The following is a 55,792-nucleotide window of genomic DNA, read 5'->3' as shown; positions in this document are numbered from 1 at the left end:
GACCGCCACGCTGGAGCGCCCGGATAAAGCCCCTGTCCGCTTCGCCGTCTCGCGCTATAATGACGGGCGGACGATCCGCTATCTGGGCGGGGGTTTTTCCATGACGCTGAGCGAAGGACCGTGCAGCGACGGCATGAGCGATGCCATCTGGTCCGACCGGGTCGCGATAGCCTTTGGCGAAGGAACGCTGGATGGATGCGGCGGCGCGCGGGACGATCAGGATGCAGGCGCTCCCTGATCGCGCCTAATCCGTGCGCATGGCCTCCGCCACCAGCGCTTCGGCCTCCATCAATAGGGCATCTTCCGCCGCATGCTGGGCGACCTGCTCGCGACCGATGAGGATCAACACCGGCACGGCGAGCGGGCTGACCCGATCCAGCGCGATATGCAGCATAGTGGCCGAGGCGCGGTCGATCAGATCGCCCAGACGCCCCACATCGGTCATGCGCGCACGGGCATCGGCCCAGGCAGCCTTCAGCAGCAGATGGTCGGGCTGATATTTGCGCAGCACATCGTAGATGAGGTCCGTGGAGAAAGTGACCTGCCGCCCGGTCTTGCGCTTGCCGGGGTGTTGGCGCTCGATCAGGCCGGAAATCACCGCCACGTCGCGAAAGGCGCGCTTGAGCAGGCTTGATTGTTCGACCCATTCGACGAATTCATGATCCAGAATGTCGGCGGAAAAGAGGCTGGCGGGATCGGTGACGGGCTTCAGGCCATAGACGGCGAGCGCATAGTCGTTGGAGACGAACCCCATTGGCATAAGCCCCTGTGCGTCCATGCGGCGGGTAAGCAGCATGCCTAGCGACTGGTGCGCGTTCCAGCCTTCGAAACTGTAACAGACGAGATAATGGCGCCCTTCATGCGGGAAGGTTTCGATGAGAAGCTGCCCCGGTTCGGGCAGGGCCGAGCGATATTTCTGGACCTCCAGCCATTCGCGGACATCCTGCGGGAAGCGGGACCATTGGTCCGGCTCCGCGAGGAAATGACGCACCCGGTCGGCAAGGCGGGTGGACATCGCCATGCGGGTGCCGCCCCAGGTCGGGATGCGGGCGCTTTTCGAGGTCGCGCGGACGATGAGATCCGTGGTGTCCATCCGCACCACCTCCAGCGCAGTGCCGGAGAAGAAGAAGCAGTCGCCGGGACTGAGGGTGGCGGCGAACCCCTCCTCCACCGTGCCGAGCTTGCGGCCATTGGCGAAGCGGACAGCGAGCGCGGGCTGGTCGACGATGATTCCGGCGTTGAGGCGATGTTGCTGGATGAAGCGCGGATGGGAAACCCGCCATGTTCCGTCCGCATCATGGGTCAGGCGCTTGAAGCGGTCATAGGCGCGCAGGGCATAGCCGCCGCCCTCGATGAAATGGAGGACATGGGCGAAACCCTCCTCCGTGAGCGCGCTATAGGGGGTGGCGGATCGGATTTCAGCCAGCAATTCCTGTTCGCGAAAGGGCGCGGCGCAGGCGAGGCCCATCACATGCTGGGCCAGCACGTCAAGGCTGCCGGGACGGAAATCGTCGGCGTCGCGCTCGCCTGACTCCACCGCGTCAAGGGCGGCACGGGCTTCGAGATATTCAAAGCGGTTGCCGGGGATGAGGATCGCCTCGCTCGGCGTGTCCAGCCGGTGATTGGCGCGGCCGATGCGCTGGAGCAGGCGGGAACTCCCCTTGGGCGCGCCCATCTGAATCACGCAATCGACATTGCCCCAATCGACGCCGAGGTCGAGGCTGGCGGTGGCGACAAGGGCGCGGAGCTTGCCCGCCGCCATCGCCGCTTCGACCTTGCGCCGGGCCTCGATGGAGAGGCTGCCATGGTGGATGGCGATGGGAAGATTGGCGTCATTGGCCGACCAGAGTTCCTGGAAGATGAGTTCAGCAAGGCCGCGCGTGTTGCAGAAGACCAGCGTGGTGGCGCGGCGTTCGATCTCCGCCATCACCTGGCTCGCGGCATATTTGCCCGAGTGGCCGGACCAGGGGACGCGGCCTTCGGGGATGAGGATGGCGACATGGGGATCGGCGCCCGGCTCGCCGATGACCGGAGTGACGGCGTTGATGTCGCCGTCCGGGGCGAGCCAGGCGCGATAGGCATCGACATCGGCCACTGTCGCGGAGAGCGCCACGCGCCGGAGGGTGGGGTTGATCGCCTGAAGACGAGAGAGGGAGAGGTTGAGCAGGTCCCCGCGCTTTTGCGTGGCGAAGGCGTGGACTTCATCGACGATCACGGTCTGGAGGTTCGCGAACATCAGGAAGCTGTCGGGATAGCTCAACAGCAGCGAGAGGGATTCGGGCGTGGTCAGCAGAATTTGCGGCGGGCGCGCGCGCTGGCGGGCCTTCCTGTCCGATGGCGTGTCCCCGCTGCGGGTTTCGACGCGAATCGGAAGGTCCATCTCCTCGATCGGCGTCAGGAGGTTCCGGCGGACATCGACGGCGAGCGCCTTCAGCGGCGAGACGTAGAGGGTGTGGAGTCCCTCGGTCGGGCTTTCGATGAGGTCGGTGAGAGTCGGCAGGAAGCCGGCGAGCGTCTTGCCCGCGCCGGTCGGGGCGACGAGCAGCGCATGATCGCCGCAGCGGGCGGCCGCCAGCATGTCGAGTTGGTGGCGGCGGGGTGTCCAGCCGCGGGAGATGAACCATTGCTCCAGCGGTTGGGGTAGGCGTGGGGTCATAGGGCTGATGTAGGAAGAAGGGAGGGGCTTCGACAAGTTCAGCCTCAATGGTAATTTTCAGCCACGAGCGCGGAATAAAATTACGCGCCACCTCTGGCCCCCTCCCCCCTAAAGGCGTTACACTCCTGCCATCAGAGCGGCGCAACAGATGCCGCAGACATGCAGGAGAATATCATGACCGGCGAAACCGAAGCCGACCTGACGGGCGTGAAACCGACGCGCAACCGCCGCCGCCCCAAGCAGTCGATCATGGAGATTGAGGGCCGCAAGCTGAAGCCCGCGACGCTGATGATGGGGCATGGCTATGATCCTACCCTGTCCGAAGGCTCGCTGAAGCCGCCGATCTTTCTCACCTCCACCTTCGCCTTCGAGAGCGCGGCCGCCGGCAAACGGCACTTTGAGGGGGTTACCGGGATTCGCCCCGGCGGCGCGGAGGGGCTGGTCTATTCCCGCTTCAACGGCCCGAATCAGGAGATTGCCGAGGACCGGCTGACGGTGTGGGAAGAAGCGGAGGATGCCCTGCTCTTTTCCAGCGGCATGTCGGCGATTGCCACCACCCTGCTCGCTCTGGTGCAGCCGGGCGACGTAATCGTGCATTCAGCGCCCCTTTATGCCGCAACCGAAGCGCTGATCGGGCGTATCCTGGGCAAGTTCGGGGTGCAGTGGCTGGATTTCCCGGCAGGCGCGACCGAGGAGGAAATCGGCGCCGTGATCGAAAAAGCCAAGGGGCTGGGCCGCGTGGCGATGATCTACCTCGAAAGCCCGGCCAATCCGACCAATGTTCTGGTCGATCTGGAGGCGGTAGTTGCGCGGCGCGACTTTTTGTTCGCAGGCGAAGAATATCGGCCGCCCGTCGCCATCGACAATACCTTTCTGGGGCCGCTCTGGCATCATCCGCTGCGCCACGGGGCGGATCTGGTGATCTACAGCCTCACCAAATATGCGGGCGGGCATAGCGATCTGGTCGCGGGCGGCGTGTTGGGACCCAATGGGCTCATCAACACGATCCGGCTGATGCGCAACACCATCGGGACGATTCTCGATCCCCATTCGGCCTGGATGCTGCTGCGGTCGCTGGAGACGCTGGAACTGCGGATGAGCCGGGCAGGCGAGAATGCGGCCAAGGTCTGCACCTGGCTGAAGGATCAGCCGCAGGTGGAGAAAGTCGTCTATCTCGGCTTCCCGGAGACGGAGCGGCAGGCGGATATCTACAGGCGCCATTGCACCGGGGCGGGATCGACCTTCTCGCTTTATCTCAGGGGCGGCGAGGCGGAGGCCTTCGCCTTTCTCGACGCGCTGAAGATCGCGAAGCTCGCGGTCAGTCTGGGCGGGACCGAGACGCTGGCGAGCCATCCAGCGGCGATGACCCATTTGTCGGTCCCCGCCGAGCGCAAGAAGGCGCTGGCGATCGGCGACAATATGGTGCGCATCTCCATCGGGTGCGAGGATGCGGACGATCTGATCGCCGACTTCGCGCAGGCGTTGCGGGCGGTGGGATGAGCGCGGATCGCCCGCTGATCCTCGTGGCGCAGCCGCATCTGGCGCCGTTGCTGGGCCTGCTCTCCCCTTATTATGACGTCATGGCCTTGTGGGAGGAGAGCGGCAGGGCGCGGCTGACGGAGGCCGAGGCGCTGGTGACGGCGGGCGAGTTCCGGCTCGACCCGGAGATGCTGGAACGAATGACGGCGCTGCGGCTGATCGCCTGCTTTACCGTGGGTTATGACGGGGTGGACCTCGACTGGGCGCGGGCGCGCGACGTCGCCGTCACCCATGCGGGCGACGCCAATGCGGAGGATGTGGCCGATCATGCCCTCGGCCTCATCCTCGCGCATCGGCGGCAGATCGTCGCCGGCGACCGGCAGATACGCGAGAATGGCTGGACGGCGGACGCGAAGATGCTCACCCGATCCATGGCCGGCGCGCGGATCGGGATTGTCGGCATGGGAAGCATCGGCATCGCCCTAGCCGAACGCGCCGAAGCGCTGCGGATGCGGGTCGGCTGGTGGGGTCCCCGGGCAAAGCCGGACCTGCGCTGGCCCCGTGCCGATGGCCTGGAAGCGCTGGCGCGAGACAGTGACGTCATGGTGGCGGCGGCCAGGGCGACCGAGGAGAATCGGGGAATGATCTCCCGCGCCGTCATGGACGCGCTCGGATCTCAAGGGCTGTTGGTGAATGTCGCGCGGGGGCAGCTGGTGGATGAGGATGCGCTGATCGCGGCACTGAGGGAGGGCCGGCTGGGCGGCGCGGCGCTCGACGTGTTCGAAACCGAACCTACGCCAGCGGCGCGTTGGGCCGATGTGCCCCATATCGTGCTGACCCCGCACAGCGGCGGCGCGACGCAGGAGGCGGTGGCGAAGATGGCGCAGATGCTGCTCGCCAACCTCGCCGCGCATTTTGCAGGGAAGCCGCTGGTTTCGCCGGTGAGCTAATTCCAGTCCACCCGCATCCAGCCCCGCGCCGCCGCCAGCTTCGCCAGCGGCTTGTGCGGGTTGGAGGCGAAGGGCATGTCCGCGAACTCCAGCATCGGCGCGTCCGACACATGATCCGAATAGGCGCGGATGGTCGCCTGACGACGGTCGATCGCCTCGCCCGCCATCCACGCCTTGATCATGCGCAACTTGCCCGTGTCATAGCAATTCTCGCCCGCAATCTTCGCCCGGACATAGCGCAGATCCTGCGACAGATGATCGGTCGCGATCACCGCATCGAAACCCAGCCGGCGGGCAATCGGTTCGACATAGAGGCGGTAGGAGGCGGTGGCGAGGACCAGCCTGTAGCCATCCGCCTTGTCCTGCGCGATCTGCGCCAGCGCGCCCTTGCGGACATTCTGCGCCACCACCTTTTCCGCATAGCTTTCGACATGCGGCATCAGCTTCGCGCGCTCGACATTGGCGCCGATCATCAGCGCCTGATTCAGTTCCTTCAGCCGCTGCCGGCTGATCAGCTTCAGCACATAGGCCAGCATCAGCAGGATCACACCGGGCAACAGCGCCAGACGCCAAGGCGCCAGGCGTTTCGCGACGTGAATCAGAAAGCCGGTATAGGTGCCGGTGAAAGTCACCGTGCGGTCCATGTCGTAGATTGCGAGCCTGTGCGTCATGCCGTGTCCGAAACTTTTTGGGGGGTCCCTTCGTTTGATCGTGCGGATGGGCCGTTTCGGCTTGCCGTGCAACCGATAATGGACCACACCTCCGCCTCGATGAACAAAGCCGCTGATCTTGCAGAAGAAGTCCGCGACGGCGGAACAGTCATCCGGCTTTCAGGCAATCTGTCCATTGCCTGCCTTCGCGACCTGCCCGACCGGCTCGACGCGATTAGCGGCCCCGTCGATACGCTCGACCTGTCCGATGTGGAGTATATGGACACGATCGGCGCCTGGGTGCTGCATCGCACGATCAAGCGGTTGGGCTGCAAGGTCATAGGCGACAAATGCGATGCCGAACGGCTGATCGCGGCGGTCGGCCGGCTCGATGAGCCGGTCAATATCCGCCCCGACTATGCGCCGCCATGGAAGCGCGTGGTCGGCCAGATTGGCGAGGCGGTTATCAATTCGGGCACCACCCTGCTCGGCCTGCTCGGTTTCTTCGGCGGCACGCTGGTCGCGGCGTGGAATGTCATCCGCCATCCTGGCCGTTTCCGGATCAATGCCGTGGTGCAGCGGTTCGAGGTCGTGGGCGTATCGGCGCTCGGCATCATCGGCCTGATGAGCTTCCTGATCGGCATCGTCATCGCTCAGCAGGGATCGGTGCAGTTGCGCCAGTTCGGCATGGAGATGCTGACGATCAACCTGGTCGGCCGCCTGACCTTCCGCGAACTCGGCGTGCTGATGACCGCGATCATGGTCGCGGGCCGATCCGGCTCCGCCTTCGCGGCGCAATTGGGGACGATGAAGCTGACCGAAGAGGTCGATGCCATGCGCACCATCGGCGTGTCGCCGATGGAGGCGCTGGTGCTGCCGCGCACGCTGGCGGTGGTGGTGATGATGCCGCTGCTCGGTTTCTATTCCTCCATCGTCGCGATTGTCGGCGGCGGCTTTCTGTGCGCTGTATCGCTCGACATTCCACCGATCACCTTTATCCAGCGACTGCGCGAGGTCGTGCCGATCCACGATCTCTGGGTGGGCCTCATCAAAGCGCCTGTCTTCGGCGTCATCATCGCGCTTGCCGGCTGTTTCCAGGGCATGCAGGTGGAGGGCAATGCCGAGGAAGTCGGCCTGCGCACCACCGCCGCCGTGGTGCAGGCGATCTTCCTGGTGATCGTGATCGACGCCTTTTTCGCGGTCTTCTTCACCTGGGTGGGCTGGAACTGATGGCGCCCGAGGAACAGATCGCAGCCGAGGAAAGCCGGGTCGAAAAAGCGGTCGAGAATGGCGACATCGCCATTTCGGTTCGGAACCTTCGGAACAGCTTCGGCGATCAGGTCGTGCATGAGGGGCTCAACCTCGACGTGCGCAAGGGCGAGATATTGGGCGTGGTCGGCGGATCGGGCACCGGCAAGTCGGTGTTGATGCGCTCGATCATCGGCCTCCAAACCCCCGATGAGGGCGAAATCCACGTCTTCGGCGAATCGATGATCGGGCGGCTGGACGACGAAGCGCTGGCGATCCGCAAGCGCTGGGGCGTCTTGTTTCAGGGCGGCGCGCTGTTCTCGACCCTGACGGTGGCCGAGAATGTCGAGGTGCCGATCCGCGAATATTATCCCAATATCGGGCCGGTACTGCGCGACGAGATCGCCGCCTACAAAATCCGCATGACCGGCCTGCCTGCCGAAGCCGGCCCCAAATATCCCGCCGAACTGTCGGGCGGCATGAAAAAGCGCGCGGGGCTGGCGCGGGCGCTGGCGCTCGACCCCGACCTGCTGTTCCTGGATGAACCGACGGCCGGTCTCGACCCCATCGGCGCGGCGGCGTTCGACGACCAGACGCGCAAATTGCAGCAGACTTTGGGGTTGACGGTGTTCCTGATCACCCACGATCTCGACACGCTTTATTCGATCTGCGACCGGGTGGCGGTGCTGGCCGACAAGAAGGTGACGGCGGTCGGCACCATCGATGAGCTGCTGGCGACCGACCACCCCTGGATCCAGGAATATTTCAACGGCCCGCGCGGGCGCGCCGCGACGGCGGCGATGGCCCGCGAACAGGACAAGAGGCGATAGACTATGGAAACCCGCTCCAACCATGTGCTGGTGGGCACGGTCACGCTGCTGTTGCTGGCGGCGATCATGATCGCGGCTTTCTGGTTCTCGCGCCTCTCCCAGGGCGACAATATGGAATATGACATCTTCTTCAAACAGTCGGTCAACGGCCTCGCCAAGGGATCGAGCGTCAATTATTCGGGCGTTCCTTCCGGTCAGGTCGAGAAGATCGAATTGTGGAAGCGCGATCCGAGTTTCGTGAAGGTGCGCATTTCCGTGAAGGAAGGCACGCCCGTCCTGCAAGGCACCACAGCGACCATTTCGGGCGTTGGCTTTACCGGCGTGTCGGAAATCGTGCTGGACGGTGCGGTCAAGGGCGCGCCGCCCATTGTCTGCCCCGCGGAGAACACTCTGGCCGCCTGCCCCGATGGCGTGCCGGTGATCCCGACCAAGCCCGGCGCTCTGGGCGAACTGCTCAACAACGCGCCGCAATTGCTGGAACGGCTGTCGACGCTGACCGAGCGACTGACGGAATTGCTCAACGACAAGAATCAGCAATCCATTGCCGGCATCCTGGCGAATCTCGAGCGGGTGTCGGGGTCCCTGGCCGACCGCAGCCCGGAAATCGCGGCGACCCTGGCCGAAGCGCGCGTCGCCGTGCAGCGCACCGGTATCGCCGCCGAACAGATCGGCAAGCTCGCCGCAACAACCGATTCGATGCTGACCGATGAGGGCAAGCCGCTGCTGGCCGATCTGCGCAAAAGCGTACAGTCCGCAACACACAGCATCGACACGCTCGACAAGACGATTGCGGAGGCGCAGCCGGGCGTCCACGCCTTCAGCAACCAGACCATGCCGGAGGTCAATCAGCTCGTCCGCGACCTGAGGGAAATGTCGCGTTCCTTCCGTGGCGTAGCGGAAAAACTCGATCAGCAGGGCGCGGGTTCGATCGTCGGGTCGCCCCAATTGCCCGACTATAAGCGATAAGAGGGACAGTGATGATGTTTCACAGGAAACTGGGCCTGATGCCCGCCGCCCTTGGCGCGCTGATGCTGGCGGGCTGCGTGTCTTTCGGAGGCAAGCCGCCGGAGCGGCTGTTGTCGCTCAACGCCGCGCAAAAGGTCGCGCCGGGCACCCAGCGCAATGCCACCGCCGGCACGGCGATCACCGTCGCTGATCCCGACGCCCCGAGAATGCTCGATACCGTGCGGGTGCCGGTCATCACCTCCCCCACTTCGGTCGCCTATGTGACCAAGGTGCAGTGGGCCGATACGCCGCGCCACCTGTTCCAGAAGCTGCTGGCCGAAACCATCGCCGCCACCAGCAACCGCATCGTGCTGGACCCGGGCCAATATTCCGCCGATGCCGGACAGCGGCTGATGGGCGAACTGGTCGATTTCGGCGTCGATGAAGCCAGCAACAGCGCGGTCGTGACCTATGATGCTACGCTCGCCGGACCGGGCGGCACGGCGATCGCCCGCCAGCGCTTCACCGCCAGCGCGCCGGTCGGCGGCAGGATCGACGGGAACAGCGTGGGCGCGCCGATCAACGCCGCGGCCAATAAGGTGGCGGCGGATGTCGCCGCCTGGCTGGCGGCTTCGGGACGGTAGGCCGCAGGTGTCATGCTCCTGCTTGGCAGGAGCATGATGCCGCTATTCCAGACTCTTGCTCACCTGTTCGGTGACGTCCTTCGACAGCCCCGCTTCCGCCAGTATACGTTGCAATTCCGCCCGCATCAGCGCCGCGCGCCCTTCATCGAAGCGCTTCCAGCGGCCCAGCGGCGGCACCAACCGGGCAGCCGTCTGCGGATTGAGCTTGTCGAGCGCGATGATGCAATCAGCAACCAGCCGATAACCCTTGCCCGACTTGTGGTGGAATGCCCACTGGTTGCCCGCAAAGGCGCCATAAAGCGACCGAACCCGATTGGGATTGGCGAGGGTGAAGTCTTTGTGCTGGCTCAATTCTTCGATCAGGTCGACCGTATCGGGATGGAAGGCGAAAGCCTGGGTCTGGAACCATTTGTCCAGCGTCAGCGCATCGTCGCGATAGCGGTTGTAGAAGATGTCGAGCCCCGCCTCTCGCTCGGCGCTGGTGCCATTGGCCAGCGTCGCAAGCGCGGCCTGTCGCTCGGTCATATTGTCGGCGTCGCTGAATTGGCCAAAGGCCACCGCCGGGCCATCCTGAGCCCCCGACGCCGCCAGATAGTGCAGCGCGGTGTTGCGCAGCTTGCGCGCCCCCTTGGCGGCGGAGGACAGCGCAAATGCATTGGCTTTGGTTTTGGCATGAATATCGCGCCAGAGCGGTTCCAATTCCGCGCCGATCCGCCGTTGCAGGGTATCGCGCGCGGCGTGGATCGCATCGGGATCGACCACCGCCATCTGATCGCCCAGATAGGCTTCGCTGGGCAAACGGATCGCCTCCGCAACGAAAGCGGGATCGAGCAGGGGATCGGTGATCGTGTCGCGGATCGCGGCAATCACCGCATCCTCATCGACAGGCTGTCCGCCGATACGGCCGACCAGCACATTCACCATCAGCTGCTGCATCGCCTCATAACGAGCGAAGGGATCTTCATCATGCGCCGAGAGAAAGGCCAGATCGTCCTGGCTGCGGTTGGTTTCGACAATGACGGGCGCCGAAAAGCCGCGATTGATCGACAATAGCGGCGCGTCCGGCCAATTGTCGAAGGTGAAGCTCTGCGTCGCCTCGGTCAGCATTAGCAGTTCATCGCCCCGGCTCTTGCCCGACGCGCGGTCGAACAAGGCTGTCCGCAGCGGAATTGCCATGGGCCGCTTTTCTGGCTGGCCCGGCGTCGGCGGAACGGCCTGTTCCAGATGGAGCGTCGCCGTCCGGCTCACCGGATCGTGGGTCAGCAACGCCCGGACCTGTGGCGTACCCGCCTGCTCATACCAGCGACGGAACTGGCCAAGGTCGATCTCCCCGCCCTCCTCCATGGCGCGGACGAAATCCTCGCATGTGGCGGCTTCGCCATCATGGCGGTCAAAATAGAGGTCCGTCCCGGCGCGGAAACGTTCAGGCCCCAGCATCAGCGCCATCATGCGGATGACCTCAGCGCCCTTATTGTAGATGGTGGCCGTGTAGAAGTTGCTGATTTCCATATAGGATTCAGGCCGGATCGGATGCGCGAGCGGACCGCTATCCTCCTGAAACTGGGCCGCGCGCAGGATGCGGACATCTTCGATCCGCTTGACCGCATGGCTGCCCATGTCGGCGGAGAAATTCTGGTCGCGGAAAACGGTGAAGCCTTCCTTGAGGCTCAGTTGGAACCAGTCACGGCAGGTGACGCGATTGCCGGACCAGTTATGGAAATATTCATGCGCCACCACGCCCTCGACTCCGTCATAATCGATGTCGGTCGCGGTCTCGGGATCGGCAAGAATATAGCGCGAATTGAAGATGTTGAGGCCCTTATTCTCCATCGCGCCAAAGTTGAAATCGGCGACGGCGACTATGTTGAACACATCCAGGTCATATTCGCGGCCGTAAACCCGCTCGTCCCAGGCCATGCTGTTCTTGAGGGCTTGCATGGCATGAGCGGTGCGGGGCAGATCCGCTTCCTTGACCCAGATACCGAGTTGTACTTCACGCGCACTGAGCGTCATGAATCGATCGGCATTGCAGGCCAAATCCCCTGCCACCAGCGCGAACAAATAGCAGGGCTTGGGGAAAGGATCGTTCCATTGCGCCCAATGCCGACCATGGGGCAGATCGCCCTGTTCGACCGGATCCCCATTGGCGAGAAGCACAGGATAAAGCGCCTTGTCCGCCGTCATGCGCACCGAATAACGCGACAGCACATCGGGCCGGTCCGGGAAAAAGGTGATGCGGCGAAAACCTTCCGCCTCGCATTGAGTGCAAAGCAAGCCATTACTGGCATAAAGCCCCATCAGCTTGCTGTTGCTCTGCGGTGCGATCTCCACCAGCGTTTCAATGCTATGAGCAGCAGCGGAAAGCGGGATGATGAGGATGCCCGCCTCCATCGTCCACTGCTCGGGCGCAAGCATGGTGCCATCCACTTTGACTTCAAGCGGCAGGAGTCCGTCGCCGTCCAGCTTGAGCGGCCGGTCATGCGCGCCATTCCGGGTAACGTAGAGGGTAGCGCGAACCCGCGTCGCCGCGGCGTCCAGATCGAAATCCAGCGCGACCTCGGGCACCAGCCAATCGGGCGCGCGATAATCCTGGCGGCGAATGACGGTCGGGGCGGCGGGGGAGGATGGGATGTCGGCCATGCCCGCAGCCTAAGGTTTTGGCGGGAGAAAGGCCAGTGGCGGCGCGGGAAAATGCGCGCCGCCGCGGTTCAGATGCGCTCCCCCGACAGCCGCTGGCACAGCATATCGAGTTGGTCGAGCGTCGAATAATGCAGCGACACCATGCCGCCGCCGTTCGTACCGTAGCTGATGGCGACCTTTACACCCAATATGTCCGCCAGATGCTGCTCCAAAGCGACGATATCGGGATCATTATCCTTGGGCGCGGGGGCACGCTGCCGGCTTGAGGCCGTGTCGCCCATCTTGGTGCGGCGGACGAGTTGCTCGGTATCGCGGACCGACAGCCCCTTGGTTTCCACCGTCCGGGCCAAGGCTTCGCAATCGGGCGCGCCGATCAAGGCGCGGGCATGGCCCATGCTCAGCTTCTGTTCGATCACCTGCTGCTGCACGGGCGCGGGCAGATCGAGCAGGCGCATCAGATTCGCGACATGGCTGCGCGATTTACCGACCAGACGGCCCAGCGCCTCCTGACTGTGATGAAATTCCGCGATCAGCTTGCGATAGGCTTCCGCCTCTTCGATCGGGTTCAGATCTTCGCGCTGGATATTCTCGATCAGCGCGATTTCCAGCGTTTCCGCTTCATCGAAATCGCGCACAATAGCGGGAATGCGGTGCAATTGCGCACGCTGTGCCGCGCGCCAGCGGCGTTCACCTGCGACGATCTGGAATCCGCCACCATGGGGCCGGACGATGATCGGCTGAATGACGCCCCGCTTGGCGATACTCTCGGCCAGTTCCTGCAACGCTCCATCATCGAAATGGCGGCGCGGCTGTTCGGGATGCGGCTGAATCAGCGCAACCTCGATGCTCTGGATCGCCTTGGTCGAAGGATTGGCGACCGCTGTCGGCGTGACCGGCTCTTCGCGGGCGACGTCGCCCAGCAATGCCGACAGGCCCCGGCCCAGCCCTTGCGGACGCTTGGCAGACTTCGTCAGATTTTCTTCACTCAAGCAGCAACCTCCTGGCGGGGCAGACGCGCGATCAGTTCGCGCGCGAGACGCATATAGGCTTCCGACCCCGAACAGCGGAAATCATAGATGAGCGCCGGAACGCCATGGCTGGGCGCTTCCGACAGACGCACGTTGCGGGGAATGACGGTAGAAAATACCAGATCGCCCAGACAGGCGCGCACATCGTCGGCCACCTGATCGGTCAAGCGATTGCGGCGATCATACATGGTCAGCGCCACGCCCATGATCGAAAGGCCGGGATTGAACCGCCCACGAATGCGCTCGACGGTCTGGAGAAGCTGGGAAAGCCCCTCCAGCGCGAAAAATTCACACTGCAACGGCACCAATAGCGATTGCGCCGCGACCAGCGCATTGATGGTCAGGAGACCCAGCGATGGCGGACAATCAATCAAGCAAATGTCCCAGCGACCCGGCTGGGCTTCCGCAAGAACGCGCTCGAGGCGATGGGTCCGCTCCTCATATTCGATGAGTTCGATTTCCGCACCGGACAGGTCCTGGGTAGCGGGAACGATGTCCAGCTTGGGAACGCGGGTGGTGATGATCGCATCGTCCAGCGCGCAATTGCCGACCAGCAAATCGTAGCTGGACTGGACCCGATCCGCCTGCTGCACGCCCAGTCCGGTGGAGGCATTGCCCTGCGGATCGAGATCGACCAGCAGCACCCGCAAGCCCGTGGCCGCCAAGCCTGTGGCCAGATTGATCGCGGTGGTCGTCTTTCCGACGCCGCCTTTCTGGTTGGCAATGGCGATTTGGATCATCCTCGGGCTTTCCTTCTGGATTGAACGGCTTGCGCGACGATGATGGCGCTATCCGCATCGGTCACGCTGCGTTCCACGTGGAACACACCTTGCCATGTCCGAGTCGCGACCTCCAGTTCATTCTGTGCGTTTCGTCCCTTTGGCAGCACCCAAATCGTCTTTTCGGTGGATAAATGGATGGCGGACTCAAGCAATCGCGGCAGCGGCGCATAAGCCCGCGCACTGATAACGGCGGCCTGCGCCACCGGCACCGTTTCGACCCGGCCGCCAAAAACACTGGCATGGAGCAAGCCGAGTTCGGCAACGACACTCTCCAGAAAGTCGATCCTCTTGCGGCGGGATTCGACCATTTGCACAGGTCGATCAGTCAGGATCGCCGCAACGATTCCCGGCAAGCCCGCTCCGGACCCCAGGTCGAGCCATGCCCCCTCTCCCGCCGCCTTCGCGAGGGGAATGAGCTGGGCGGAATCGACGATGTGCCTCGCCCAGATATGCGGACGGGTCGATTCCGCGATCAGATTTTGCCGTTCCATTTCCGACAGAAGGATGGCCACATAGCCCTCCAGCCGGTCCCATGTTCCACGTGAAACATCGAACTGCCCATCGAGCCAGGCCCGCGCTTCCTCCTCCGTCACGCTGCGCGCCGCCGCAGATGAACCAGTACCGCCGCCAGTGCCGCCGGCGTAATCCCCCGAATGCGGCTCGCCGCCGCCAGCGTGTCGGGCCGCGCTTTATCGAGCCGCTCGACCATTTCGGTCGAGAGGCCGCCGATCATCGCGAAATCGAAATCGGCCGGAATCGCTACCCTCTCGTTCCGACGCAGCTCGGCGATCTCCGCCTCCTGCCTTTCGAGATAGGGCGCATAATGGGCATCTTCCAATATTTCCTCGCGCAGATTGCGTTGCACCTCGGCAAGCGAGGGCGCCAATGCAACCAACAATTCCCGGCTTACTTCGGGAAAACGCGCCCAGTCGAACAGCGCGCGGCGAGCGCCATCCTGCCGAACCACAGCCCCTGCCCGTGCCATCTCCGTGGCCGACATGGGACGTGCCAGTTCCTCTTCAACCCGCTGCCGTTCGCTATTCCGCCCCTTATAATAAGCGGCGCGCTCCGGCCCTAACAGACCATGATCGCGCGCAACGCTCCCCAGCCGCGTGCCTGCATTATCAGCGCGCAGGCGGAGTCGATATTCGGCACGCGCGGTCAGCATTCGATAGGGCTCTGTAACACCCTGCAATACCAGGTCATCGATCATCACCCCGATGTAGCTGCTCGCGCGATCGAGAATCAGCGGCACATCGCCAGCCGCATGGGCTGCCGCATTGGCCCCCGCAACCAGACCCTGCGCAGCAGCTTCCTCATAGCCGGTCGTGCCGTTGATCTGCCCGGCACAGAAGAGACCAGCCACCTCGCGGATCTGCAATGTGGCGTCCAGCGCGCGCGGATCGATATGGTCATATTCGACCGCATAGCCGGGGACGACGATGTCCGCCCGTTCCAGTCCCGCCATAGACCGCACCAGCGCAAGCTGAATATCCGCTGGAAGCGACGTGCTGATCCCGTTCGGATAGACGAGATGATCGTCCAGACCTTCCGGTTCCAGAAAAATCTGGTGCCCGTCCCGATCGCCGAAGCGGAGAACCTTGTCCTCGATCGACGGGCAATAGCGCGGCCCCCTCCCCTCAATTGCCCCGCTGAACAAAGGCGAGCGCCCCAGCCCGTCGCGGATGATGGCATGGGTCCGGTCATTGGTCCGGGTGATCGCGCAATGCAGTTGAGGCAGCACGCGGCCGGAGGACAGCGCGGACATGGTCCAGTCGGCGCTGTCCGACGGTTGCGTTTCCAGCGCTGCCCAATCGATGGTCCGCCCGTCGATACGCGGCGGTGTGCCCGTCTTGAGCCGGCTCATGGGCAGATGAAGTTCGCGGAGTTGAACCCCCAATACGGTGGCCGCCCGTTCCCCGGTACGGCCGCCGGTGAGCAGCTCCTCGCCGCGGAACAATTTGCCGCCAAGGAAGGTGCCAGTCGCCAAAACCACCGCCTGGGCCTCAAGTCGACAACCATCGGCCAATCGCAAGCCGCTCACGCAGCCGCCCTCCAGCAAGAGTTCGACTGCCTCGCCCTCGACAATTTCCAATCCGTTTTGCGCATCGAGCAAGCGGTGGATTTCAGCGCGATACCGCTTGCGGTCCGCCTGGATGCGGGGCCCCTGAACCGCCGCACCCTTGCTGCTGTTCAGCATCCGATAGTGGATCGCCGCAGCATCGGCAGCGCGGGCGATCAGCCCATCCATGGCGTCGACCTCCCGGACCAGATGCCCCTTGCCCAGTCCACCAATGGCGGGGTTGCAGGACATGGCGCCGACCGTCGCCTTCTCAAAGGTCAGCAGTGCGACCGACGCGCCCTTGCGCGCCGCCGCACAGGCCGCTTCGCAGCCGGCATGGCCACCACCGACCACAATCACATCATAGCTTGGTTGCATGGGTGGCCCCTTATCAGATTCGGGCCATGCCGGTCAAAACTGTTCCACGTGGAACAGCCATCTATTTGCCGATGCAAAATCCGGCGAAGAGACGGTCGAGCATATCCTCGGTGCTGGCCTGCCCGGTGAGCGCGTCAATCGCGTTGCGCGCCTGCCGCAGTTCCTCCGCCACGATCAGCAAATCCCGCGCTTGCGCCGCCGCCAGCATATGCCTGTACAGCTGCGCAACCCCTTCGCGCTGTCGGTGGTGGAGGGCATAATCCCCCTCCCCCGGCAGCAGCCGCGCAGCATGCTCCAACAGCGCCTTCACCAATGCCTCCATCCCCTCTCCCGTCAGGGCGGACAGGTGAAGGCCGGGGCGACGATCCTCCGTCCTGCGGTCGCATTGCGCCGCCACCAGCAGCGCATCGTCCCGCGGCATATCCCCCGCCTCGCCAAGCCAGATGACGATGTCCGCCGCTTCCAGAGCCAGCCGCGCGCGGTCCATGCCGATGGCTTCAATGGCATCGCCGGCATCGGCGCGCAGGCCCGCCGTATCGGTGAAAAGAAAGGCGATGCCATTCAGCGCCGCCGGAACCTCGATCCGGTCGCGCGTGGTCCCGGCAATATCCGACACGATCGCCGCATCCCGGCCGACCAGCCGATTCAACAGTGTCGATTTCCCCGCATTGGGCGGTCCCGCCAGCACGACCCGCACGCCGTCCCGCAACCGCTCCGCAGAAGGCGCGGAGACGATGACCGCCACATCTTCAACGAGCGTACCGATGTTGGCGCCTATCTGCGCCTCGATGCCGTCATCGGGCACGTCATCTTCATCGGAAAAATCCAGCGCAGCCTCGGTCAGTGCCGACAATTCCAGCACGGCACGGCGCCAGCGATCGATATGGCGGGAAAAATGGCCTTCCGCCATCAACAGCGCAGCCCGGCGCTGCTGCTGCGTTTCGGCGGCCAGCAGATCGGACAATCCCTCCACCGCGTTCAGGTCCATGCGGCCGTTGGCGAAGGCCCGCCGGGTGAACTCCCCCGGCTCCGCCCGGCGCAAGCCCGGAAGCATCCCCAACACGTCCTCGACCGCGGCAATGACAGCCCGCCCGCCATGACAGTGCAATTCGGCCAGGTCCTCGCCCGTGACCGTCCCAGGACCGGGAAACCAGAGTATAAGCGCGCGGTCCAACATCGCCCCGTCGCGCGGATCGGTCAGCAGCGCCAAGCGCGCCCGACGCGCTGCCGGCAGGATACCCGCCAGCGCCTGCAACGCCACGCCTGCTTGCGGTCCGCTGATGCGGATCACGCCGATTCCGGCCGGCGGCGCGCCGCTCGACAAGGCAAAAATAGTGTCCGTCACGGCCGTTAATCCGTCAGGCAGAGCGTTCGCTCACCCCTTGTCGCCGCCCTTGCCCTGCATCCCCGTCAGGCCAATATCCATCATCTGCTTGAACAGCCGCATCCCGGCGTCGCCCAAGGGAGAGAAGCTTTTGAACAAGGTTTCCATCTGCTCGACATTGGCGACGCCGTCGAAACTGTCGAGCATCGTCTTCACATATTTGTCATGGATCGGCGTGACGTCCGGCAAGCCTAGAAACGCGCGCGCCTCCGCAGGGGTGCAATCGACATCCACGCTCACCTTCATCTCATGCACCTTTTCGCTACGGCCTTGCTTCCCCTCTTCATGCCGCAACAAGGCGCGGAAAGGCAAATTTTTTGACGGGCAACCGGCTTGCACTTGCCCTGCCAAGCGCCATTATGCCGCCAGCACGGCTTGCTCGGTAAAAGGAAAGGATTTCTCCCATGGCAGCATTCACGTCCGTTTCCACTCTCAAGGGCGATGCCCAGTTCGATGTCTATGTTGCCCGGCCGGAAGGGACGCCCAAGGCCGCAATCGTCGTGATCCAGGAGATTTTCGGGGTGAACGAAGGCATTCGCCGCAAGTGCGACGGTTGGGCTCAGGCCGGCTATCTGGCGATGGCGCCCGACCTCTTCTGGCGCGAAAAGCCGCACGTAGAATTGGACGCCGACATAGCCGAAGACTTCCAGGCGGCGATCGGACATATGCAGAAATTCAACCAGGATCAGGGCATTCGCGATATCGAAGCGACGATCAAGGCCGCCCGCGCGGAGTTGGGCGCCGATGGCAAGGTCGGTCTGGTCGGCTACTGCCTGGGTGGACGGCTGGTGTTCATGTCCGCATGCCGGACCGATGGCGATGCGTTTGTCAGCTATTATGGGGTCGGCATCGACGGGCTTCTGGGCGAGCAACATGCCATCGGAAAGCCGGTGCTGCTCCACATTCCCACCGCCGATGGCTTTGTGCCGCCGGAAGCGCAGCAAAAAATGCATGACGGGCTGAAGGATAATCGCCACGTCACCCTGCATGACTATGAGGGGCTGGATCATGGCTTTGCCGCCGAAATGGGCAATCGCCGCAATGAGGAAGCCGCGCAACAGGCGGACCGGCGGACCGCCGATTTCTTCGCAGCGCATCTCTGAATAAGGACAGGGCGTCGATGACCCAGGCATGGCGGATGGTGGCCCGGTCGCATGGCGGGCCGGAGGTGATCGAACGGGAAGAGTTCGATCCTGGCATTCCCGGCGAAAAGGATGTGCTTATTGAGCAAGACGCCATCGGCCTGAACTTCATCGACACCTATTATCGCACCGGCCTGTATCCCGCGCCCTTGCCGACCGTGCTCGGATCGGAGAGCGCGGGCCGCATCGCTGCCATCGGTTCGGGTGTGGCGGGCTTGGCCGTGGGCGACAAGGTGGGCTGCGTCAGCGGACTGGGCGCCTATGCCACGCACCGTATGGTTCCGGCTGACAGCATCGTGAAGATCCCCGATGCCGTCAGTATGGAGGATGCGGCAGCGATGATGTTGAAGGGGATGACGGCCTGCTACCTGGCCGAGGACAGCGTCGCCCTGCGCGCGGGGCAAGTCGCGCTGGTTCATGCGGCAGCAGGCGGCGTCGGGTCCGTGCTGGTGCCCTGGCTGCGCGACAAGGGGATGATCGTGATCGCCCATTGCGGAACGGCGGAAAAGGCGGCGCTGGTGGAGGCCGATCACAGCCTGCACGAGCCCTTCGACAAGCTTTCCGCCAAGGTGCGGGACCTGACCGGAGGCCACGGCGTCGACGTGGTCTATGACGGCGTCGGCAAGGATAGCTGGCGTGCGTCACTCGCCTCTCTCAAGCGGAGGGGGCTGATGGTCAGCTATGGCAATGCATCGGGCGCGGTGCCGCCGGTCAGCCTGCTGGATCTCAGCGATGGCGGCTCTCTCTATGTCACCCGGCCGAAATTGTTCGACTATATCGCGACGCCCGATGAGTTGGGCCATAGCGCCGAACGTCTGTTCAACCGCATGACGCGCGGCGTGGTCAAGGCGACCATCGGCCAGCGCTTTGCCCTCGCCGACGTGGCTGAAGCGCATCGCGCTATGGAGTCGCGGGCGACCCGCGGCTCCACCGTCCTGCTGCCCTGATGAATAGGAAAAGGGATTGGAATCACGCCGATTCCAACCCCTTTTTCGAATCCCGATCCTGTTCGTTCAGACAAACAGCGTCAATATGCCAACCTGATGATCGACCACGCCATCATAGATCATCTTGATCGCGACATAGATGATGACGGCAAGGCCAAGATAGGCAATCCAGCGGAAGCGCTCGATATATTTGGCGATGATGTTCGCCGCGATGCCCATCAGCGCCACCGACAGGATCAGCCCGATGATAAGGATGCCGGGATGATCCCGCGCCGCGCCGGCGACCGCCAGCACATTGTCGAGGCTCATGGAGACGTCGGCGACCGCAACGGCCCAGGCGGCTCCCGCGAAGCTCTTGGCAGGGCGCAGGCCCGACACATCGTCGTCGCCGCTGTCATCGGGCGTGTCCCCGCCCCTTTTGGGATGCAGTTCCCGCCACATCTTGAACGCGACCCAGAGCAGCAATAGTCCGCCCGCCAGAATCAGGCCGACGATCTGCATCAATTGCGTCACGACGAGCGCAAAGCCGATCCGCAGCACCAGCGCGGCGATGATGCCGATCAGGATGACCTTCTTGCGCTGTTCCGTCGGCAGCCCGGCTGCCAGCGCGCCGACGACAATGGCATTGTCGCCCGCCAGCAGCACGTCGATCATCAGCACCTGACCGAAGGCCGACAATGCGGCGGGCGTTCCTATATTGCTGAAATCATTAACGATATGCGCCCAAATGCTGGTCAGGGAGCCTGGCCCCTGAACAGCCGCGGCAGCGGTGGCGAAAAGATCGAGCATCACGGCCTAATATATCCCCTGAAAATAAATGGCCGCCAGACCGAAGTCTGACGGCCCGAACGTCGCGGCACTTGACGCTATCGAAGGATTTGCGCCGCCGGACTTTTCCGAAGCACAAACCACCGGACCGCTTACTGGTTCATCGAATCGAAGAAATCCTCGTTGGTCTTGGAATCCTTCATCTTGTCGAGCAGGAATTCCATCGCATCGACCGTCCCCATCTGCATCAGGATACGGCGCAGCACCCACATTTTGGAAAGCTTGGCCTTGTCGACCAGCAGCTCTTCCTTGCGGGTGCCAGACTTGCCGACATCCAGCGCCGGGAAGATGCGCTTGTCCGCCACCTTACGGTCAAGGACGATTTCGGAGTTGCCGGTGCCCTTGAACTCTTCGAAGATGACTTCGTCCATGCGGCTGCCGGTGTCGATCAGCGCTGTCGCGATGATCGAGAGCGAACCGCCTTCCTCGATGTTGCGCGCGGCGCCGAAGAAGCGCTTCGGCCGCTGGAGCGCGTTGGCGTCGACACCGCCGGTCAGCACCTTGCCCGAGGACGGCACCACCGTGTTGTAGGCACGGCCCAGACGGGTGATCGAGTCGAGCAGGATCACCACATCCTTCTTGTGTTCCACGAGGCGCTTGGCCTTTTCGATCACCATTTCGGCGACCTGCACGTGGCGCTGCGCCGGTTCGTCGAAGGTGGAGGAGACGACCTCGCCCTTCACGCTGCGCTGCATGTCGGTGACTTCTTCCGGGCGCTCGTCGATCAGCAGGACGATCAGGAAGACTTCGGGATGGTTGTCGGTGATCGCCTTGGCGATATTCTGGAGCAGCACGGTCTTGCCGGTGCGTGGCGGCGCGACGATCAGCGCGCGCTGGCCCTTGCCCTGCGGCGAGACGATGTCGATGACACGAGCCGACTTGTCCTTGACCGTCGGGTCCAGCGTGTCGAGCACCAGCTTCTGGGTCGGATACAGCGGCGTCAGATTGTCGAAATTGACGCGGTGCCGGACGACTTCGGGATCATCGAAATTGACCGAGATCAGCTTGGTCAGGGCGAAATAGCGCTCGCCATCCTTGGGCGCGCGGATTTCGCCTTCCACCGTGTCGCCGGTGCGCAGGCCGAATTTGCGGACCTGGTTGGGCGACACATAGATGTCGTCGGGACCAGCCAGGAAATTCGCTTCCGGGCTGCGCAGGAAACCAAAGCCGTCGGGCAGAACCTCGATGGTGCCCTCGCCCATGATCTGCTCGCCATTATCGGCCTCCACCTTGAGGATCGCGAACATCAGATCCTGCTTGCGCAGGGTCGACGCGCCTTCGACGCCCAGTTCTTCCGCCATGGTGACGAGTTCGGCGGGCGCTTTTTTCTTGAGATCCTTAAGGTGCATTCGCGTGGAGTCCGATGGAAGGAGAGAAAGGGAATGGAAATGGGAAAAATCAGGGCCCGGCAAAGACTCGGGAACGCCCGCGCCGGACGGGCGGGTAGAATGATTGGCGTTTAACGATCCGACCCCGGAAAAGTCAAGGTGGCTCGAGGATGCTGGAGGACAGAAAATTGCCGCGTTGCGCCCTGCCGCGAATGAAATGGGATGGGCGGAGGGCGGGCGCTCATGCTATACCGTCATAAAATAGTGGAGGGACGAGGAGATGGGACGCCTACGCGCCGCTCTGGGCATTGCCGTCGCGATTGCCGCCCCCCCGCTTGCGGCGCAAAATCGCCCCGCGCTCAGCCCAGATGAACCGCCGGCCGTCGTCCGCACCGTCCCCAGCCCCGATTCCCGCATCACCATTCCGATCCAGATCGACGGCAAGGGGCCGTGGAACTTCGTGGTCGATACCGGATCGCAGCGAACCGTCATTTCGCGCGCCTTGGCCGACCGGCTGGCGCTGCCGGTGCGCGACCGGGTCACGGTCGTCAGCATGACGGGTCGGGCGGAGGTCGAGACGGTCGCGGTACCCCGCCTCGGCTTCGGCCAGACGGTGGTGGACGACATCGAGGCGCCGGTGCTGGAGGGCGAGAATCTGGGCGCTGCGGGACTATTGGGGCTGGACGGGCTGCATGCCAAGCGGCTGCTGCTCAATTTCCGCACGGGGCGGATGGAGATCAGCACCAGCAAACAGCGCTGGCGCGATCCCAACGCCATCATCGTCGAGGCCCGGCGGCGCAAGGGGCAGTTGATCCTGCTCGATTCCGAAGTGAACGGCACCAATGTCGCCATCATCCTCGATACCGGCACATCGATCAGCGTCGGCAATATCGCGTTGATGAACAAGCTGATGCGCAAGAAAAAGGCGCCGCCGCTGAGTCAGGTGACGCTGACCAGCGTGACGGGCGAGACATTGGTCGGGCAACTGGGCCTCATCGACCGAATCCGCATGGGTCAGGCGACGCTGAAAGACACGCCCGTCATGTTCGCGGACGCTCAGCCCTTCAAGGAACTGGATCTTCAGAACAAGCCCACGCTGCTGCTCGGCATCGATGCGCTCAAGGTCTTCGACCGGGTGGCGATCGATTTCGGGCGAGGAAAGGTGGACTTCCTCCTGCCCGATACCGGATTGCTCGACCGGACCCGCTTTGCCGCGACGCGACGGGCGGCGGGTTAGGGCCGATCCGTCCTAACGCGACGGCGGCGGTTGCTGTTGCCGGTTGCGGCCCAGCACATTGTCGATCCATTGCTGGTCCAGGCGCGGCGGCTGCGGCCGGTCGGCGGGATTGGGGGCGATGTCCGCGCCTTGATCCTCGTCCTGCCCATCCTCGTCGGACGTCTGCGGTCCACGCTCGATCGGCAGGCCATTTTCATCGACCATCATGCCGCCGTCCGTTCCGTTGTCGGGCTGGCCATAATAGGCTTCGTCGTCCGGCTCCAACTGCCATTCGGGCAGAGTCACCTGCGTCTCGAACTGTTCGACCGGGCGATTGGCGACGGCGACCTTCATATAGTCGGCAAAGGCATGCGCCGGCGCACGGCCGCCATAGAGGGCGGGCACGGGCTTGGCATCGTCGCGGCCGACCCAGACGCCGGTGGTGATGCCGCTGGAAAAGCCGAGGAACCAGCCATCCTTGCCGCTGTTGGTGGTGCCCGTCTTGCCCGCGACGGGACGGCCGATCTGCGCCGCCTTGCCGGTGCCGGTGCTGACCGCCGTCTGCATCAGGTCGGTCATGCCCGCCGCGACCCAGGGCGCGACCAGCACGCGGCTGGTGTCGTCCTGATGCTCGTAGAGGACACGGCCATCGGCGGTCGTCACCTTGGTAATGCCATAGGGCGTCACCGCCACGCCCTTGCGCGCGATGGAGGCGAAGGCACGGGTCATGTCGATCAGCCGCACGTCGGACGTGCCCAGCACCATGGACGGGTGAGTGTTGATCGGCGTCGTGATGCCGAAACGGCGCGCCATGTCGGCAATGGTCGGGAAACCGACCTCCACACCCAGCTTCGCCGCCACGGTGTTGACCGAATAGGCGAAGGCGGTGCGGATATCGATGTCGCCGGAATAGCGGCCATTGCTGTTGCGCGGCTTCCAGCCATTGATGTCGACCGCGCTGTCGGTGACGCTGGTATCGGGCGTGTAGCCCGCCTCCAGCGCTGCCATATAGACGAAGATCTTCCAAGCCGAACCCGGCTGGCGCGTCGCCGTCGTGGCGCGGTTATAGTTGGACGTCACATAATCCAGGCCGCCGACCATCGCCCGGACCGCACCATCGCGGTCGAGCGACACCAGCGCGCCCTGCATGCCGTTGCTGACATTGGCCTGGATCGCCGCCGTCGCCGCCTTCTGCATGCCAAGGTCGATGGTGGTGTAGACCTCCAGCGGCTCATTGGGCTCATCGATCAGCGTGTCGAGTTGCGGCAGCGCCCAGTCGGTGAAATAGCGCACGCTGTTCTGCGGCGGTTCGGGCGCCATCTTCACGTCCTGAAGATCGGCGCCGGCCCGCTGGGCCGCGCTGATCACGCCATTGTCCTGCATCAGTTCCAGCACCACCCCGGCGCGGCCAATGGCTGCATCCTTGTCGGCGGTGGGGGAATAGCTGGATGGGGCCTTCACCAGCCCGGCGACGATCGCTGCTTCCGGCAGGTTCAGGCTGGTCGCGGGATGGCCGAAGAATTTGCGGCTGGCCGCATCGATGCCGTAGGCGCCACCGCCGAAATACACTTTGTTGAGGTAGAGTTCGAGGATCTGCCGCTTGGAGAATTTACGTTCCAGCGCCAGCGCCAGCACCATTTCCCGGACCTTGCGGCCCCAGCTATAGCTGTTGTTGAGGAAGATGTTGCGCGTCACCTGCTGGGTGATGGTGGAGGCCCCCTGCCAGCGGCGGCCGGTGCCGCGCCGTTCCAGCGCCACCCAGGCGGCGCGCGCCATGCCGACGGGGTCCACCCCGGGGTGGAGATAATAGCGCCTGTCCTCGGTCGACACCATCGCATCGACCATGACCGTGGGAATCTGGTCATAGCTCAGCCAGCGGCCGAAGCTCGGACCGAGCGAGACGATGACGCTGCCGTCCGCCGCATGAACGCGGATCATCTGTCCATTGGGAGAGGATTTCAGCGATTCATAGTCGGGCAGGGACTGATAGGCGATCACCACCGCCACCACGACCGCGATGACGGCGCTGACGATCCCGGCCAGCCCGATCTTCAGGCCGCGTATCAGCCATTTTCTTGCCTTGCCTCGCGGTTCGCTGCTCGATCGTGCCATGGTTCGCCCGGATATGCGCTAAACAGAAAGGCGGCCAGTGGAAAAGCCGCACGGGCCGCGCGAAATTCTCAAGAGAAGCGACGCTTTACAAGCGATGAACGATTATTCAACGTCGTCGCGCGATTTGAAATCGAGCGACGCACTGTTCATGCAATAGCGCAGGCCGTTGACCCCCGGCCCGTCGGGAAAGACATGCCCCAGATGCCCGCCGCATTTCGCGCAGCGGACTTCGGTGCGGATCATGCCGTGGCTGTTGTCGCGGATTTCGTCGACCGCATCGATGTCGACCGGCGCGGTGAAGCTGGGCCAGCCCGAACCGCTGTCATATTTTTCTTCCGCGTCGAACAGTTCGGTCCCGCAACCGGCGCAGAAATAAAGGCCATCGGCCTTGTTGCTGTTATATTTGCCGGTGAACGCCCGTTCCGTGCCGCCTTCGCGGAGGATATGATATTGTTCGGGGGAAAGGCGCTCGCGCCATTCGGCATCGGTCAGGTTGAGCTTGTCCATGCCCGGTAATATGGCGTCGGCACGGCGTCCGATCAAGCGCTTAGGCTCACCGTTCCCGCGCGGCCTGCCGGGCGATGGCGAGCAGTTCGTGGCGGACCATCAGATCGCCAAGCCCCCTGCCCGACCGGCTGGCGCGCTCGGCCTGGGCCAGCCGCTGGATGACGCGGGCGATGCCCGTCGCATCCCAGATGCGGACCTGCCGCGTGACGATGCCCTTTTCCTTCCAGAACACCGCCTTGCCCGCCGCCTCGACCGCCCCCTCCAGCCGTCCGCTGCCATCGAAATCGGCGCGGATATTGGCGAGCAGCATGGCGCGGGTCAGCAACGGCCGCAGCACCGCCGCCATCGCCGTTCCCGCCTCCGCCAGCCGCCCCAATTCCCGGTGCATGCCGCGCAAATCGCCACCCAGCACCGCGTTCACCAACGGCGCCGCATCGGAATCGGGATTATCGGCGGACAATGCGTCCAGCGCCTCCTCGGTCGCCTCGCGCGGACGGTCGGGCGCGGCGTCGAGATAGAGGATCAGCTTTTCCACCTCGCCCGCCATCAGCGTGCGGTCGCCATTGGTGAGGTCCGCAATGCGGCGGCCAAGTTCGGACGACAGGCGCAGCCCCCCTTCCCGCGCGATGGCGATGGCGATCTGCTCCGCCTCCCGCGCGTCGGGCTGATAGGAGGCGAAGGTCATCACCTGCTTGTGGTCGAGCGCCAGCTTCAGCAGCTTCGACGTACCCTTCAGCGCGCCCGCAATGGCGATGACCGGATTGCCCGCCGCTTCGGCCTCCAGCAGCGCGGTCACGGCGGGGAGCGATTCCTCGCCTATGCCGTTGAGGCGAATCCAGCGCTTGTCCCCGAACATGGAAAAGGATGCCGCCTCGTCCGCCAGCCGCGCCGGATCGTCGCGCAGGGTCGATCCGTCCAGGTCGATCCGTTCCGCATCCGGCCCCATGGCGCGCTCCAGCCGCTTGGCAAGCGTGGCGCTGCCCGCTTCATCGGGACCGTAGAGCAGAAAGAAACGGCAGTCGGCCGCCGATCCCTGGCCCGCTGCGTCGAGCGCCTTTTCGATCTGGCCGCGATTGGCCTTCAACGGGCCTTTTCCCGCCGGGCGAACATGGCCAGCCGGTTGACGATCTGATCTGCGACGGTCTGCGACAGGCGTTCCAGCGCCGTGTCTTCCGCCGCGATGGTGGCATATTCGCTGGAAACGACATCGATGCCGACATCCGATCCGGCGGTATCATCCAATATCTGCGCGCCCGTGGTGCTGTCGATCAGTTGATAGCGCGCGCGCAGCGCCCGACGCTCCCGCGTGACGGCGGCGTCGGAACGCAAACCAAAACCACTAATGTCATCGTCCAGTTTCACCACCAGCTTGTAGCCGGGCCCGGTGCCACTCATCGCCGCCAGCCGGTCGTTCAGCGCGTTGCGCACCAGCCAGCCGCCCTTGCCCTCGATCGGCTGCACCTCGACATTGCCGAGCGCCTGCGCGACCACGCCATGGCTGCCCCCGCTGTAAACGGGATGCAGGCCGCAGGCGGAGAGCGGGAGCATGAGGGTGAACAGGGGCAAAATGCGCTTCATGGGATGACCCTTAGAGCATTCTGAAGTCGGCTGGAACAGTCGACGGCTCGCAGAATGCGGCAAACACACGAAAACCGAAGGGTGAGCGATCTGCCAATCGCTCACCCTTTTGTCCGTTCGCGTTCAGATGACCAGGTTCACCAGACGATCCGGCACCACGATCACCTTCTTGGGGCTGGCACCGTCCAGAGTCCGCACCACATTGGGCGCGGCCAAGGCGAGCTTTTCCAGTTCATCCTTGGGCGTGCCCTTGGGAACGGTGATGGTGTCGCGCAGCTTGCCCATCACCTGACAGGCGATGGTCACTTCATCCTCAACCAGCAGCGCGGGATCGACCGTCGGCCATGCGGCGTCGGCGATCAAACCCTGTTCGCCCATGTCGGCCCAGGCTTCTTCCGCGAGATGCGGAATCATCGGCGCGACCAGCAACGCCAGCGCCCGGATCGCCGCGCTGCGGCTTGCCGAAGGCTTGGCCTTTTCGACCGCATTGGTGAGTTCGTAGATTTTCGCCACCGCCTTGTTGAAGGACAGGGCCTCGATGTCCTTGGCAATGCCATCGACGGTCTGGTGCAGCTTGCGGTCGAGCGCCCGATCCTGACCAGCAACGTCCTGCCCCTCGGCGGACTTGTCGGCTTCCCCGAACAGGCGCCACAGGCGGTTCACGAAACGCCACGACCCCTCGATACCGGCTTCCGTCCAGGGCAGGTCGCGTTCCGGCGGGCTGTCGGACAGCATGAACCAGCGCACCGCGTCCGCGCCATATTGGGCGATGATGTCATCGGGATCGACGACATTCTTCTTGGACTTGGACATTTTCTCGACGCGGCCGAGCGTCACCGGCGCGCCGGTACCGACCATGACGATCCTGTCCCCCTGCCGCTCGACATCCTGCGGCGCGAGCCAGGCGCCTTCGGGCGATTTGTAGGTTTCGTGCGTCACCATGCCCTGGGTGAACAGGCCAGTGAACGGCTCGGCAAAGCCCAGCTGGCCCATATGCTGGAGCGCACGGGTCCAGAAGCGGGCATAGAGCAGATGCAGGATCGCATGTTCCACGCCACCGATATATTGACCCACCGGCAGCCATTTCTCGACGGTTTCGCGATCGAACGGCTTGTCCTTGGGCTGGCTGGCGAAGCGAATGAAATACCAGCTCGAATCCGCGAAGGTATCCAGCGTGTCCGTCTCGCGCCGCGCCGCCTTGCCGCATTTCGGGCAATCGACATGCTTCCAGGTGGGATGCCGGTCGAGCGGATTGCCAGGAATGTCGAAGCTGACATCTTCGGGCAGCACCACGGGCAACTGGTCCTTGGGGACGCCCACCGGGCCGCAGTCGTCGCAATGGATGACCGGGATCGGCGTACCCCAATAACGTTGACGCGACACGCCCCAGTCACGCAGCCGGAAAACGGTGGTGCCAGTGCCCCAGCCCTCGCTCTCGGCGCGGCGGATGACCTCGGCCTTGGCATCCTCGACAGCAAGGCCGTTGAGGAAGTCGGAATTCACGAGGCGGCCGGGCCCTGTATAGGCCTCGTCCGCAATGCCCTTTTCCTCGTCCCCCTCGGCGGCGACGACCCGCTCGACCGGCAGCATATATTTGCGCGCGAAATCAAGGTCGCGCTGGTCATGGCCCGGAACCGCCATGACCGCACCGGTGCCGTAATCCATCAGCACGAAGTTCGCTACGAACAGCGGCAGCTTGGCGCCGGTGAAGGGGTGGATCACCGACAGACCGGTGTCATGGCCCTTCTTGTCCTGCGTCTCGACCTCGGCCGCGGCGGTACCGGTCTGGCGGCATTCCTCGGCAAAGGCGTGGAGCGCGGCATCCTTCTGCGCCAGAACCAGCGCAATCGGGTGATCCGCCGCGATGGCGGCGAAACTCGCGCCGAAAATGGTGTCGGGACGGGTGGAGAAAACCTCGACCTCGGCAATGTCGCCCACGGGCGCATCCAGCTTGAAGCGGAATTGCAGGCCGACCGACTTGCCGATCCAGTTTTCCTGCATCAGCCGCACCTTTTCAGGCCACTGATCGAGCGTCTTGAGGCCCGCCAGCAGATCGTCCGCGAACTGGGTGATCTTCAGGAACCACTGGCTCAATTTGCGCTTCTCGACCGGCGCGCCGGACCGCCAGCCCTTGCCGTCGATCACCTGCTCATTGGCGAGCACGGTCATGTCGACCGGGTCCCAGTTGACCGCCGATTCCTTGCGATACACCAGCCCCGCGTCCAGCATGTCGAGGAACAGCGCCTGTTCCTGACCGTAATAGTCGGGATGGCAGGTGGCCAGTTCCCGGCTCCAGTCCAGCGCGAAGCCCAGCTTCTTGAGTTGCGCCTTCATGTTGGCGATATTTTCATATGTCCATTTGCCGGGATGGACCTTCTTTTCCATCGCGGCATTTTCGGCGGGCATGCCAAAGGCGTCCCAGCCCATGGGATGCAGCACTTCATGCCCCGTCATCCGGCGGAAGCGCGCCAGCACGTCGCCCATGGAATAGTTGCGGACATGGCCGATATGGATGCGCCCGGAGGGATAGGGGAACATCTCCAGCACGTAGCTGCGTGGCTTGTCGCTGTCGTCGGACGCCTTGAACGTCTGCTTCTCGTCCCAGACGGCCTGCCAGCGGGCATCGGCCTCAAGAGGGTTGAAGCGCCTTTGCATGATAAGTCCTCAAATGCGTTCGGGCTGAGCTTTTGCAAGCCCAGCCCCGTTGTTCACCAAAATCGACGGAAAAGGGCTTTAGCCTGCAATCGCCATGCGACGCAGATCGCGGGCCTTGGTCAGGATGATCTCTTCCAGCTTCTGCACCGTCGCGGCCTGCACCGGGGCGTCCATCCACTGACCGTTCTGGCTCACCTGACGGCTGGCGGCGACGCGCAGCGCATCGGCGCGCAGGTCCTGATCCAGGATCGAGACGGTCAGCTTCATCCGCTCATTGGGACTGTTCGGATTGGCGTACCAGTCGGTGACGATCACACCGCCGTTCGAATCCGTCTGCACCATCGGCATGAAGGACAGGGTGTCCAGCGTCGCGCGCCACAGATAGGCGTTGACGCCGATGGTCGTGACCTTCGACGCGGCGAGATCGGCCTTGGGACGATCCTTGGCGCCGCCCCCGCAGGCGGCGAGCGGCAGAACAGCTGCCAGCAGCAGACCGGCGGAAAGGGGCGTGGAAAGGCGGCGGACCATCATGACTGTCCCATCAAACGAGAAAAACGCTTCGCTTCTATAGAGAAGCCGCGCCAATCGGCAAGAGGGACCGGGCCGCCCCCTTCGGCGGACCCGCCACGGTTCGTCGCGGATGGGTGCGAGTCCTGTGTGTTCCGTGCAACAGCGCGGACAAAAAACAGGGTGCGCTCTACCAATTTCAGAGTCTTGCGTGTAGAAGGGTGCACAGAAAAGTAGTCGGTGGGGAAGAGACTCGAAACATGCGCCTGAAAAGGGGACATATTGCATTGGCAGGCTCGGCAATCGCCGTGGCCGGCTTTATGCTGTCTCCGGCTATCGGCGCTGCGACCGATCTTGTCCGTCTGCGCGCAGACGTTCCCGTGTCGCTCGGCGCGCTCGGCAGCATTTCCTCCTTCACGCCCACTACCAAGGATCCGCGTCTGGCTGCCGCCTATGCGAAGATCGCCGCGTCGGCGGGCCGTCAGAATTTCCGTTTCACCCCGACCAGCGGCTCGCTCAGCGGGCAGCGTTCGGTCACGGTCATGGTGCGGGCGGCCGATCTCAATGACCGCGTCGCCGTCAGCCGTACGCTCGACATGGTGAATATCGCGCCGGTCGCCTTCAGCCTGAACAGCGCGCATAACTGGCGCAAGTTCGCCTTGCCGGAAGCTGTGGGCCGCAAGGAACTGGACCCGGTCCCCGTCGAAATGGCGGGCGCCAAGAATTTCTCGCTGGATCGGGATCAGGACAAGAAGGATCGCTTCAGCACCAAGGTGCTGATCGAAAGCCGCCGCGAGCCGGCGGCGACGATCCGCAATCCCAGCGCGGACAAGGATTATTCGCTGGATCTCGCCAGCTCCTATTCGCTCACGCGTAACCTGAACGTCACCGCCGGTATCCGCTACAATAACAGCTTCGCGGGCCGCCTGACGCCGATGACCGACGACCGGCAGGATGCCCAGGCCGTCTATCTGGGCACGATCTTCAAATTCTAACAGCGCGAGCTTGCAATATTGCGCGCCTGTTCCGGGCCGCGAAAAATGCGTTCGTCAGCGCCGTGCGATGGACAAACCGTCAATAGCGGCCCAGCCAGAGGCTCCCATTCCTCTCAACATGGGCCAGTGCATCGCACGCACTCCGCCCAGCGCAATCACGTCCATATCGGCCCGGCGCGCCAGCGCCGCAAAGCGCAGCCGCCCCAATGCCGGTGCGCCGGGATGCGACCGCGTCGGAAACAACGGCGAAAGGAAGATGAAATCCGCCTTCCCTCGCGCAGCCATCCGCAACTCCCGCGCACCATGCACCGGCGCGCTGTGCAATAGCGGGCGCATAATCGCCCGCCCGTCGCGCCCGTGCCACCCATCCGCCCCCCAGGCCGCGGCTTGCGCTGCCGTGCCGCCCAGCATCAACGTCAGCCGCCGCCGCCGCGCGATGGCGGCCAACCGGTCGAACAGGGCCCGGCGCTCCGCTTTCGGCGTGCGATAATGGCGCAGCACGATCCCCGCCCCGCCCTTGGGCAAACGCTGCGCCGCAGCCAGCAGCGCCTCCTGCCCCACGCGCTCATCCGTCATCAACCAGATCGTCGGCAATTTTTTGCGGTGGCGGGTCTTCATGGCCGTGCCTATAGCAGCCCCCATGACGACCGACACTATCGAAGCTGCCCAGCGTCTGGCCGCGCTGCGCGAAGCCATGGGCCGCGCAGCGCGCCTGACGGACCGCACCGCCGCCGACATCAACCTGATCGCCGTGTCCAAGACGCAAGCGGTCGACGCCATCCGTCCCCTGATCGAAGCGGGGCAACGCATCTTCGGGGAAAACCGCGTGCAGGAAGCACAAGGCAAATGGCCGGCCCTGCGCGAAGAGTCTGACGATCTCGAATTGCATCTGGTCGGCCAGCTTCAGTCCAACAAGGCGGCCGATGCCATTGCCCTGTTCGACGTCATTCATTCGCTCGACCGGCCATCTTTGCTGACCGCGCTCGCCAAGGCGATGGACGCCGCCGACCGTCGCATCCCCTGCTACATCCAGGTCAATATCGGCGCGGAGGAGCAGAAGGGCGGCTGCGCCATTGCCGATACCCCGGCGCTCATCAAGGCGGCGCGGGCAGCGGATATTCCCCTTCTTGGCCTGATGTGCGTGCCGCCCGCCGACATCGAACCGGCGCCCTTTTTCGCGCTGCTCGCAAAAATGGCGCGCGAGGAAGGTCTCGCGCGCCTCTCCATGGGCATGTCGGGCGACTATGAAACGGCGATCATGTTGGGCGCCACCGACATTCGCGTCGGCACCGCCCTGTTCGGCGAACGCCCGTCTGCCGCTCGCCCTGTCCCGGCGAGCGGCAGGGGGATGCTCAGAAACTCCCGCGCAAAGTGATGCCGTAGGTCCGCGGCTCGGCCAGATAGGCCGAGATGAGCTGGTTCGCCATGACCACCGAAGTCGGCGGTGTACCGCATGTCCGGCCAAACTGGCCGACAGACGATGTACAAGGGCTGCTCGACTGCAATGGGCTGCTGAAGGCGACCTGCGTGTAATCCTGGTTGAAGATATTCTGCCCCCAGAATTCCACCGCCCAGCGCTGCTGCGGCCCACGGATGCCGATGCGGGCGTTGAACACCGCATAGCCGTCCTGCCGCTTTTCCGGAAACAGGTCGGACCCGGTGTTGAAGTCGCCGGTCATGCGCCCATCGATGTAGAAGAGCGCCGAAAGGCCGCCGGTGCCAAGGCTGGGCGTCCAGGACGCGCTGACTGTCGTCACCACTTCAGGCGCCTGCGAGTTGACCGATCCGGGCAGCAGGAACAGCGCCGGGTCAAGCGGCACCGCGCCATTGCCGCTGCCCACCAGCCGGTTGGCGAACTTGGCGCGGGCATAGGTGAACCCGCCGGCGAAACGGACATTGCGCACCGGCGTTGCCGCCAGTTCCAGCTCCACGCCCTGACTGATCAGGCCGGGACCGACATCGTCGCTGGCGCAGGTCCGCGATGCCGACAAGGCGCCGTCGCAGCCATTGATGTTCTGCACCACGAAGCTGGTGCCGTTGAAGGTATTGAGCTGGAAATTCTTGAACTCCTGCCGGAAGGCGGCGATGTTCGCACTCCATTTGGGCTGGGCGTATTTCAGCCCGATTTCAAAGGCATCGACCTTTTCAGCCGCGAAGCGCAGGCTGGTCACGTCGGCATTGCTGCGCGGCGAGAACACCGCCGGAACCGGATTGAGTCCCGTCGATCCCAACTGGAAACGGTCGAGATTGTAACCGCCCGCCTTATAACCCTTCGAGTAGCTGCCATAGACCAGCAGTTCGTCGAGCGGCTTCCACGACAGGACAGCGGTGCCCGAAAATTCGCCGTCGCTGATCTTGTCGTTGAGGTTGAGCGCGTTAAGGCCTCTGGAACTATTGCCCAAGCAACCTAGCGTCAAAATGCCTCCCGCCAAGGCCGATGCATCCCCCAGTCCAGCGGTTGCAATGCTTGGCAGCATCGAATTCTGCAACGCGACGCACGTGTCATTATTATTATTGAAATTAGCGGAAAAACGCTTTCCTTCATGCGTGTAGCGAAGCCCAAGGGTCAAATCGAGCCGTTTGGTGAGGTGAACGATATTATGGGTAAAGAGCGCCCAATTTTCACTCCTTTGACGATAAAGTGAGGCTTGGTCTCCTGTCCCTGGCAAAATGTTGGTCAATGCGGTCAGCCCGCCTGCCAAGCCTGTTGAGATCGCTGAAGCCCGCGCTGACGCTACAGGGAGCGACAAACCCGCCTGCTGGAAAGCCGCAGTCAGTCCTGCATTCAGACTAGCCTGTGTACCCCCGATCAAGGTCGACGTTAAAAGACCGCTTCCGCAAGCCCCCAACTGGGCCGCGTTGAAGTTACTGTTTACCTTTGCCCCCGCCATCAGGCGGCAAGCCGCAAAGCGGCCGTAATCCGCGCCGAACCGGATATTATCCTCCAGCGTCAGCTTCTCATGGGCGTAATAGCCGCCGACCAACCAATCGAGCGCATTGTTGAAGGCGGACCCTTGCGCGCGCAATTCCTGGGTGAAGGTACGGAACTGGCGATAGGTGTTGGGATCGCGATAGAGCAGGTCGGCGCCGCTATAGTCGTAATCGCCATAATCCTGGCTCTTATAGTCACGATAGGCGGTGATGCTGGTCAGCTTGGCGCCGCCCAGATCATAATTAATCTCACCTGAGACGCCCCAATCCTTGAGCTTGCTCACATAATCGCGGCCCGCCGTGATGTGAAGCTCGCGGTCATAGGGATCGGCTGCGAAGGTGCTGCCCTGCCCCGCCAATATCGCCGCGATCCGGTTGAACGGCGCGGTGCTGTAACCGCCGCCCGCCACCGGCCGCCGCTCGCGTGTCTCGATATAGGCCGCGCCGCAGCAGCTTTCGTCACGATTGGTATAATCCCCGATCAGGCGGATGGAGAGCGCATCATTCGGCTCGAACAGCGCCTGTCCGCGCACGAAATAGCGGTCACGATCATTGGTGTCGCCGACCTTCTTCCCGGTCGCATCGACCAGATCGAAAAAGCCGTCGCGCTTCGACCAGACGCCATCCAGGCTGAGCGCCAACTGATCACTGATCGGCCCGGTGATACGGCCCGCCAGACGCCAATAATCATAATTGCCGTAGGTGACCTCGGCCTTGCCGGCCAGCTTGAACTCCGGCGCCTTGCTGATGATGTTGATCAGGCCCGCCGAGGCATTGCGCCCGAACAGGGTTCCCTGCGGACCGCGCAGCACCTCCACCCGCTCGATCTCGCCCAGCTCGTTGAGGCCAGCGCCCGTGCGCGAGCGGTAAACCCCGTCGATGAACACCGCGACGGAGCTTTCCAGCCCCGGATTGTCGCCCACCGTGCCGATGCCGCGAATGCGCGCAGAGGCATTGGCTTCGGTCCCCGTGGATGACAGCAGCAGCGAAGGCGCAAGCTGGTTCAATGACCGGATGTCGGTGGCGCCGCTGTTCTGCATGGCCTGCGCGGTCACAGCCGATACGGCGATCGGCACGTCCGACAAGGGACTGGCGCGCCGCGTGGCGGTGACGATGATGTTGACATTGTCCGGCTCAGCGGCGGCGCCGCTGTCCTGCGCCCACGCGGCCGGAATATTGCCCAATGCGACCAAGCCGGCGGATAGCAGCCAAAGGCTCTTCCCCTTCATATTATGCTCCCCTCTCTTCATCCCCGCGATTTTCCCCACGCGTCGGATATTCGGATCATGCGGACATGCCGTCCCGAACGCAAGATAGCCCCGTATTTTCCGATGTTTAATGTCTGGCAAGAACTGCTTAAATTACCGTTTACCCAGCGTCATTTCGGATGGAGCGGGAAACGCAGCAATCGGTCCGCGACTGGAACCAATGCCATGGCGTCCGGTCCCATGACCCGCCGGATTTCGCCATGGCCGGCATCCAGTCCGCCCGTCAGCGCGCCCAGTGCCGGAAGAATGAGCTTGGTCCGCGATCCGACGAAGCACCGCCGCGACACATGCCGTCCACGCAACGACAGGCGGAGCTTGGGATGGAAATGGCCCGAAATTTCAGGGCGGACATCGCCCGGATCGGCCTCATGCCGCAGCCAGATGCCGTCGACCTGCATGTCCGTGCAACGGCTGCCCCCCGGGGTTTCCGCCAAAGCGACGTCATGATTGCCGGTGATCCACACCCAATCCAACCGATCGGTCAGGGCCGCCAACCGCGCCCGCGTTTCCCGGTCCAGCCGCGCCGCGCCATCGGCATCGTGAAAACTGTCCCCCAGCGACCAGACCGCCCGCGCGCCGGTCCGCTCGACCAGTGCCTCGATCATGTCGAGCGTCGCCCGGCTGTCATGCGGCGGCAGAAACTGGCCGAAGCGCGCATACCAGCTCGCCTTTTCGAAATGCAGGTCCGCCACCAGCAGCGCGCCCTGCGCCGGCCAGAACAAAGCTGCCTCGGGCAAAGCCAGAAACTCGTGACCTGCGAACGAAAGGGGAACCATGGTCCGGCTATGCCCCCTTGGCTCCCGGCTTTCAAGAGTGGCGGCAACAGGCTATGGGGCGCGCATGGCCCAACCCTTCATCATTGCCGCGCTCTATCGCTTTGCCGCCTTCCCCGATCCCGACACGATTGCGCGCGAGTTGCGCCTGCTCTGCGCGGATTTGGGCACCTGCGGCACATTGATTGTCGCGGGCGAAGGAATCAACGGCACGGTCGCGGGGAGCGAGGCAGGAATTGCCGCCCTGGTCGCCCATATCCGCACCCTGCCCGGCTGCGCCGATCTCGACGTCAAATATGCGCAGAGCGATGAAGCCCCCTTCGCCCGGATGAAAGTGAAGGTGAAGGCGGAGATCGTGACCTTGGGCGCGGGCGATCTCGATCCGGCGAGCCAGGCCGGCGCCTATCTCGATCCTGCACAATGGAACGAACTGATTGCCGATCCCGACACGGTGATCATCGACACCCGCAACGCCTATGAAGTGTCCGTCGGCAGTTTCCAGGGCGCGATCGATCCCGGTACCCGATCCTTCCGCGATTTCCCCGCCTGGTTCGACGATTTCGCTGAAAAACTGCGCGAAGAGGGGCGCGAGCCGCGCATCGCCATGTTCTGCACCGGCGGCATCCGGTGCGAGAAATCGACCGCGCTGGTCCGCGCGCGCGGCTTTGACGAGGTCTATCATCTGCGCGGCGGCATATTGCGCTATTTGGAGGAAATGCCCGAAGCGGACAGCCGCTGGCAAGGCGATTGCTATGTCTTCGATGAGCGGGTGGCCGTCGGTCATGGGCTGAAACAGGGCGACTATCTCACCTGCCGCGCCTGCGGCCTGCCCCATTCCCGCGACGCCATGCACGACTGTCCGGGAGGAGAATCCGGCGCGTGGCCGCACAGGCAGCAAGGTTAAACCGGCGTTTCGACCAGTTCCGCGATCTCGAACGCATAGCTTTTCCAGCCGCGCATCCGGGCGCCGTCTTCCGCTGCGGCCCGTTTCTTCTTCGCCTCAGCCAGCGAACGCGTATGGCCCCAGAACACCTCGGTCTTGCCATTTTCCAGCTCGGCGACGATCCGCCAATAATGGGTGAAGGGATCAGCGGTCGGACCGATGGTCTTCACATAGCCGTCCGGCATCGTCGCCGTCAGATAGCGCCTCTTCCTGGCCATATCTCAGCCCGCAATCCGATGCAGCGCCGTCCCATGCGCGCGCAGCCACGCCCGTGCGGGCCGGGGGTCTTCCTCCAAAATCCGTTTATGCGCCGCGTGAAAAGCCGGGCTGTGGTCCATGTGCAGCAGATGCGCCAATTCATGCGCCACGGTCGCGCGGCGCACGCCCGGCGGGCAGAGGATCAGCCGCCAGCTATAACGGATGGCGCCGCTGGAGGCACAGCTCGCCCAGCGGCTGCGCGGATCGCCAATGCCGACCGACGCGACGATCAGCCCATTGTCCCGCGCCATCTCATGGCTCTCGGTTTCCAGCACCGTCCTCGCCCGCATCTTCAGCCAGCGCACCACACGCGGTCCCACCGATTCCGCCGCACCGCCGAGCAGCAGCCGATCTCCGTCCAGCCTAATCGTCCGGGACGCACCCTCGACCCAGCAGATGCGCACCTCCCGCCCCTCCAAGGGAAAGACCACGCCATCGTCCAGCATCAGCTGCGCCGGTTGCCGCGCCATTTGCGATCGGACCCACCCCTCATGCTCTTGCGCCCAGCCGAGCGCCCGCATCAGATTCGCCCGCATGGGCAGAGAAAGCCGCAATTCTCCCCGGGCCTGATCGAGCGACAGGCGATAGGCTCTTGCGCGCGCCGACCGGCGGACCCGCACCGGAACGGCTACGCCGTCGACAACCAGGACGGCGTCAGATTTCTCGGTCGACAAGATGGTTTTCCCAATCCCCGGCATCGGCTTCGGCGACGGTCCAGCCGCGCACGGACTCCTGTGCCCGGTGCACCGCTTCCCGGTCGCCGCAGATCAGATAATGCCATTCGGGCAGGGGCTTGCCCTCGCCGCGCAGCCGATAGGCACAGGTGCGCGGCAGCCAGCCGATCGTCTTCACCTTGGCGGGCGTCAGGCGCACGCAATCGGGCACGAAGCGGCGCCGTTCCTTATAGTTGGTGCACTGCCCGCTATGCCGGTCGAGCAGCCGGCAGGCGACATTGGTGGGGTAGATATGCCCCGTATCCTCATCCTCGGCCTTATGCAGGCAGCATTTGCCGCAGCCGTCGCATAATGCTTCCCATTCGGCGCGGTCCAGCTTGTCGAGGGGTTTTTCCCAGAAGTCCAACCGTCACTTCACCCATTTTTCGAGGAAGGCGGTTACCTTGCCGGGATCGCCTTCATCCGCATCCGGGGTCCCCGGATCGTCCACCGGCACCAGCGCGACGGGCGCGCCATCGGTCCCGAAGAGATAGGGCGTGCGGCTGTGGCTGACCAGATAGCCGCTCGCGCCCTTCGTCTCTTCCTTATTGTAGAGCACGACGAAATCCTTCGCCACCTTGGCGATCTCATCGGGCGTGCCGGTCAGCCCGATCAGCCGGGGATGGAAGGCAGCCACGTAGGTCTTCATCACCGCAGGCGTATCCCGATCCGGGTCGACGCTGATGAAAATCGGCTGGACCTTCGCGGCCAGTGCCGGTCGATCCTTCTCGAATTTCGAAAAGCCCTGCATGATCCGCTGCAAATCGACCGGGCAAACATCAGGGCAATAGGTGTAGCCGAAATAGACCAGCCGGTACTTGCCCTTGAAATCCTCCCAACGGACCTTCTTGCCGTCCTGATCGGTCAGGGTGAAGGGCGCGCCGATGGCCGCCCCGTGCAGATCGCCAGGGATGCTTTCCCCGCTTGATGCATTGCCTCCCGGCCCCATATTACAGGCCGCCAGCAGGGCGGTGAGCGGCAGGGCGAGCGAAATCAGCGCTTTGTTCATGGCGCCGCCAGCCATGCCCTGCTATGGCCCGATTTGCAAATCCCAACGGGGCTTTTGAAGATTATGACAGGACGTTTTCCGGCTTGGATGGGCATTGGCCGTGCCGCTGCTTTGGCCTTGGCGATGCTTTCGCCGGTCGCGGCGCAGGCGCAGTTTTCGGACAATTACAACTTTCTGAAGGCGGTCAAGGATGCCGACGGTCAGAAAGTGACCGACATGATCCAGAAGCCCGGCTCCACCGTCATCAACAGCCGCGACGTGAGCACCGGCGACACCGCCCTGCATCTGGTCGTGGCCAAGCGGGACAATACATGGCTGACCTTCCTGCTGGCCAAGGGCGCCAATCCCAACCTCACCGACAATAATGGCAACACGCCGCTGATGGACGCGGTGCAGGCCCGGTTCGAGGAAGGCGCGCGCAGCCTGCTCACCTATAATGCGCAGGTGGACAAGCCCAATGGCAGCGGCGAAACGCCGTTGATCCGCGCGGTGCAATTGCGGGACGTCGGTCTGGTCCGCCTGCTCGTGGCGCAGGGTGCCAACCCCGACAGGCGCGACACCATCGCGGGCATGTCGGCGCGGGATTATGCCGAGCGCGATGGTCGTACACCGGGCCTCGTCGAAGCGCTGAACGCGGCGAAAAGCACGGCGGCGCCGAAAGGACCCGTGCAGGGCCCGGTATTCTGAGTCCGGTAACGGGCCTTGAAATGCGCTGCGTTGGATGAAACGCGGCGCATTTTCGCTTCACCATCCCAGTTCCGCGGCGTGATCCGGGTCCGCGAGCGCCGTCAGCCGCCGCGCCGCGCGCCGGGCGAAGCGCAGCGTTTCCGCCTTGCGCCGCGCCGCAGCCAGGGGCTCCACCGGCGCGGGCCGCACCAGTTCCGCATCATATCGATCCGCCACGATCAGCCCGGTCCGGCCCGGCCATAACGCCTCGCTGTCAAACAGCGACAGGTCGAAACCGGACGGCACCGCCCAGAAATACCGGTCGCAATAGTCGAAATAATCCGGCCATTTCATGTCGCCCAACAGATCGGCGCGGCTGCATTTGATTTCGACGATGGTGATGCGCCCGGCCCCGTCCAGCGCCATGATGTCGGCACGGCGGCCATTGGGCAACGGCACTTCCAAAATCCCGCTCATGTCATGCCGGAAGAACAGGCGCAGCGTTCCCCGCGCCACCGCCAGCGCCGTGCCGTCGGTCAGGGGCGAGCAGCTATCGAGATCTGAGGTCATGATCGCGACTTTAGAACAAAGGAGAAACAAAAAGAAAGGGCCGATTCAGGATGATCCTGAACCGGCCCTGCTTCACCCCCTTCACGCCGGGCGTGAAAAGCGTAACTCAACGATAGAAGATATGATTGTCGATGGCGGCGAGCTGACGCTTGCCCCAGCCCGGCGAAACGCGGCGGGCGTGGAAATAGAGCGCACCCTCGGCCTTGCTGTTCCAGCTGTCCTCCATCGCGATCTGGGCGATGGCGACGGCTTCGCGCCAGCTATCGCTCGACATGCGGATCGACGGCATATTGCCGCCACGAATGAAGCTGAACTGACGCGGCTGATACACCACGCCGCACAGGCTGTTGGCGAAACGACCCGAATTGGCCCGGTTGATGACGACGCGGGCAACCGCCAGCTGGCCTTCCAGGCTTTCGCCCTTGGATTCGAAATAGACAGCGCCGGCCAGGCACTTCATGTCACCTTCCACATCCTCGGGCGCGCCCTGCGCGTCCACGAGAGCGGCCAGGTTGTCGGCCTTCACATCGTCGCTGTCGGAAAGGGGAGCCAGCGGCTGCGCGACTTCGCGCGGCGCGGCGAAAATGACGGCGGGCTTCGAACCGACCGAAGGAGCTGCGAGCTCCGAAGTCCCCGGAAGGGACGTGACCGACGGAGCAGCATCACTGGCGCTCGACTTATCGGCCGCAGTAACCGCCGCGGTGGCGGAAAGGGCAAATGCCGCGATGATCGCAGCCTTCAGACGAAAACTCATTACAACTCAAAATCGTGCGGTTCTTGGCCGGGAACGTCAAACACCCCAAATCAAAACGACGTCCGGCCGCCCCCCGTCTGCGTGTTTACCCGCATCCGCCCCCCATGGACGAAACCGGCAACCTGCGCGTTGAAAGCGTCGGAGGCCTCTGCCCGCGCGTGGAAAATGAGTCAACGATCAACAGATCGTTTCAGCGGCGAACCGTTCCGCATCCGCGATATCAAGCTCGATAACCCACAGATCGGGGTCCGAACGGCGGCGACGCGCTAGATATTGGGAGAGCGCTTCGGCGCCCTCCTCCGGCTTGGGACCGCATCTCATCATGCGATAACCGCCGACAAAGTCTGAAACGCGCTCCAACAGGCCCAGTTCCCGACCTTTTTCAATCGCTTGAACCAGAATCACGCCGCTGATGTCATTGCCCTTGACCAGGACCGTGGCAAAGCCGCCTTCAGCCGCGCTGCGCCGCACCAACGCCCCGACCAGCATCGTGCTGGTCAGCCGGGCGTCGGTCGGCCGGTCAGCCGGCATAACCTGGCAGCGATGAAAGCGGGAATTGCGAGCGCATGAAGGTGCCGGTCCCGCGCCCGACTTCTTCCCCCTCCTCATCGATCAGGCTCGCCTCGGCCACATAGACGCGCCGCTTGCCGCTGATCCACCGCCCTTCGGCGCGAATCCGGCCCGGCCCGATGGGGCGGGTGAAGAGCAGGTTGAAGCTGGTGGTCAGCAGGAACCGGTCATTGACCAGGCTGTTGGCGGCGTAGAAGGCCGCATCGTCCAGCATCTTGAAATACACCGTGCCGTGGACCGCGCCGGCGGCATGGAACTGCGTTTCATCCACGTCGAAATGGATGACCGACCGGCCTTCTTCCGCGATGGTGAGTTCCGACCGGAACAGCCGGTTGATCGGCGCGGACCGATAGAGATTCTCCAATGCCCGGAAATGCGCCGCCTCGCCACTCGGCGAGGAACCGGCCTCAGGCCGCGTCACGCGCCTCGCCACCGGCCAGCAGGGCATGGAGCGCCGCCGTTGACTTGGCGCCGCGCAGGCGGACCACCTGTCCTTCGTCACGCAGATAGCGGGACACCCGGGCCAGGGTTTTCAGATGCTCGGCCCCCGAATCGACCGGGGAGAGCAGGGCGAAGACGATATCGACCGGCGCCTCATCCACCGCGTCGAAGGCTACGGCCGGATCGAGCAGCACGACCACGCCGCACATTTTCTGAAGGTCGGGAATCTTCGCATGGGGAATCGCGACGCCGCCGCCGAAACCGGTCGAACCCAGCTTCTCGCGTTCCATCAGCGCTTCGGCCACCAGATCGGCGTTCAGGCCGTAGGCCTTTGCCGCCAACACCGCAACTTTCTGAAATAACTGCTTCTTGCCGTTCACCGACAGGCCCGTGGCCAATGCATCCGGTGCGACGATATCGTTGAAATGAACCATGCCAAATCCCAGCCGAGCCGCGCCCAGCTTCGGAAAAATGACGCAATGCCCGGATCTTTAAAGTCCGGCCCCATAGGCCGCCCGCTGACCAAGGTCAACCGGCGGCCCGGGAACGGTGTCAGCCCAGCCGGGGTTCGACCCAGCCGATGGTCCCGTCATGGCGGCGGTAGACCATATTATAGGCGGACGTGCCCGCGTTGACGAACAGCAGCGCGTTGGTGTTGCGCAGGTCCAGCATCATGACCGCGTCCGACACGCTGGCTTCGGGAATGTCGACCCGGGTTTCCGCCACGATCAGCGGGGCTTCGGCCGGTTCCTCCTCATCGGCGATCGAAGCGAAAATGGTGTAGCCCGCCCCATCCAGACCATCGACACTATAGCCGTTGGACCGCTGCGCTTCCGCAGCGGCCGCCTGCGCGCTGCGGTCCTTCAGCCGGCGCAGATAGCGGCGCAACTGCTTCTCGATCCGCTCGGCCGCCTGTTCGAAGGCCGGATGCGCCTCCTGCGCTTCGCCTGCTCCTTTCAGGATCAGGCCGGTCATGACGTGACAGACGATGTCGCAATGGAAGGCCCCATGCGGCGCAGGCCGGAATGTGACATGGGCGGAAAGGGTTCGGGAAAAATATTTCTCGGCCATGGCCTCCAGCCGGGTCCAGACATGCTCCTTAAGCGCGTCGCCCGTTTCGACCTGATGCCCGGAAACACGAATATCCATATGCCTTCTCCTTGTTCTACCCGGACCGCGGACGACGGTCCGGCTGGCATGGGACCTGAAGACTGACCGTTGTGGGAAAACGGCTGGTTTCAGGCCTCCTCGAGCCAGAGCGGCTTGTCCAGCGTCGCGACGAACGCGGCATGCCGCTCCAACTCCTCCGCGCTGGCCGTGAAGACGCGCGCGGGACGTACAGGGCGAACCGCGACTTGCGCCGTGAGTTCCACCCCAAGCCCTTGTTTTTCTTCCTCCTGTGCAAGACCAAGGCCGATCTGACGGCCGCCGGTCAGTTCGATGTAAAGCTGGGCCAACAATTCGGCGTCGAGCAGGGCGCCATGCTTGACGCGATGGCTGCGATCGATGCCGTAGCGGGTGCAAAGCGCGTCCAGGCTGTGCTTGGCGCCGGGATGGAGTTGCCGGGCGATGGCGACGGTGTCGATCATCCGGTCCATCGACACTTCGGCCCGGCCGCAGAGCTTCAACTCATGATTCAGGAAGCCGAAGTCGAAGCGCGCATTATGCGCAACCAGATGGCTGTCCTCCAGAAAGGCCAGCAACTCCTCAATCCCGTGCGAAAAGAGCGGCTTGTCCTTGAGGAAAATGTCCGACAGCCCATGCACCGCCTCGGCCGCGGCCGGCATCGACCGCTGCGGATTATAATAAGCGTGGAAGGTACGGCCGGACGGCACCCGGTTAATGAGTTCAATGCATCCGATTTCGACCAGGCGATCGCCAGAGGCGGGGTCGAATCCAGTCGTTTCGGTGTCGAAAATAATCTCGCGCATCGCCCTCTTCAACGACTCTTGCCGGACTGCACCTTATCGGCCTGTCTTCGCGCCAAGGCAAGCGACCAGGTGCCGAACCTGGCTGCGAGTCTCAGCGAAGGTCGTCCCCGTGTCGATAATATAATCGGCCCGCCGCCGTTTTTCGGCATCTGGGGTTTGCAGATGAACAATCTGGCGGAATTTGGCCGCCGTCATGCGCGGTCGCGCCAGCACGCGCTTACGCTGTTTCCAAGCTGGGGCGCTGACGACGATGACGCCGTCCAGCTTGTATTCCCCCCGCCCCTCGAACAGCAGCGGGATGTCGAGCACGACGAACGCGCGCGACCGATTCCGGCGGAGGAAGTCCGCGCGCGCCGCGCGGACGGCGGGATGGACGATCCTTTCCAGCGCCTTCAACTCTTGTGGATGGCCGAACACCGCCGCGCCCAGCTTCCCCCGGTCCACGCCCTGCGGCCCGGTCGTGCCGGGAAAGCGGGCCTCTATGGCGGGAAGCAGGATGCCGCCCGGTCCTTGCAGGCGATGCACTTCGGCATCGGCGTCGAACAGCGGCACGCCTGCGCGCCGCAACATCGTGGCGACGGCGGACTTGCCCATGCCGATGGAGCCAGTGAGGCCGTAAATCTTCATGCCGAGTCAGGCGGCGAGCAGCAAAGCGCGCAATTCCTCGTCCCGCTCACGCGGGGCTTCGGCATCGAAGAAAATATCGAAGGCCAGCGCCGCCTGCCCGATCAGCATTTCCAGCCCGTCGAGAGTCTTGAGCCCCCTCGCCCGCGCCGCCTTGAGCAACGTCGTTTCGAGCGGCGCATAGACGATGTCATAAACGGTCGCGTCCCCGGCCAACGGCGCAAGGTCCAAATCCAGATCGGGCTGGCCGACCATGCCCAGCGAACTGCTGTTCACCAGAAGATCGGCCCGCGGCAATGCATCGGTCATGCCGATGACCCGCCCTTCGACCCCGGCGCGGTCGAGCAGTGCCTGTCCCTTGGCCGCATCGCGCGCCATGATGCTGATGTCCGACACGCCCAGGCTGGTCAACGCGAACAGGATCGCCCGCGCCGCACCGCCCGCGCCGACCAGCACCGCGCTCTGTCCCTTCCACTTGTCGCGCAGCAGCGGCTGGAGGAATCCGCCCGCATCGGTATTGGTGCCGATCAGCGGCCCGCCAGTCTCGCTGGCAATGGTGTTCATCGCCCCGATCCGGTCGCGCACGCCACCCGGATCGTCGGTATAGTCCATCACCGCGATCTTGTGCGGAATGGTGACGTTGCATCCCAGCCAGTCGGGATCGGCCCGGCGCGCCAGAAAATAAGCGGACAAGCCCTCCGCTGTCACATGTGTCTTCTTATATTCCGCCTCGATCCCCAGCGCATCCAGCCAGAAATTATGAATCAACGGCGATTTGCTGTGTTCGATCGGATCGCCGATCACTTCTGCATAGGGGAGCTTGTCGGTCATGCTGCCAGAACGCCCCTTATGCGCAGGAAGTCAAGCAACGGCAGCAGTGGCAGCCCCTGAATCGCGAACTGGCTCCCTTCCACCTTGGCGAAAAGCTGTGCGCCCGGCCCCTCGATCCGGTAACAGCCGACGCACCAACGGCATTCTTCCCAATCCCTGTCGAGATATTGGGCGATGAAGGCATCGGACAAGGGCCGCACCGTCATCCGCACCCGCTCAATATGCCGCCAGATCGGCTCGCCATTGAGTGCCATCACCGCCGCGCTATGCAGATAATGCACCCGGCCCGACAGCAGCTTCAATATCCGCTCCGCATCCGCCCGGTCGACGGCCTTGTCGATCATCGTGCCGTCATCCAGACTCAATGTCTGGTCGCAGCCCAGCACCAACCCGCCCGGCACCCGCCGCGATACGCGCAGCGCCTTCAGTTCGGCCAGTGCATCGGCCAGCTTGCGCGCGTCGAGACCATCGGCGCGCAGCGCTTCTTTGGCTGCCTCCTCGTCCACCTGCGGCGACAGCGCCTCGAACGGTACCTGCGCCGCATTCAGCAGCGCCCGGCGGCTCGCGCTTTGCGATGCCAGCACGATCGGGGTTTTTGGCATGACTTAATTTCCCTCCGCCAGCACGCGGTCGTTGAACAGGTTGATGATGGCCGCCGCCGCTTCCTCGATCGAGCGGCGGGTCATGTCGATCACCGGCCAGCCATTGTCGGCGAACATCCGCCGGGCAAAGGCCAGTTCCTCCTGCACCTTTTCCAGATCGACATAGCTGGTTTCGGGCGCCTGATTCAAAGACAGCAGGCGATTGCGCCGGATCTGCACCAGCCGCTCCGGACTGACCGTCAGCCCCACCACCATCGGATGGCGGAGCGAATAGAGGCTGCGCGGCGGCGGCGATTGCACCACCAGCGGGATATTGGCGGTCTTGTACCCCCGATTGGCGAGATAGATGGAGGTCGGCGTCTTGGACGCGCGCGACACGCCGGCCAGGACGATATCGGCCTCCTCCCAATTTTCATGGCCGACGCCATCGTCATGGGCGATGGTGAACTGGATCGCCTCGATCCGCGCGAAATAGGCTTCGTCCAGAATATGCTTGCGCCCCGGACGGTTGCGCGTCTCCTGCCCCAATATGTTGGACAGCGCATCGGTCACGCTGTCCAGCGCCGCGACATGCGGCAGGCCCAGCGCCCGACAGCGCGTCTCCAACCGCCTGCGCAACTGATGGTTGGACAGGGTGAACAGCACCAGCCCCGGATTGGCGGCAATTTCCTCCATGATCCGATCGAGATGGACATCGGACCGCACCATGGGCCAGAAATGGCGCACGGCCTCCACATTTTCAAAAGCGCCGATCGCCGCTTTGGCAACGTTTTCCAACGTTTCGCCGGTGGAGTCCGAAAGAAGATGCAGGTGAATGCGAGACATGCGGAATATCTCTGTGGGGAGGCTGTGGATAAAGCAAGGGATAGGTTGCGGGGAAAATCAGGCACTTATCGCGATCCTCGATTCCGGGACTCTTGTCCACAGCCCGCCAACAGTTCCAAATTTCCATCCACATCCTGTGGATAACGGGGATAAGCGAACTGACTCGGACCGGAATCGGAGACCGCAAGGAGTCAAGTTGTTGGCAAATCCGGGCACAGCGCATAAACCCCGCTGCCAAGCGCCCAACAATCTCAACTACCTTCTAAGAATCTAATATAAGAGAGTTTATGACGGGACCTGATGCCGACCTTTCGAACGGGCCATCCGCCAAGCCGCTGCTTTCGGTCCTGAAGGGTGCATGCCCCGCTGTGCCGCCCATGTGGCTCATGCGCCAAGCGGGCCGTTACCTCCCCGAATATCGCGCATTGCGGGCGGAAAAGGGCGGGTTCCTGGAACTGGTCTATGACAGCGCGGCGGCGGCGGAAGTCACGCTTCAGCCCCTGCGCCGCTTCGGTTTCGACGGCGCGATCCTCTTTTCCGATATCCTGATCGTGCCCTATGCCATGGGCCAGGACCTCTGGTTCGAGACGGGGGAGGGCCCGCGCCTGGCGCCGATCCTGTCCGAAACGGCGCTGGATGCCCTCAAACCCGATTTCAGCCGCTATGAGGCGGTCTATGAGACGGTTCGGCAGGTCAAGGCCGCGCTGGACCCGCAAGTGACCTTCCTGGGCTTTGCAGGCAGCCCCTGGACGATCGCCACCTATATGGTCGCGGGACAGGGCAGCAAGGACCAGGGTGCGGCCCGCCGCCTCGCCTATCAGCAGCCTGAACGCTTCGCCGCGATCATCGCCGCGATCACAGAGGCCACGGTCGTTTATCTGTCCGGTCAGATCGACGCCGGGGTGGAGGCGGTTCAGCTGTTCGACAGCTGGGCGGGCAGTCTCGCCCCGCTGGAGTTCGAACGCTGGGTGATCCAGCCTAACCGGCGGATCGTGGAACGGCTGAAGGCGATCCACCCGGATATTCCGGTCATCGGCTTTCCCAAGGGCGCGGGCGCGAAACTGGCCGATTATGCGGTCGGCACGGGAGTCGATGCGATCGGCATCGATGAAACGGTCGATCCGCACTGGGCCCATCGCGCGTTGCCCGAAGGCTTGCCGGTTCAGGGCAATCTCGACCCGCTCGCCTTGATCGCGGGCGGCAAGGCGGTGGAAGAGGCCGTCGACAACATCCGCGCCGCCTTTGCCGGTCGGCCGCATATCTTCAATCTCGGCCATGGGATTCTTCCCGATACGCCGATCCATCATGTTGAAGCGCTGCTGGCCTATATTCGCCGGCGGAAGGGGACTTGATGCCTTATCTGGGAGCAGCCTATTTGTGGGTCAAAGCCGCGCATGTCATCTTCGTCATCTTCCTGATGGCGGGCCTGTTCATGATGCCGCGCTTCTTCGTCTATCACCAGCAATGCCCGGTGGGGTCGGAAGAAGATAAAAAATGGATCGACCGCGAAAGGCGGCTGCTCAAGATCATTCTGAACCCCTCCATCGTTCTGGTCTGGGTCTTCGGCCTGATGCTGATGGTGGAGATCGGCGCCTGGCATTTCGGTTGGTTCCACCTGAAGCTGCTCTTCGTGTTGGGGCTTTCCGGCTATCATGGCTGGATCGCCGGCTACACGAAAAAGCTCGCCGGGGGGCAGCGGCCCCTGACGGAGAAACAGTTGAGGCTGCTCAACGAGATTCCCGGAATCGCCGCAGCCGTTATCGTGATCGCGGTGATCGTGAAACCATTTTGAGGTTCCTCACCCCGGCGTCAGCCGGGATGAGCGTTTTGCCTCAGGCTGGATCGACCGGAATATTGTCGATCAACCGCGTCAGGCCAAGCTTCGCCGCGCCCAACAAACGCGCCGGGCGATCCAACACCGTCATCGGCTCCAGCGTCACCGCATCGCACAGCGTCACATAATCGATCGGGTCGAATCCATGCGTGGCCAGCATGGCAATGGCCTTGGCAATGGCGGCCTCCACCGTCGCACCCTTCTCCATCTGCCTTGCCGCTTCGCCCAAGGCGCGGGGCAGGGCGAGCGCGTCCTTGCGCTCTTCTTCCGTCAGATATTGGTTACGGGAAGAAAGGGCCAGCCCGTCCTCGGCCCGCTGGGTCGGAACGCCGATGATGTCGATGGGCACGTCCAAATCCCGAACCATCTGACGAATGACCGCGAGCTGCTGATAATCCTTCTCCCCGAAGAGCGCGACTTCGGGCCGGACCTGGTTGAACAGCTTCGTCACCACGGTCGCCACGCCGTCGAAATGCCCCGGCCGCGCTGCGCCATCCAGCCCCTCGGTCACGCCGGAGACGGAGATGTTCGTCGCATAGCCCGCCGGATACATGACCTCGACCGTGGGTGCCCAAAGAATATCGACTCCAGCCGCCTGCAACATCTGCGCATCCTTGGCCTCGCGCCGGGGATAGGCGTCCAGATCCTCGTTCACGCCGAACTGGCGGGGATTGACGAAGATCGACACGACGACATGCCCGGCATGGAGCCGCGCTTCCTCGACCAGCGCCATGTGCCCGTCATGCAGCGCGCCCATGGTCGGTACCAGCGCCAGCGGTTTTCCATCGCTTTTCAGGGCTTCGACGGCGGCTCTGAGCGAAGGGAGATCACGGAGGGTTTGCACGTTACGAGGGGCTCCGATAAGGGCATCAACAAGGGGTCAATCCTGCTAAGGCACGACCGGCTGGAACGGTCAATATTCATTGCGACAATCAACGGGGTTATCAAGGTCCGATGGCGAACGCCCAAACGCACCATATCGTCTTTGCCAATGAGAAAGGCGGCACCGGCAAGTCGACGACCGCCGTGCACACGGCCATCGCTCTGACGGTGCTGGGTCACCGGGTCGGCATGATCGACCTCGATCCGCGCCAGCGCACCATCACCCGCTATATGGAAAATCGCGCCGAAACCGCGAAGCGTCGGGGCATCGACCTGCCGACGCCGGATTTCGCGGTGTTCAAGGGCGACAATGTCGAAGCGCTGGAAGAACAGGCTGCCGCCATGGCGGAGGGCAAGGATTTCCTGGTCGTCGACACGCCCGGCCGCGACGATGATTATGCCCGCCACATGGCCGCGCGCGCCAATACGCTGGTGACGCCGATGAACGACAGCTTCGTCGATTTCGACCTGATCGGCCAGGTGGACGCGGAAACCTTCAAGGTGAAACGCCTGTCCTTCTATTCGGAACTGATTTTCGAGGCGCGCAAGACCCGCGCCAAGGCCGATGGCGTGACCATCGACTGGGTGGTGCTGCGCAACCGCGTCCAGCATCATGACGCCCGCAACAAGAAACGCGTGGGCGATGCGCTGTCCGAACTGTCCCGCCGTGTCGGATTCCGCGTGATTCCGGGCCTTTCGGAGCGCGTGATCTTCCGCGAACTCTTCCCCTCCGGCCTGACTCTGCTGGACAAGGGGCATCTGGGCGAACTGGGTGTCAGCCACATCGCCGCACGGCAGGAACTGCGCGAAATGGTGTCGGGTCTCGCCCTGCCCGACCGCGGCGAAGTCGCGCCATTGGATATGCTCGGCGCGGCCTGATGGGTCTGTTTGCCCTCTTGCTGGTCGGCCTTGCCGGCTGGTTGATCTGGACGGGACGACTGCAACGCATGAGTGGAAGGGACGGCATGGCGCTGGGCGCCGCTCTGGTCGGCGCGGTGATGGCGGCCAAGGGCAAACCGGTGATCGGCGCGCCGCTGCTGATGGGCGCCACCCTTTTCTTCTTCGCCAAAAGCCGGCCGGCGCGGAAAAGGGCCGGAACGGGCAAGCACACCTCCCAGACCGTTTCGTCTCAGGCCGTCATCGATGCGCGCAAGTTGCTGGGCGTCGGGCCGGATTGCGACGCCCGCGCGATCCGTGCCGCGCATCGCCGCCTGATTGCCTCGGTTCATCCGGACAAGGGTGGCACGGAAGCGCTGGCGGCCCAGATCAATGCGGCCCGCGACCTGCTGATCGGGGATCTGGCGCAGCGCAACTGACCGTGGAAGGAGAGGATGCCATGGCCCACCGCTTTCATCCTACGCTGCTGCGCGAATATGACATTCGGGGCGTGGTCGGCCGGACGCTGACCGAAGCGGACGGCTATGCCCTCGGCCGCAGTTTCGGCACGGCCGTCCGGCGGGCGGGCGGATCAAGGGTCGCGGTCGGCTATGACGGGCGGCTGAGTTCGCCCGCGCTGGAAGAGGCGGTGGTGAAGGGTCTTCTGGACTCGGGCGTGGATGCCGTTCGCATCGGTCTCGGCCCGACGCCCATGCTCTATTATGCCGAAGCGGTGCTCGATGTGGACGGCGGCATTCAGATAACCGGCAGCCATAATCCCACCGATCATAACGGCTTCAAGCTGGTGCTTCAGCACAACCCCTTTTTTGGCGAGGCGATCGCGGATCTGGGCGCCATGGCGGCGGCGGGCGACTGGAGCGACGGCGCGGGGCGGATCGAAACCGTCGCCATCATGGACCGCTATGCCGCGCGGCTGGTCGAAGGATTCGATGGCGCCGCCTGGCGCATCGGTTGGGATGCGGGCAACGGCGCCGCCGGTCCGGTGGTGGACAAGCTCGTCAAGCTCTTGCCGGGCGAGCATCATATGTTGTTCACCCAGATAGACGGCCATTTTCCCCATCATCACCCCGATCCCACAATCGAGGAGAATCTGGCCGATCTGAAAGCGCTTGTCCTTTCGAAGAAGCTCGATTTCGGCGTGGCCTTCGATGGCGACGGCGACCGGATCGGCGTGGTCGACGGCAAGGGCCGGGTGATCTGGGGCGATCAATTGCTCGGCATTTTTGCCGAGCTGGTCCTGCAAGACCAACCCAACGCCGTGATTGTCGCGGATGTGAAGGCGAGTCAGGCGCTGTTCGATCGCATAGCGGCGCTGGGCGGCCAGCCGCTGATGTGGAAAACCGGCCACAGCCACATCAAGTCCAAAATGAAGGAAATTGCCGCGCCGCTCGGCGGGGAGATGACCGGCCATATCTGCTTTGCCGACGATTATTACGGCTTTGACGATGCGCTTTATGCCGCAGTCCGCCTGATCCGGAGCCTCACCCGGCTGGGCCGCAGCGTGACCGCCCTGCGCGGGGACATGCCCGCCATGGCCAACACGCCGGAAATCCGCTTTCCCATAGAGGAAAGTCGGAAATTCGCGGTGATCGAGCAAGTGCGCGCCCGGCTCCTCGCCGCTGGCGCTCAGGTCGATGAAACCGACGGCCTGCGCGTGACGACGCGGGAAGGCTGGTGGCTGCTGCGCGTTTCCCATACCCAGGATATGCTGGTCGCGCGCGCCGAGGCGAAGAACGAACAGGGACTCGCGCAGCTTATCGCCCATCTTGATTCGCAATTGGCCGATTCGGGGGTGATTCGACCTGCAATTGCCGAAAAATAATCCGGATCGCGGAAAAAAACGGATAGGGCTATCGGCAGGCGGTCCTTTCTTTCCGTTACGGAAACTGGGGGAAGGCATGGCAGTTGCAGGAAACGCAATCGAGCCTGTGTTTTTCGCATTTGCGAAAAAAGCCGCTGCGCCGCAGAAGGATCAGGCCTTTCAGGCATCCTCTCCTAAAACTTTAAAGCCGTCCCTCGGGGCGGCTTTTTTTTGGAATTTTTTTCCGGCCGTTTTTCGCTTCCTGCCGTAGCGTCGATGCAACAGGGCACGGACTTTCCTGCATGGCCCCTGCATTTTTGGGCTTTTGGAACGATAAATTCACCATATTACGTCTACTTGCAAAGTCCCTGTGGGATCACCCACGGTCCAAGGTTGCCCATCATATTTCAGGAGAGGAATTTTCATGCCCTTTAATCGCCATGTCGTTGCAGGCCTTCTGCTGTCCGGCATCATGATCGCACCTGTACCGGCACTGGCAGGGGGATTTTACCTCCAGGAACAGTCGCCGATCGAAACCGGACGAGCGCTGGCGGGCGCGGGCGCGGCGGCGGACGATCCCTCGGCCATCTTCTTCAACCCTGCCGCGATGACCAATCTGTCCGGCATCCAGGTCTCGATCGGCGGCAGCGCCCTGATGGCTTCGGCGCAGCAGACCAATCGCGGCAGCAACCGCACCGTCCCGACCCTGCCGGGCGTGCATGTGCCGGTGACAGGCAATGATGGCGGCAATCCGTTCGACAAGGTCATTCCCATCCCCAGTTTCTACGTCACCGGCCAGGTCAGCGACCGCCTGTGGCTGGGTCTGGGCGTCAACGCGCCCTTTGGCCTGAAGCTCGATTATGATGACGGCTTTTTCGGTCGCTACGATTCACTCTACACCAACCTCAAAACCTACAATATCCAGCCCACGGCTGCTTATAAGCTGAACGAGAATTTCTCGGTCGGCGGCGGCGTCGACGTGCAATATGTGAAGGTCACGCTGACCAACGCCTTGCCGCAACTTTCGCCGCTGCTCGCGGACGGCTCCGCCCGGGTGAAGGGCGACGATTGGACGGTCGGCTGGAATGCGGGCCTGTTCTACACCAACGGCGACACCAATGTCGGCGTCTCCTACCGCTCCGGCATCAAGCATCATCTGACCGGCACGCAGACGGTTGCCGGACTTCTGGGTCCGATTGCGGCGGCCAACGGTTCGTTCGCTGCCTCGGCGCCGCTCGATCTGCCCGATATCGTCACGGTGGGCTTCATGCACCGCATGACCCCGCAACTGCGCGCGATGATCAGCGCCCGCTGGTATAATTGGTCGAAGTTCAAGGGCATCGCCATCACCTCGGCCACCGGGACCACCAACAAGGAACTGGATTACAAAGACAGCTACAGCGTCAGCCTCGGTGGTGAATATGATGTCAGCCCGGCGCTCACTCTGCGCGCAGGCACGATGTTCGACCGCACGCCGACCAATCCGCAGTATCTGACGACCCGCGTGCCCGATGGCGACCGCGCCTGGCTGACCGGCGGCGCGACGTTCAACATCTCGCCCGCTTTCGCGCTGAACGTCAGCTATGCCCACACCTTCGTGGAAAAGGCGAACATCATCCGTCCGGACAGCTATTACCCCTCGCCGGCGACGGTCACCGCCACCACCCTGGCGCAGACCAGCGGCAATGCGGATCAGGTTGCCGCATCGTTGACGGCGCGCTTCTAACTTTCCCGATAAATCACTATAGGGGCTTCATCACCGATGGAGCCCCTTTTTCATGTCCGACCATAATCCCGGCCTGCGTCCCTGGCGCGACATCGCCCGCCGCCAAAGCCGCCAGATCATGGTCGGTAACGTCCCCGTCGGCGGCGGCGCCCCGGTCACGGTACAGACCATGACCAACACGCCGACCCATGACGTCAAGGCGACGATCGACCAGATCCGCCGCTGCGAGGAAGTGGGCGTGGACATCATCCGCGTTTCCTGCCCGGATGAGGCATCGACCGCCGCGCTGAAGCAGATCGTCCGCGCCGCGCAGGTGCCGATCGTCGCGGACATCCATTTCCATTACAAGCGCGCGCTGGAAGCCGCCGATGCGGGCGCGGCCTGCCTGCGCATCAACCCCGGCAATATCGGCAGCCAAGCACGGGTGAAGGAAGTGGTCGACGCGGCCAAGGCCAATGGCTGCTCGATCCGCATCGGCGTCAATGCGGGCTCCCTCGAAAAGGACCTGCTCGAAAAATATGGTGAGCCTTGCCCGGAGGCGCTGGTCGAAAGCGCGCTCGACCATATCAAGCTGCTCCAGGACCAGGATTTTCATAAATATAAGGTCGCGGTGAAGGCCAGCGACGTGTTCCTCGCCGTCGCCGCCTATATGCAATTGGCCGAAGCCGTCGACTGCCCGCTGCACCTCGGCATCACGGAGGCGGGCGGCCTGATCGGCGGCACGGTGAAGAGCGCCATCGGCATCGGCAATCTGCTCTGGGCCGGGATCGGCGATACGATCCGCGTTTCCCTCTCCGCCGAACCGGAAGAGGAAGTGCGCGTCGGCTATGAGATTCTGAAATCGCTCGGCATCCGCACCCGGGGGGTCAAGGTCATCTCCTGCCCCAGTTGCGCGCGGCAGGGCTTCGACGTGATCCGCACGGTGCAGGCGCTGGAGGAGCGGCTCCAGCACATCCATACCCCGCTCTCGCTGTCCGTGCTGGGCTGCGTGGTGAACGGTCCCGGCGAAGCGCGGGAGACCGACATCGGTCTCACCGGCGGCGGCGCGGGCAAGCACATGGTCTATCTCTCCGGCCTCACCGACCATACGGTGCATGACGAAGGCATGATCGACCATATCGTGCAACTGGTGGAGGCCAAGGCGGCCGAGATCGAGGCGGCCAAGCTGGAAGCGGAAACCACCGACGCGGGCAAGGCGGAAGCGGCAGAATAAGCCGCTCTCCCATGCCCATGGCTGCATCGCGTTCCTTCGCCATCCCCTTTGCCGTCTGTTGCCTGGGTGTCGCGCTCTTTTCCGTGATGGACGCGACGATGAAGGGCCTGAGCCTCTCCATCGGCCTGTTCAACGCGCTATTCTGGCGCGCGACGGCGGGGAGCCTGCTGGGTCTTGCGCTGATGCTGCTGACCCGCCAGCGCTGGCCCAATCGGGCGGTGTTGCGGCTGCACCTGCTG

Annotated in this window: 59 protein-coding genes (2 of these 59 only partly in view); 23 read left to right on the top strand and 36 right to left on the bottom strand. The window is 63.6% G+C overall.

The window, feature by feature from the left end:
• Positions 1-238, top strand: partial view of a membrane-like protein gene (locus F7P65_RS12510; protein ID WP_150292196.1) — the final stretch only. Its footprint begins 245 nt before the window's first position; only the last 238 of its 483 coding nucleotides appear in the window; its start codon lies off the left edge, out of view; the stop codon is at positions 236-238.
• A gap of 6 nt (positions 239-244) precedes the next feature.
• Here F7P65_RS12510 and F7P65_RS12505 read toward each other — a convergent pair whose 3' ends face one another.
• A complete protein-coding gene (locus F7P65_RS12505) occupies positions 245-2,656 on the bottom strand; it encodes a ligase-associated DNA damage response DEXH box helicase (RefSeq protein ID WP_150292151.1) in 2,412 nt (803 codons plus the stop codon).
• A 174-nt stretch (positions 2,657-2,830) separates the two neighbouring features.
• Between F7P65_RS12505 and F7P65_RS12500 the strand changes: the two genes are divergently transcribed.
• Complete coding sequence (locus F7P65_RS12500) at positions 2,831-4,156, top strand: cystathionine gamma-synthase family protein (protein ID WP_150292149.1); 1,326 nt, start codon at positions 2,831-2,833, stop codon at positions 4,154-4,156.
• Positions 4,153-5,085: a 2-hydroxyacid dehydrogenase gene (locus F7P65_RS12495; RefSeq protein WP_150292146.1), complete on the top strand. Its 933-nt coding sequence runs from the start codon at positions 4,153-4,155 to the stop codon at positions 5,083-5,085. Before F7P65_RS12500 ends, F7P65_RS12495 begins: the two co-directional genes overlap by 4 nt.
• Here F7P65_RS12495 and F7P65_RS12490 read toward each other — a convergent pair.
• A complete protein-coding gene (locus tag F7P65_RS12490) occupies positions 5,082-5,756 on the bottom strand; it encodes an HAD family hydrolase (protein WP_150292144.1) in 675 nt (224 codons plus the stop codon). The genes F7P65_RS12495 and F7P65_RS12490 overlap by 4 nt on opposite strands.
• A gap of 99 nt (positions 5,757-5,855) precedes the next feature.
• Here F7P65_RS12490 and F7P65_RS12485 point away from each other — a divergent pair, with 99 nt between their 5' ends.
• The 4 genes from F7P65_RS12485 to F7P65_RS12470 are packed head-to-tail and all read left to right on the top strand — an operon-like array spanning position 5,856 to position 9,402.
• Positions 5,856-6,965, top strand: a complete 1,110-nt coding sequence (locus F7P65_RS12485; protein ID WP_150292194.1) for an MlaE family lipid ABC transporter permease subunit — start codon at positions 5,856-5,858, stop codon at positions 6,963-6,965.
• A complete protein-coding gene (locus F7P65_RS12480; RefSeq protein WP_150292142.1) occupies positions 6,965-7,813 on the top strand; it encodes an ABC transporter ATP-binding protein in 849 nt (282 codons plus the stop codon). Before F7P65_RS12485 ends, F7P65_RS12480 begins: the two co-directional genes overlap by 1 nt.
• 3 nt (positions 7,814-7,816) lie before the next feature.
• The gene (locus F7P65_RS12475; RefSeq protein ID WP_150292140.1) at positions 7,817-8,779 is read left to right on the top strand and encodes an MlaD family protein; all 963 of its coding nucleotides are present in this window, start codon (positions 7,817-7,819) and stop codon (positions 8,777-8,779) included.
• 14 nt (positions 8,780-8,793) lie between these two features.
• Positions 8,794-9,402 (top strand): ABC-type transport auxiliary lipoprotein family protein, encoded by a 609-nt coding sequence (locus tag F7P65_RS12470; protein WP_162854605.1) that lies wholly within the window; start codon positions 8,794-8,796, stop codon positions 9,400-9,402.
• A 42-nt stretch (positions 9,403-9,444) separates the two neighbouring features.
• On the opposite strand, the gene pepN is transcribed toward F7P65_RS12470, so the two are convergent.
• From pepN to F7P65_RS12435, 7 genes are all read right to left on the bottom strand, one after another.
• On the bottom strand, positions 9,445-12,042 hold the full coding sequence (pepN, locus tag F7P65_RS12465) for an aminopeptidase N (RefSeq protein WP_150292136.1): 2,598 nt from the start codon (positions 12,040-12,042) through the stop codon (positions 9,445-9,447).
• Between the two features lie 68 nt (positions 12,043-12,110).
• Positions 12,111-13,031, bottom strand: a complete 921-nt coding sequence (locus tag F7P65_RS12460; protein WP_150292134.1) for a ParB/RepB/Spo0J family partition protein — start codon at positions 13,029-13,031, stop codon at positions 12,111-12,113.
• Positions 13,028-13,810, bottom strand: coding sequence for a ParA family protein (locus F7P65_RS12455; protein WP_150292132.1), 783 nt, complete (start codon positions 13,808-13,810; stop codon positions 13,028-13,030). The genes F7P65_RS12460 and F7P65_RS12455 overlap by 4 nt, the downstream gene beginning before the upstream one ends.
• On the bottom strand, positions 13,807-14,445 hold the full coding sequence (rsmG, locus tag F7P65_RS12450; RefSeq protein ID WP_150292130.1) for a 16S rRNA (guanine(527)-N(7))-methyltransferase RsmG: 639 nt from the start codon (positions 14,443-14,445) through the stop codon (positions 13,807-13,809). Before rsmG ends, F7P65_RS12455 begins: the two co-directional genes overlap by 4 nt.
• Positions 14,442-16,292, bottom strand: a complete 1,851-nt coding sequence (gene mnmG, locus F7P65_RS12445; protein WP_150292128.1) for a tRNA uridine-5-carboxymethylaminomethyl(34) synthesis enzyme MnmG — start codon at positions 16,290-16,292, stop codon at positions 14,442-14,444. Before mnmG ends, rsmG begins: the two co-directional genes overlap by 4 nt.
• A gap of 61 nt (positions 16,293-16,353) precedes the next feature.
• Positions 16,354-17,637 (bottom strand): tRNA uridine-5-carboxymethylaminomethyl(34) synthesis GTPase MnmE, encoded by a 1,284-nt coding sequence (mnmE, locus tag F7P65_RS12440; protein ID WP_150292126.1) that lies wholly within the window; start codon positions 17,635-17,637, stop codon positions 16,354-16,356.
• A 30-nt stretch (positions 17,638-17,667) separates the two neighbouring features.
• A complete protein-coding gene (locus F7P65_RS12435; protein ID WP_150292124.1) occupies positions 17,668-17,922 on the bottom strand; it encodes a DUF6489 family protein in 255 nt (84 codons plus the stop codon).
• 158 nt (positions 17,923-18,080) lie between these two features.
• Between F7P65_RS12435 and F7P65_RS12430 the strand changes: the two genes are divergently transcribed.
• Both F7P65_RS12430 and F7P65_RS12425 read left to right on the top strand, forming a co-directional pair.
• Positions 18,081-18,779: a dienelactone hydrolase family protein gene (locus F7P65_RS12430; protein WP_150292122.1), complete on the top strand. Its 699-nt coding sequence runs from the start codon at positions 18,081-18,083 to the stop codon at positions 18,777-18,779.
• Positions 18,780-18,796: 17 nt separating this feature from the next.
• Positions 18,797-19,765 (top strand): quinone oxidoreductase family protein, encoded by a 969-nt coding sequence (locus tag F7P65_RS12425; RefSeq protein WP_240334282.1) that lies wholly within the window; start codon positions 18,797-18,799, stop codon positions 19,763-19,765.
• 66 nt (positions 19,766-19,831) lie between these two features.
• On the opposite strand, the gene F7P65_RS12420 is transcribed toward F7P65_RS12425, so the two are convergent.
• Together F7P65_RS12420 and rho are read right to left on the bottom strand one after the other, a co-directional pair.
• On the bottom strand, positions 19,832-20,554 hold the full coding sequence (locus F7P65_RS12420) for a YjbE family putative metal transport protein (RefSeq protein WP_150292190.1): 723 nt from the start codon (positions 20,552-20,554) through the stop codon (positions 19,832-19,834).
• A gap of 131 nt (positions 20,555-20,685) precedes the next feature.
• Positions 20,686-21,942, bottom strand: a complete 1,257-nt coding sequence (gene rho / locus F7P65_RS12415; protein ID WP_150292120.1) for a transcription termination factor Rho — start codon at positions 21,940-21,942, stop codon at positions 20,686-20,688.
• A 259-nt stretch (positions 21,943-22,201) separates the two neighbouring features.
• On the opposite strand from rho, the gene F7P65_RS12410 reads away from it, so the two are divergent.
• Positions 22,202-23,158 carry a retroviral-like aspartic protease family protein gene (locus F7P65_RS12410; RefSeq protein WP_150292118.1) on the top strand — a complete coding sequence of 319 codons (957 nt, stop codon included), beginning with the start codon at positions 22,202-22,204 and terminating at the stop codon, positions 23,156-23,158.
• Positions 23,159-23,170: 12 nt separating this feature from the next.
• Here F7P65_RS12410 and F7P65_RS12405 read toward each other — a convergent pair whose 3' ends face one another.
• The 6 genes from F7P65_RS12405 to F7P65_RS12380 all read right to left on the bottom strand — a co-directional run bounded on the left by F7P65_RS12405 (position 23,171) and on the right by F7P65_RS12380 (position 30,517).
• Positions 23,171-25,249 (bottom strand): transglycosylase domain-containing protein, encoded by a 2,079-nt coding sequence (locus F7P65_RS12405; protein ID WP_150292116.1) that lies wholly within the window; start codon positions 25,247-25,249, stop codon positions 23,171-23,173.
• 102 nt (positions 25,250-25,351) lie between these two features.
• On the bottom strand, positions 25,352-25,756 hold the full coding sequence (gene msrB, locus F7P65_RS12400; RefSeq protein ID WP_150292114.1) for a peptide-methionine (R)-S-oxide reductase MsrB: 405 nt from the start codon (positions 25,754-25,756) through the stop codon (positions 25,352-25,354).
• A 46-nt stretch (positions 25,757-25,802) separates the two neighbouring features.
• Entirely contained in the window at positions 25,803-26,840 is a 1,038-nt protein-coding gene (gene holA, locus F7P65_RS12395) for a DNA polymerase III subunit delta (protein WP_150292112.1), read from the bottom strand.
• A complete protein-coding gene (gene lptE / locus F7P65_RS12390; protein ID WP_150292110.1) occupies positions 26,837-27,334 on the bottom strand; it encodes an LPS assembly lipoprotein LptE in 498 nt (165 codons plus the stop codon). The genes holA and lptE overlap by 4 nt, the downstream gene beginning before the upstream one ends.
• 123 nt (positions 27,335-27,457) lie before the next feature.
• A complete protein-coding gene (gene leuS, locus F7P65_RS12385; protein WP_150292108.1) occupies positions 27,458-29,989 on the bottom strand; it encodes a leucine--tRNA ligase in 2,532 nt (843 codons plus the stop codon).
• A gap of 78 nt (positions 29,990-30,067) precedes the next feature.
• The gene (locus F7P65_RS12380) at positions 30,068-30,517 is read right to left on the bottom strand and encodes a DUF3576 domain-containing protein (protein WP_150292188.1); all 450 of its coding nucleotides are present in this window, start codon (positions 30,515-30,517) and stop codon (positions 30,068-30,070) included.
• A 239-nt stretch (positions 30,518-30,756) separates the two neighbouring features.
• On the opposite strand from F7P65_RS12380, the gene F7P65_RS12375 reads away from it, so the two are divergent.
• Positions 30,757-31,491, top strand: a complete 735-nt coding sequence (locus F7P65_RS12375) for a hypothetical protein (RefSeq protein ID WP_150292106.1) — start codon at positions 30,757-30,759, stop codon at positions 31,489-31,491.
• Between the two features lie 54 nt (positions 31,492-31,545).
• Here F7P65_RS12375 and F7P65_RS12370 read toward each other — a convergent pair whose 3' ends face one another.
• Complete coding sequence (locus F7P65_RS12370) at positions 31,546-32,109, bottom strand: thiamine phosphate synthase (protein ID WP_150292104.1); 564 nt, start codon at positions 32,107-32,109, stop codon at positions 31,546-31,548.
• Positions 32,110-32,131: 22 nt separating this feature from the next.
• On the opposite strand from F7P65_RS12370, the gene F7P65_RS12365 reads away from it, so the two are divergent.
• Positions 32,132-32,866: a YggS family pyridoxal phosphate-dependent enzyme gene (locus F7P65_RS12365; protein WP_150292102.1), complete on the top strand. Its 735-nt coding sequence runs from the start codon at positions 32,132-32,134 to the stop codon at positions 32,864-32,866.
• Here F7P65_RS12365 and F7P65_RS12360 read toward each other — a convergent pair.
• A complete protein-coding gene (locus F7P65_RS12360; RefSeq protein WP_150292100.1) occupies positions 32,844-35,651 on the bottom strand; it encodes a TonB-dependent receptor in 2,808 nt (935 codons plus the stop codon). The genes F7P65_RS12365 and F7P65_RS12360 overlap by 23 nt on opposite strands.
• Positions 35,652-35,800: 149 nt before the next feature.
• Entirely contained in the window at positions 35,801-36,466 is a 666-nt protein-coding gene (gene pdeM, locus F7P65_RS12355; RefSeq protein WP_150292098.1) for a ligase-associated DNA damage response endonuclease PdeM, read from the bottom strand.
• A 64-nt stretch (positions 36,467-36,530) separates the two neighbouring features.
• On the opposite strand from pdeM, the gene trhO reads away from it, so the two are divergent.
• Positions 36,531-37,367: an oxygen-dependent tRNA uridine(34) hydroxylase TrhO gene (gene trhO / locus F7P65_RS12350; protein ID WP_150292096.1), complete on the top strand. Its 837-nt coding sequence runs from the start codon at positions 36,531-36,533 to the stop codon at positions 37,365-37,367.
• Here the strand turns inward: trhO and F7P65_RS12345 are convergent.
• From F7P65_RS12345 to F7P65_RS12330, 4 genes are read right to left on the bottom strand one after another with little or no spacing between them, the layout of a single operon-like run.
• Positions 37,364-37,624: a hypothetical protein gene (locus F7P65_RS12345; RefSeq protein ID WP_150292094.1), complete on the bottom strand. Its 261-nt coding sequence runs from the start codon at positions 37,622-37,624 to the stop codon at positions 37,364-37,366. The genes trhO and F7P65_RS12345 overlap by 4 nt on opposite strands.
• Positions 37,625-37,627: 3 nt before the next feature.
• Entirely contained in the window at positions 37,628-38,338 is a 711-nt protein-coding gene (locus F7P65_RS12340) for a M48 family metallopeptidase (RefSeq protein WP_150292092.1), read from the bottom strand.
• On the bottom strand, positions 38,319-38,744 hold the full coding sequence (locus tag F7P65_RS12335) for a YcgN family cysteine cluster protein (RefSeq protein ID WP_150292090.1): 426 nt from the start codon (positions 38,742-38,744) through the stop codon (positions 38,319-38,321). The genes F7P65_RS12340 and F7P65_RS12335 overlap by 20 nt, the downstream gene beginning before the upstream one ends.
• Positions 38,745-38,747: 3 nt before the next feature.
• On the bottom strand, positions 38,748-39,401 hold the full coding sequence (locus F7P65_RS12330; protein WP_205452052.1) for an SCO family protein: 654 nt from the start codon (positions 39,399-39,401) through the stop codon (positions 38,748-38,750).
• 72 nt (positions 39,402-39,473) lie between these two features.
• Between F7P65_RS12330 and F7P65_RS12325 the strand changes: the two genes are divergently transcribed.
• Positions 39,474-40,073: an ankyrin repeat domain-containing protein gene (locus tag F7P65_RS12325; RefSeq protein WP_150292186.1), complete on the top strand. Its 600-nt coding sequence runs from the start codon at positions 39,474-39,476 to the stop codon at positions 40,071-40,073.
• Positions 40,074-40,130: 57 nt separating this feature from the next.
• Here F7P65_RS12325 and F7P65_RS12320 read toward each other — a convergent pair whose 3' ends face one another.
• The 11 genes from F7P65_RS12320 to F7P65_RS12270 all read right to left on the bottom strand — a co-directional run bounded on the left by F7P65_RS12320 (position 40,131) and on the right by F7P65_RS12270 (position 47,200).
• On the bottom strand, positions 40,131-40,622 hold the full coding sequence (locus F7P65_RS12320) for an MmcB family DNA repair protein (protein WP_150292086.1): 492 nt from the start codon (positions 40,620-40,622) through the stop codon (positions 40,131-40,133).
• A gap of 106 nt (positions 40,623-40,728) precedes the next feature.
• Positions 40,729-41,376, bottom strand: a complete 648-nt coding sequence (locus F7P65_RS12315) for a cell wall hydrolase (RefSeq protein ID WP_150292084.1) — start codon at positions 41,374-41,376, stop codon at positions 40,729-40,731.
• Between the two features lie 177 nt (positions 41,377-41,553).
• The gene (locus tag F7P65_RS12310) at positions 41,554-41,907 is read right to left on the bottom strand and encodes a DUF1491 family protein (protein WP_150292082.1); all 354 of its coding nucleotides are present in this window, start codon (positions 41,905-41,907) and stop codon (positions 41,554-41,556) included.
• A complete protein-coding gene (locus tag F7P65_RS12305) occupies positions 41,897-42,394 on the bottom strand; it encodes a PaaI family thioesterase (RefSeq protein WP_150292081.1) in 498 nt (165 codons plus the stop codon). The genes F7P65_RS12310 and F7P65_RS12305 overlap by 11 nt, the downstream gene beginning before the upstream one ends.
• Positions 42,354-42,821 (bottom strand): PTS sugar transporter subunit IIA, encoded by a 468-nt coding sequence (locus F7P65_RS12300; RefSeq protein ID WP_150292079.1) that lies wholly within the window; start codon positions 42,819-42,821, stop codon positions 42,354-42,356. The genes F7P65_RS12305 and F7P65_RS12300 overlap by 41 nt, the downstream gene beginning before the upstream one ends.
• Positions 42,822-42,939: 118 nt before the next feature.
• Positions 42,940-43,536, bottom strand: a complete 597-nt coding sequence (gene hpf, locus F7P65_RS12295; protein WP_150292077.1) for a ribosome hibernation-promoting factor, HPF/YfiA family — start codon at positions 43,534-43,536, stop codon at positions 42,940-42,942.
• A gap of 89 nt (positions 43,537-43,625) precedes the next feature.
• On the bottom strand, positions 43,626-44,318 hold the full coding sequence (dnaQ, locus tag F7P65_RS12290; RefSeq protein ID WP_150292074.1) for a DNA polymerase III subunit epsilon: 693 nt from the start codon (positions 44,316-44,318) through the stop codon (positions 43,626-43,628).
• Positions 44,319-44,351: 33 nt separating this feature from the next.
• Positions 44,352-44,945 carry a dephospho-CoA kinase gene (gene coaE, locus F7P65_RS12285; RefSeq protein ID WP_150292072.1) on the bottom strand — a complete coding sequence of 198 codons (594 nt, stop codon included), beginning with the start codon at positions 44,943-44,945 and terminating at the stop codon, positions 44,352-44,354.
• A gap of 6 nt (positions 44,946-44,951) precedes the next feature.
• Complete coding sequence (aroE, locus tag F7P65_RS12280) at positions 44,952-45,773, bottom strand: shikimate dehydrogenase (RefSeq protein ID WP_150292070.1); 822 nt, start codon at positions 45,771-45,773, stop codon at positions 44,952-44,954.
• A complete protein-coding gene (locus tag F7P65_RS12275; protein ID WP_150292067.1) occupies positions 45,770-46,375 on the bottom strand; it encodes a Maf family protein in 606 nt (201 codons plus the stop codon). The genes aroE and F7P65_RS12275 overlap by 4 nt, the downstream gene beginning before the upstream one ends.
• Positions 46,376-46,378: 3 nt before the next feature.
• Positions 46,379-47,200 carry a pyruvate, water dikinase regulatory protein gene (locus F7P65_RS12270; RefSeq protein WP_150292065.1) on the bottom strand — a complete coding sequence of 274 codons (822 nt, stop codon included), beginning with the start codon at positions 47,198-47,200 and terminating at the stop codon, positions 46,379-46,381.
• Between the two features lie 287 nt (positions 47,201-47,487).
• On the opposite strand from F7P65_RS12270, the gene hemE reads away from it, so the two are divergent.
• Both hemE and F7P65_RS12260 read left to right on the top strand, forming a co-directional pair.
• Positions 47,488-48,552, top strand: a complete 1,065-nt coding sequence (hemE, locus tag F7P65_RS12265; RefSeq protein ID WP_150292063.1) for a uroporphyrinogen decarboxylase — start codon at positions 47,488-47,490, stop codon at positions 48,550-48,552.
• The gene (locus F7P65_RS12260) at positions 48,552-48,992 is read left to right on the top strand and encodes a CopD family protein (protein WP_150292061.1); all 441 of its coding nucleotides are present in this window, start codon (positions 48,552-48,554) and stop codon (positions 48,990-48,992) included. The genes hemE and F7P65_RS12260 overlap by 1 nt, the downstream gene beginning before the upstream one ends.
• Positions 48,993-49,032: 40 nt before the next feature.
• On the opposite strand, the gene panC is transcribed toward F7P65_RS12260, so the two are convergent.
• A complete protein-coding gene (panC, locus tag F7P65_RS12255) occupies positions 49,033-49,878 on the bottom strand; it encodes a pantoate--beta-alanine ligase (protein ID WP_150292059.1) in 846 nt (281 codons plus the stop codon).
• A 110-nt stretch (positions 49,879-49,988) separates the two neighbouring features.
• On the opposite strand from panC, the gene F7P65_RS12250 reads away from it, so the two are divergent.
• The 7 genes from F7P65_RS12250 to F7P65_RS12225 all read left to right on the top strand — a co-directional run.
• Positions 49,989-50,795, top strand: coding sequence for a division plane positioning ATPase MipZ (locus F7P65_RS12250; protein WP_150292056.1), 807 nt, complete (start codon positions 49,989-49,991; stop codon positions 50,793-50,795).
• Positions 50,795-51,232, top strand: coding sequence for a J domain-containing protein (locus tag F7P65_RS12245; RefSeq protein WP_150292055.1), 438 nt, complete (start codon positions 50,795-50,797; stop codon positions 51,230-51,232). Before F7P65_RS12250 ends, F7P65_RS12245 begins: the two co-directional genes overlap by 1 nt.
• Positions 51,233-51,252: 20 nt before the next feature.
• Positions 51,253-52,635, top strand: coding sequence for a phosphoglucomutase/phosphomannomutase PgmG (gene pgmG, locus F7P65_RS12240; protein ID WP_150292052.1), 1,383 nt, complete (start codon positions 51,253-51,255; stop codon positions 52,633-52,635).
• A 76-nt stretch (positions 52,636-52,711) separates the two neighbouring features.
• Entirely contained in the window at positions 52,712-52,885 is a 174-nt protein-coding gene (locus F7P65_RS22030) for a hypothetical protein (RefSeq protein WP_162854604.1), read from the top strand.
• Between the two features lie 153 nt (positions 52,886-53,038).
• Positions 53,039-54,340, top strand: coding sequence for an OmpP1/FadL family transporter (locus tag F7P65_RS12235; protein WP_150292050.1), 1,302 nt, complete (start codon positions 53,039-53,041; stop codon positions 54,338-54,340).
• 52 nt (positions 54,341-54,392) lie between these two features.
• Positions 54,393-55,553: a flavodoxin-dependent (E)-4-hydroxy-3-methylbut-2-enyl-diphosphate synthase gene (ispG, locus tag F7P65_RS12230; protein ID WP_150292048.1), complete on the top strand. Its 1,161-nt coding sequence runs from the start codon at positions 54,393-54,395 to the stop codon at positions 55,551-55,553.
• A gap of 17 nt (positions 55,554-55,570) precedes the next feature.
• Positions 55,571-55,792, top strand: partial view of a DMT family transporter gene (locus F7P65_RS12225; protein WP_150292046.1) — the beginning only. Its footprint extends 687 nt past the window's final position; only the first 222 of its 909 coding nucleotides appear in the window; its start codon is at positions 55,571-55,573; its stop codon lies off the right edge, out of view.

This window comes from Sphingobium estronivorans (assembly GCF_008692605.1).
GTDB classification, from domain to species: domain Bacteria; phylum Pseudomonadota; class Alphaproteobacteria; order Sphingomonadales; family Sphingomonadaceae; genus Sphingobium; species Sphingobium estronivorans.
This window is presented reverse-complemented; position numbering and strand designations above follow the sequence as displayed.

Coding starts and splice junctions, on each gene's coding strand:
- ispG (WP_150292048.1), top strand. CDS start 54,393: ATGTCCGACCATAATCCCGGCCTGCGTCCCTGGCGCGACATCGCCCGC.
- F7P65_RS12475 (WP_150292140.1), top strand. CDS start 7,817: ATGGAAACCCGCTCCAACCATGTGCTGGTGGGCACGGTCACGCTGCTG.
- F7P65_RS12310 (WP_150292082.1), bottom strand. CDS start 41,907: ATGCCGGCTGACCGGCCGACCGACGCCCGGCTGACCAGCACGATGCTG.
- F7P65_RS12275 (WP_150292067.1), bottom strand. CDS start 46,375: ATGCCAAAAACCCCGATCGTGCTGGCATCGCAAAGCGCGAGCCGCCGG.
- pgmG (WP_150292052.1), top strand. CDS start 51,253: ATGGCCCACCGCTTTCATCCTACGCTGCTGCGCGAATATGACATTCGG.
- F7P65_RS12320 (WP_150292086.1), bottom strand. CDS start 40,622: ATGACCTCAGATCTCGATAGCTGCTCGCCCCTGACCGACGGCACGGCG.
- F7P65_RS12500 (WP_150292149.1), top strand. CDS start 2,831: ATGACCGGCGAAACCGAAGCCGACCTGACGGGCGTGAAACCGACGCGC.
- msrB (WP_150292114.1), bottom strand. CDS start 25,756: ATGGACAAGCTCAACCTGACCGATGCCGAATGGCGCGAGCGCCTTTCC.
- F7P65_RS12260 (WP_150292061.1), top strand. CDS start 48,552: ATGCCTTATCTGGGAGCAGCCTATTTGTGGGTCAAAGCCGCGCATGTC.
- F7P65_RS12430 (WP_150292122.1), top strand. CDS start 18,081: ATGGCAGCATTCACGTCCGTTTCCACTCTCAAGGGCGATGCCCAGTTC.
- F7P65_RS22030 (WP_162854604.1), top strand. CDS start 52,712: ATGGCAGTTGCAGGAAACGCAATCGAGCCTGTGTTTTTCGCATTTGCG.
- dnaQ (WP_150292074.1), bottom strand. CDS start 44,318: ATGCGCGAGATTATTTTCGACACCGAAACGACTGGATTCGACCCCGCC.
- F7P65_RS12315 (WP_150292084.1), bottom strand. CDS start 41,376: ATGAGTTTTCGTCTGAAGGCTGCGATCATCGCGGCATTTGCCCTTTCC.
- F7P65_RS12325 (WP_150292186.1), top strand. CDS start 39,474: ATGGGCATTGGCCGTGCCGCTGCTTTGGCCTTGGCGATGCTTTCGCCG.
- F7P65_RS12250 (WP_150292056.1), top strand. CDS start 49,989: ATGGCGAACGCCCAAACGCACCATATCGTCTTTGCCAATGAGAAAGGC.
- F7P65_RS12425 (WP_240334282.1), top strand. CDS start 18,797: ATGACCCAGGCATGGCGGATGGTGGCCCGGTCGCATGGCGGGCCGGAG.
- F7P65_RS12480 (WP_150292142.1), top strand. CDS start 6,965: ATGGCGCCCGAGGAACAGATCGCAGCCGAGGAAAGCCGGGTCGAAAAA.
- F7P65_RS12410 (WP_150292118.1), top strand. CDS start 22,202: ATGGGACGCCTACGCGCCGCTCTGGGCATTGCCGTCGCGATTGCCGCC.
- F7P65_RS12305 (WP_150292081.1), bottom strand. CDS start 42,394: ATGCCCTGCTGGCCGGTGGCGAGGCGCGTGACGCGGCCTGAGGCCGGT.
- F7P65_RS12235 (WP_150292050.1), top strand. CDS start 53,039: ATGCCCTTTAATCGCCATGTCGTTGCAGGCCTTCTGCTGTCCGGCATC.
- F7P65_RS12245 (WP_150292055.1), top strand. CDS start 50,795: ATGGGTCTGTTTGCCCTCTTGCTGGTCGGCCTTGCCGGCTGGTTGATC.
- F7P65_RS12405 (WP_150292116.1), bottom strand. CDS start 25,249: ATGGCACGATCGAGCAGCGAACCGCGAGGCAAGGCAAGAAAATGGCTG.
- lptE (WP_150292110.1), bottom strand. CDS start 27,334: ATGAAGCGCATTTTGCCCCTGTTCACCCTCATGCTCCCGCTCTCCGCC.
- F7P65_RS12345 (WP_150292094.1), bottom strand. CDS start 37,624: ATGGCCAGGAAGAGGCGCTATCTGACGGCGACGATGCCGGACGGCTAT.
- F7P65_RS12330 (WP_205452052.1), bottom strand. CDS start 39,401: ATGGCTGGCGGCGCCATGAACAAAGCGCTGATTTCGCTCGCCCTGCCG.
- F7P65_RS12505 (WP_150292151.1), bottom strand. CDS start 2,656: ATGACCCCACGCCTACCCCAACCGCTGGAGCAATGGTTCATCTCCCGC.
- hemE (WP_150292063.1), top strand. CDS start 47,488: ATGACGGGACCTGATGCCGACCTTTCGAACGGGCCATCCGCCAAGCCG.
- F7P65_RS12270 (WP_150292065.1), bottom strand. CDS start 47,200: ATGTCTCGCATTCACCTGCATCTTCTTTCGGACTCCACCGGCGAAACG.
- mnmG (WP_150292128.1), bottom strand. CDS start 16,292: ATGCAACCAAGCTATGATGTGATTGTGGTCGGTGGTGGCCATGCCGGC.
- F7P65_RS12375 (WP_150292106.1), top strand. CDS start 30,757: ATGCGCCTGAAAAGGGGACATATTGCATTGGCAGGCTCGGCAATCGCC.
- F7P65_RS12490 (WP_150292144.1), bottom strand. CDS start 5,756: ATGACGCACAGGCTCGCAATCTACGACATGGACCGCACGGTGACTTTC.
- F7P65_RS12495 (WP_150292146.1), top strand. CDS start 4,153: ATGAGCGCGGATCGCCCGCTGATCCTCGTGGCGCAGCCGCATCTGGCG.
- F7P65_RS12470 (WP_162854605.1), top strand. CDS start 8,794: ATGTTTCACAGGAAACTGGGCCTGATGCCCGCCGCCCTTGGCGCGCTG.
- hpf (WP_150292077.1), bottom strand. CDS start 43,536: ATGGATATTCGTGTTTCCGGGCATCAGGTCGAAACGGGCGACGCGCTT.
- pepN (WP_150292136.1), bottom strand. CDS start 12,042: ATGGCCGACATCCCATCCTCCCCCGCCGCCCCGACCGTCATTCGCCGC.
- pdeM (WP_150292098.1), bottom strand. CDS start 36,466: ATGGTTCCCCTTTCGTTCGCAGGTCACGAGTTTCTGGCTTTGCCCGAG.
- F7P65_RS12360 (WP_150292100.1), bottom strand. CDS start 35,651: ATGAAGGGGAAGAGCCTTTGGCTGCTATCCGCCGGCTTGGTCGCATTG.
- coaE (WP_150292072.1), bottom strand. CDS start 44,945: ATGAAGATTTACGGCCTCACTGGCTCCATCGGCATGGGCAAGTCCGCC.
- F7P65_RS12485 (WP_150292194.1), top strand. CDS start 5,856: ATGAACAAAGCCGCTGATCTTGCAGAAGAAGTCCGCGACGGCGGAACA.
- rho (WP_150292120.1), bottom strand. CDS start 21,942: ATGCACCTTAAGGATCTCAAGAAAAAAGCGCCCGCCGAACTCGTCACC.
- F7P65_RS12420 (WP_150292190.1), bottom strand. CDS start 20,554: ATGCTCGATCTTTTCGCCACCGCTGCCGCGGCTGTTCAGGGGCCAGGC.
- trhO (WP_150292096.1), top strand. CDS start 36,531: ATGGCCCAACCCTTCATCATTGCCGCGCTCTATCGCTTTGCCGCCTTC.
- F7P65_RS12435 (WP_150292124.1), bottom strand. CDS start 17,922: ATGAAGGTGAGCGTGGATGTCGATTGCACCCCTGCGGAGGCGCGCGCG.
- F7P65_RS12365 (WP_150292102.1), top strand. CDS start 32,132: ATGACGACCGACACTATCGAAGCTGCCCAGCGTCTGGCCGCGCTGCGC.
- F7P65_RS12300 (WP_150292079.1), bottom strand. CDS start 42,821: ATGGTTCATTTCAACGATATCGTCGCACCGGATGCATTGGCCACGGGC.
- F7P65_RS12380 (WP_150292188.1), bottom strand. CDS start 30,517: ATGGTCCGCCGCCTTTCCACGCCCCTTTCCGCCGGTCTGCTGCTGGCA.
- aroE (WP_150292070.1), bottom strand. CDS start 45,773: ATGACCGACAAGCTCCCCTATGCAGAAGTGATCGGCGATCCGATCGAA.
- F7P65_RS12455 (WP_150292132.1), bottom strand. CDS start 13,810: ATGATCCAAATCGCCATTGCCAACCAGAAAGGCGGCGTCGGAAAGACG.
- leuS (WP_150292108.1), bottom strand. CDS start 29,989: ATGCAAAGGCGCTTCAACCCTCTTGAGGCCGATGCCCGCTGGCAGGCC.
- F7P65_RS12370 (WP_150292104.1), bottom strand. CDS start 32,109: ATGAAGACCCGCCACCGCAAAAAATTGCCGACGATCTGGTTGATGACG.